We start from the raw sequence: 56,612 nt of genomic DNA on the forward strand, positions 1-56,612 counted from the left end.
GTGCCCATCGCGTTGCCGGTGCCGTCGTTGTCGGCGATCTGCTGGCTGCCCGAGCCGTCGACGCCGTGGGTGAATTTGACCTTCTGCCCGGCGACGAGTTGTACCGACACGTTGGCGGTGCCGCCGTGTTCGCCGTAACCGAGGTTGAGAGTGGTGGCCGGCGTCGCCAGCGGATCGATGTGGTCGAAGACGCCGACGAGTTGACCGTCGCGCTGTTCGAGGTAGACATCGAAGTCGTTCCGGGCGGCCAGTGCCTTGAGGTAGGACCAATCGGTCCCACGCTGGTGTGGCGTGAATCGGTCGGTGCCGTCGGGTGCGGGGGTGGTGCCGACCTGTGGGGTCGCGACGGGGCCGAGCAGGGTGCGGGCGATGTCGGCGTCACTGACTCCGCCCCAGTCGTGGTCGTGGTCTTCTCGGTCCAGGTCGGCACTGGAATCCAGGCCGGCGATGGTCAGGGTGGAGGAGCCGCCCGCGGAGAGGTTCCACGAGGCGGTGGTGGCACGGGCGGGCACGACCAGCGAGTCAGGGCCACGGCTCAGCGAAATCTGGAACGGGGCGAACGGTGCCACCAGGGAGTCGAGGGGGCTGGTCCAATGGCTGGTGCTGTCGGCCAGGGCACTGACCACGATGGTCACTTGGGTTTGGCTGCCGATGGCTTCGGACACGTCGACCGATAGCACCCGGGCCAGGTCGGCGTCGGGAATGGGCGCTCCGTTGACGGTGACGCTCACGCTGGTGTCAGCCATTGGGCATGCCGATCGACGTGCCGGGTTCGGTGTCGGTGAGCGCGTCCTGCCAGGGGTTGGTGTCGGCGATGCGCCACCAGCCGGTGCTGTCGCCCAGGACGGTTGCGGCCAGCAGGTCCAGCCGGTCGCCGGCGCGTGCGGTGTAGCGCAGGGCTTCGGGCAGGGCGGGCGCGATCCGCGGAACTCCGAGCGCACGGGTGCTGCCGTCGTCCTGGGGTGCGGAGATGGTCGCCTGGCCGGCGTAGCGCGAGGTGGTCACAGCATCAGCTCCACGCCTTGGGCAACGCCGGCGATGGCCAGGGCGCTGCGTGCGGCTTGATAGGCGTTGGCCAGGAAGTTGGCCATCTTGACGTCGCTCGGCAGATCGGCGGGGCGCAGCACGGTCAGACTGAGGTCCACGTTGGCCTGCACCGGCAACAGCAGTGAGTTGAAGCCCGTTTCGTGTGCGCTGAAGCTGTCGATGCGCACCGGCACGATGCGGGCCGGGCTCCAGGCGAGCACCACCAGCGGTAGCGACGGCGCCGGGATCGGTGCCGCGGACGCGCCTCCTCCGGTCAGCGAGCTCACCGCGCCGCTGACCGCGCCGACCAGCGCACCGAGGACGCCGGCGGCCCCGGCCGGCTCCATCATCGCTTCCAGCGTCGCCAGCAGGGGCTGTAGTCCCATCGCCCCTGTGATCGGCTTGTCCACCGCGTCGATACCGTCGAGTTCGATCTTCATGGTGTATTTCTCGACCGGCGCCTGGGCGACTCGCAGCGCCGGCCCGCCCTGAGCACCGCCACTTACGGTGAGCACGCGCGTCACCTCTGCCGGGTTGTATTGGAACGGCACGAAGGTGGGCACCAGCCCGATGTCAGGGTCGGAGAACGAGATGAGCATGCCCCGCATCACGGGCGGGACTCCGCTCTGGTCGCGGCGCGCACCGCGGCGGCGACGCTGGACGCGATGGTCGCCTCAGGACCGTGCGGCAGCGCGCGGCCGGACAGGGCGGCTTCCATCGTGGGCCGGAGCAACCCGGGATCGGGCGTGCTGTCCACGGAGACGTCGAGGCGGTCCAGATGGGTCATCGTTGCCTCCAGGTGCGGCCGTTCTTGGCCATCTCGTGTCGGATGGCGTGCAGGAGATGCGCATTGGTGACGGGCGTCGCGTCGTCGGCCGCGAAGACCAGGGCTGCGAGTGCGGCGGCGCGGATGCAGGCTCCGGACAGTTCGGCGTCGGCGACGGCGCTCAGGTCGACGTCGTCGGCACAGGTCGGCGCGGGCAACAACGTCTTCCAGATCTCCAGGCGGGCCTGGACGTCGGGTAGGTCGAAGCGCACGGAGACGCGGATACGGCGCTGAAATCCGTCGTCGAGCGCGGCGGGTCGGTTCGTCGCGAGCAGCACCAGGCCGTCGTGGAGTTCGACGCGCTGCAGGAGGTGATCGATTTCGAGGTTGGCGTAGCGGTCGCGGGCGTCGGTGATCTCACCGCGGCGGCCGAACACCCCTTCGGCTTCGTCGAACAGCAGGACGGCGCCACCGCGCGCCGATTCGGTGAGCAACCGGTCGATGTTGTGGGAGGTCTCGCCGAGCCATTTGCTGACCACGCGAGCCAGGTCGACGATCCACAGGTCGCGATCGAGTTCAGCGGCGAGGGCTTCGGCGGCGGCCGTCTTCCCGGTGCCGGACGGCCCGTGGAACAGGCCGATGACCGCGCGGCCGCGGACGGCTCCGCCGGGCCACGCGCTGGTGACGGCAGCGCTGTGCCGGGCGTGCGCCAGGATGTCGTGCAGGCCGGTCCGGGTCTCGTCGGTGAACACGAGATCGCGCAGCCGTACCGACGGCGGCAGGAGGCGTGCCAGCCCTTCGATGCGGTGTTGCGGGTGTGCCCGTACGGCGTTGTGCAGGTCGGCGATGGTGACGTGTCGCCCGGCCACCTCGGCCGCTGCGCGGGCGCTGTGGTGAAGGGAATCGATGGTGGCTTCGGGCAGGCGCATACGGGCCGCGAGTTCGCCGGCCGCCGACGTGTCCAGCCCGCAGTGCCCGAGTACGCGTCGCCACGCGCGGTGCACACCGTCGTTGTCGATGGGTGCTACGTCGACGGTCTGCCAGCCGGGGGAGACGGCGGCGCCCGCGTCCGCGAGCCGCAGCGCGGTCGCGGGGTGGCTGCCGGCGCCGACCGCCAGCACATGGCCGAGCCGCGCCAGGAGTTCGGTCTCGGCCACCGGCCGCTCCGCTGCCGGTGCGGTGTCGACGAACTCGACGTGCCGGCCGGTGGCGGCGGCCACAGCGGTGGCCACAACGGCGCCGTCTTCGCTGTCACCGCAGCGGACGCAGACCCGGTGTCCCGCTTGTAGCAGCGCGGCGGCGCGCGCGACGGGATTCCGAAGCCGGGGGGTCACCGGCTCGACAGGTTGGACGGCAGGCCGGTACCCGTCCAGGGCCAGCGCCGCCGTTGCGGTCAGCCTGATCGGTGATTCGGCGTCGGGTACCGGGCGCAGTACCCCGGCGGCCACGATGCCCGAATCGGTGGGCAGCGCGAGCGGGATCCGCAGGCCGTGATGCACCAGCAACAGCCGCAGGATCGCCAGGCTCGGGTAGCGTCGGCCGGCGTCGTCGTGCAGGTGTCCGAAGGCAGTGGCCAGACCGGGGTCGGCGACGGACCACCAGGCGGCGGCGACCAGCGCCTCTTCGATCGCCGAGGTGCACAGGGCGCCGAGGACATCGGATTCGTCCGCGACCCGCTCCGGCGCGGGGCACCACCCACGGCGGTCGCCCCGGTTCGCGTCTGCGGCGAGTCCGGTGAGGGCGTCCTGGAACAGTGCCCGGTAGTGCAACAGTGCCGTCGGGTACGCCTCCGGTGCGTCGGCGCCGTCCTGGGCCACGCGGGCCGTCGTCATGGCGCCACCGCCAAGTCGGTCGGGGGACCGGTCACGGTGCCGGAGGTGACGGACACGCCGATGCTCTGCCCGGCGTAGTCGCCGACACCGGCCGGCACGGTTGCAGTGACAGTGGCTGCGCCTGCGGGTGTGTACGGCACCGACATGCCGAGGAAGTTCACGGTTCCGGTCGGCAGCACGTGAGCCACCTGGAGGGTGGCGGGTTGGCCGGCGTGCAAGGGTGCGGCGGCACTGATCACGGCCGGTGCAACGGTCAATGCGGCGGCTGCGGTCCCCGCCGGCAGCCCCGACGCCAGGTTGGTGACGGTGAGGACGCGCATACCTGGGACGAGTTGGTTGTTGGGCAGGGTCACCGAGAGGCCGGCCGCCGATGGCACGGCGGTGAGCCGCCACGGTCCGGTGCTGTGCGTGGTCGCCGGGTTGGGGCGGCCGTCGGTCGGATCGTCGGGATCGCCGGCACTGCGCGACAGCTGTACCAGGACCTGATCGCCGAGACCGCGGACCACGATCAGCACCGGGTGCGTGTAGCCGGTGATCGGCGGCACGACGGCGCTGACGTGGGGACCCACGGAGGGGCTGACCGCGACGACGGGTTCGCGCACCGGTGGACCGGGGGTGAAAGGCACCGGCGACGGAACCAGCAGCAAGCTCACCTCGTAGGCCACCGACACCCGCAGCGATTTGAGACCACTGGCCCACAGTCCGGTGACGGTCTCCAACGGAACCGGGTCCAGCGTGATCCGCAGTGGTTCGATGAGGTTGCGCAGCGCAGCGGCGGTGTCGCCGACGGTGTGGTTCGGCGGGGTGGTGATCACGGTGTCCGGGCCCAGGATCGGGTTCTCGTGCAAAACCTGCATGACCGCGGTGAGCGCGTCGTGGACCGCTTCGATCTCATTGCCGGCCGGCCTCATCTCGCCGGGATCCGCGGACAGTAGATAGTGCAGCGTCAGGGCCAGCGGGGGACGTCCGCGCCGGGTGGTCCATCCGGTCTGGGGCGGCTCCATGTTGAGGTGCGACGCTGCTGGCGCGATGCGGTAGAGAAACCAGTTCAGCCGTGGTCCGCCAACGGGTCGGTCGAGGGGCCCAGCGGTGACCGCGACCGCGCTCGGAATGGCGTCCCGAGTGATGGCTTGTAGGACCAGGTCCACTCCGGAGAGCACTGCTCCGGGGGCCGGCAGTACGCTCATAGCGGCACCGCCCGTCGTGCAGTCAGGCCGTTGGCGTAGGGCTCCAGGAGAGTCATCGGGTCGGCTGCGGAATCGGACGGCGCGGTGACGTGAACGTGGATCTCGCCAATCGACACAGGCGGCGATACGTCCGGGGCGGTCGACGGCCCCGTGGTGGGGGCATCGGGTATGCGCTGCGGCTGTTCGGGCTGAGCGGCCGTGGACAGGGATGCTGCGTCGGTGGACGCGTGGGCGCGCGTGGCGGCGATCGGCTCAGGCGGGGCCTCGGGGGCGACGGGGCCGCGGATGCTGCGGCGGGTGAAGTGCGTAGCGGCAGGAATGTCGGTCGGCGCCGGTGGCGTGTCGGCGCGGATGGGCGGTGGTGCTGCGGCGGGCAGCGATGCCGGTCGATCCGAGGGCGTCGGCCTGTGGGGCGCGACGCGGGGTGGGGCATCGTGCGCGCGAATTACTCGAAGGGTGGTTGCCGCAGGCTGCGACGGCGGTGGTAGCAGCGGTGGCTGGGGTGGGCTGAGGGTCGGTGGTAGCGGGGATTGTCGCGCTGCGGGCGAAGACCGGTCGTGTCGACCGGCGTCGGCGGCCGGGGGCGGTGCCGCTGGTGGTGCCGTGGGCGGCTCGGTGGGGCGCGGTATGGCGGGCGGCCGCGGCGGCGGGACAGTGTGGTCGGCCGGCGAGTTGATGGCAGTCGGCGCGGTGACCTGCTCGGCGACGGGCGCGACCGGCGGCTGTTGGGCCGCCGCGTCGGATCCCGGGCGAACTGGTGGACGCTGTGCGCGGGCGATCAGCCCCCGCACGGCGGCACTTCGGGTTTCACCGGACGTGACGGTCATCGGCCCTCGCTGCGGGCCAGTGCTGCCAGCCGTCTGCGCCGTGCTTCGGGAAGTGCTTCGATGCTGGCCAAGTCCCAGCCGTACTGCGAAGCCAGCAGGTGCACCTCGACGTCGGCCTCGGCTGCCGCGGCTGCTACTGCGAAGGTCACCAGGCACTGCACATCGACGAATTCCGTTATCCGCGTGCCGCATTCGATACACGAGAACTCGACCGCGCCGCACAGTGATTGTTCAGCCCAATCGAGTGCCGCGCTGTCACGAGGCTCCTCGGCGGGACCCACCGCGCACCGCTCCACCAGGATCCGGCTGGCGGCGTCGGGGTCGGTCGGTAGGCCGACGAGGTCGGTTGCGGCGGGCTCCCGGACACCGGCGCCGGGGCCGCACCATCCCGATCTCGGTGCATAGTCGGGCACATCGGACGGCCCCAGTGGCAGCTCGTTGAGCACTCCGCAGTCCGCGCAGGAGACGACGAGTTCGAGATCGGTGCCGAGGACCGCACGGTGGGCCTGCAGTAGCAGTCGGTCGACGATGCCCAACGGGAGTGCCGGGGAATCGTCGACGCCGCAGGCACTGAGTATCGCCAGTGCCTGCACGAGTTCTCCGTCGGCAACATCCAAGTCTCGCAACAGTTTCAACCGCGATAGTGGGAAGCCGCCGTGGCCGGCCGGCAGCGTGATGTCTGCGGCCGGCGCGGTGTCTGTGTAACCGGCGCCGCTGCTCACGGGATCACACGCTCAGCTCTTTGGGCTCCGTTACCGACGTATCGCGCTCCCAGCCTTCGGTCTCGAGTTTGATCGATTGGATTGCGGTGGCGGCGGTAGCCGCATCCATCGCGGGCAGGGCGGTGTATTCGGACACCCAGCAGCGGAACAGGTGGTAGCTGATGACCTGTTGGCCCGCTTCGTTGAAGACGTCGACAGTGATGTCCTTGCGGAAGTCCGGCAAAGAGATGCCAGGTGCGGTGATGCTGCTCACCTTGTTGGCCCAGGCTTCGAATGCGGGGTCATGGGTCACGCCGCGTTCGAGGGTGACCGACGAGTACGTGGTCAGGCCAGGGCTGCGCCGGTCGTGCGAAGGGTCACCGCCGACCCGGTGGGAGACCGGTGCCGTCGCCCGCGTGAGTGCTGACATCTTGGACAGCCCGGCGACGTACACGCCGTCCCATTTCACCCGGAACATGTGCGTCTTGTAGGGGTCGTGTCGCTTCGGGTTGACAGTGAATTCGGCCATGTCAGTCTCCGGTGTTGATGATCTGGGTGATGGTGACGACGACGAACTCGGCGGGTTTCAGGGGGGCGAAACCGACGACGACATTCACGCGGCCGGCGTCGATCTCTGGCTGGGGGTTGACGGTGCCGTCGCACGTGACGAAGTAGCTGTCGGATTCGGCCTGGGACTCGGACTGTTGGAAGGCGCCCTGCCTGAACAGGCCACGCATGAACGCCCCGACAGCGAGCCGCAACTGGCCCCAGAGCACCGGGTCGTTGGGCTCGAATACCGCGAATTGGGTGCCGAGATAAAGGCTGGCTTCGATGTAATTCGTGAGGCGGCGGATCGGCACGTATTTGAATGGGTCACCGCGGAGGTCCGAGCCGGCGAGCGTTCGTGAGCCCCAGACGACCAGGCCGGCCCCGGGGAAACTTCGTAATACGTTGACGCCGAACGGGTTCAGATCACCAGAGGTCTTGTCGCTGGTTGGATGGGCGGTCGAGATCGCGCCCGCGACCCCGGCGGCCAGACCGGCAGGTGCTTTCCACACCCCGCGTTGGCTGTCGGTGCGCGCCATGATTCCGGCGAGTGCACCCGAGGGTGGCAGCCCCGCGGGCGTCGAGGCCGCGGTGATCAGCCGCGGCCAGTACAGTGCGCCGTACTGCCCTGCGGCGGCGAACAGTCCCGCAGTGCTCACCGCATTGGCCGCAGTGACGCTCGGGTCGGGGTCGACGAGCAGGAATGCGTACTGGGTCTGGCAGTAGGCCAGCGCGGTGCTGACGGCGTCGACGTTGACGGTCGTCACTCCGGGTAGGCACAGCAGGTTGAACCGTGGAAAGTTGAGGGTGTCGAGGGCCAGCATGCCCTCGCCTTCGGTGGCCGAGACGATGGAATTGGCGTCGACGTTGGAGCCGTCGCTGCCGTTGGCGAGCCCGGCGGCCGCGGCGACCGCGGGACGGTCGGCGGCACTGCCGGAGACTTCGGTCCCGCCGGCCGCGACGCCCATCGTCAGCCGGCTGCTGGCGTCCTGAGCGCCGCTCAGTCCGACGACCACGGCACTGTCCGCCCCGTTGGTGTTGCTGGTGAGCACGAGTTTTCCGCCGTCGTCGGACGCCGTCAGGGGCAGGCCTGCGGCGTTGATGAACCCGACGAGGTCGGTGGTGTTGTGGGAATCGGTCGCGGTGCCGGTCGGGAAGAGCACGAGATCCTGTGGCGCACCCTGGTTGATGGACACGCGGAGTGTTCGCTGGGCCAGGCCCACGACGCCTGCCGAGAGATCGTTCTTGCTCGTGGAATGTCCTGCGGACGCGGTGGTTTCGGCGCCAGAGACCTCCGCGGAGACAAGCGCGCTGCCGGCCAGGGCGGTGGTGACGAAGCGCGGATGGCTTGGCGACATCGACAGCTCGCTCCAGGTCTCGCGGGCGAGCAGCGAGGCGGCCCCGACGCCGGGCGCCCAATTACTGATCGTGAGGTTGAACCGGTCATTGGGGTTGACACTTGCGGCCGTGACTTGGACAAAGATGCCGGTCTGGGCGGCGCCCGAGCCGGTCCCGTTCGCCCATGCGCCCCGGCTCTTCGCGGTGAGGGTGACTTGGACCCCGTTGGCTGCGGCCAATGCGCGGGACGCAGGTAGCGCATCGGATGCGAGTGCGCGTACGACGACCGCCTGGCTGCCGCCATTGGCGAAGAACTGCGAAACCGCGTGCCCCATCGGATGGTCTGTGGCGTCGATGGAGTCGCCGAATGTTCGTACGAAGTCGGCGAAGCTGCCGATGGCGGTCGGGGTATCCGCCGGTCCCTTTCGGGCGGCCCCGACGAATGCGGTCACCGAGGTTGACACCCCCGAGATCACATGCGAGCTCGACATCTGTTCGACGATGTAGACCCCGGGATACGTAGTTTGGACGGGCATCTGCTGCCTCCATCGCGGAGTGATGACATGGACATTCGATCCATGGTGAATACCGATAATGGTAAAGACGTGATGGCGCGGTGAAAACCATTCTGATCGCAATTGATTGCGCATTTACGAAGAAACTATAGGACGGCTAGAAATAGAGTGCGACTTGCCCCGCTGCGGGTCGGAATTGATTCCCGCGGCGCTGGGTTCGGTATTTGATCTTGAAATCAAATTTGGGGCCTCTGATGAGGCGGCAATGGCGCGTCAAGACAGCCGGCAAATTGTAGCGGCAGCAGCGTCGTGGATCGACGTTATTGCAATGTTGGCGATGAGCCTTGACAACGACTAGTGCGGCGCGGTGACGGCCTCGACGGATGGGGGCGAAGGAGCGCTAGACCCGTTGGGGTGCTATGCAACCGCTACGGAAATGCCGAGGCCTCGCCACCGTGCTGGTGGCGAGGCCTCGACCTGATAGGAATACGTCGGGATTCGAACCCCGGGTCAAGAACAACTAGGAACCAGACCCCTGCGACCGTGCAGAATGACGCATCCTAGAACACTCTATCTTTGATGGGTTGGACGATTCAAGGGTCGGCGTGCCTTAGTCGTCACAAGTGTGTCGACGGTCCAATTGCCTCACGGTGGTCGCCGAGAATCGGCGTCGGATATAGGGCCATATTATCGGGTCTGTATAAATGATTGTGCGGAGCGGCTTTGGACGGCGAATTTCATAAATGGGATTTTTGCCAGATGCGCATTTTGGTGCACAAATTCCGGCGCTTATCTGTTGGTGAAACGGCATTCCGGCGGGGGGATTCTGGAATTTTTGCTGCTGGAATGCCGTTTCTGCGCGGAGGCGGCCGTTGAACGGGCACAATGCGCAGGTCCATAGGAGGGGTGATGAGCGACGGCGCAGATTCGCCCGCAATGCGGCAGCGCGTCGAAGACCGCTACCGGCAGCTGGCCGAGCTGCGTCAGCTGCGGCCCATTGTCGCCGTCGTGAACCGCTTCACCGAGATCGACGGCGGCACGCTGGGCACCGTGGTGTCGGTGCAGTTGTTCACCACGGTCATCCCGCTGGCGATCATCGGCTTCAGCTATCTCACCGGGTTCGCCGACAGCGCGAGCCCCGGCGTCGTGGTGAGTCGGCAGCTCGGTCTGGCGTCGCCGCTGACCGATCATGTCCGAGCCGCCTTCGGCCGCGCGTCGGGTCTGCGGTCCAACTGGACGTTCTTCGGCGTCGCGAGCTTCCTGGTGTGGGGCATCCCGATGTCGATGACCATTGCCGGCATCTTTGCCAAGGCCTGGCGCCGCGAACCGTTCGGCTGGGGCGGCAAGCTGTGGCGCGGCGTGACGTGGTTCGTCCTGTATCTGACGATGATCGGGGTCCGGGAACGGATCGCGTTCGGTGCCGAGCACCACGGGTGGAGTCAGATTCTGCTCTTCGCCGTGTCGCTGATCCCGGTCTGGATCTTCTGGACGATCACCCCGGCGCTCCTCGTGCGCGACGGCGGCCGCGCCTGGCGTGCGCTGCTGCTCGCGGGGTTGGCGGGCGTCGTCATCGAGGGCACCATCCTGCCGCTGGCCGCCCGGATGATCTTCCCGCCGCTGCTACGCGGGTGGGACGACTTCGGGCCGATCGGCGTGGCGATGGCGCTGCTCACGTGGTGCGGCATCAGTGGCGCCGGCTGGGTCGTCACGGCGTGCGTCGGGGCGGTGCTGTGGGAGCGGACGGCGCCGTCGCGCACGGTCATCGAGGCCGAGACGGGTGAGCGCCCCCGACAGGACTCGAACCTGCAACCTACGGAGTAGAAATCCGCTGCGCTATCCATTGCGCCACGGGGGCACGTAAACGATACGCAACCGCGCAGATGTGAAGGCAACGCACTCGCCGTAGCCCGATGACGCCTCTGCACAGTGGCCATGGCAACAGCCGTATTGCCCGCACCCTCCCCGGCGGCGGACTAGCGTTAGGGTCCAGCGCTGGGCAACGACGGAGGAGAGCGACAGCCATGAGCGACGTGCCGGACTTTGACACGGCCGGGTTGCCCGAAGAGTTGAGTGCGGTTGATCAGTTGATGCATCGCGGGGAGGCCAATCCGCGCACCCGGTCCGGCATCATGGGCGTCGAGCTGCTGGACGTCACCCCGGACTGGGAGCGGTACCGCGCGGGGTTCGAGCAGGCGTCCCGCAAGGCCATCCGCCTGCGGCAGAAGGTCGTGATGCCGAGCCTGCCGACGGCGGCGGCGCGCTGGGTCGTCGACCCCGACTTCAATCTGGATTTCCACGTGCGGCGCGTGCGTGCCCCCGGCGCGGGAACGCTGCGTGAGGTCTTCGACTTCGCCGAGCTGGCGCTGCAGTCGCCGCTCGACATCTCGCGTCCGCTGTGGACGGCCACGTTGGTCGAAGGGCTGGCCGGCGGTGGCGCCGCGAACATCGTGCACATGAGCCACGCCGTCACCGACGGTGTGGGCAGCATGGAGATGTTCGCGAACCTCTACGACCTCGAGCGCGATCCCGCGCCGCGGCCGTCGGCGCCGTTGCCGATCCCCGAAGACCTGTCGCCGAACGACCTTGCGCGCCAGGGTATCAACGCGTTACCGAAGGGCATCGCCAACAACGTGCTCGACGTGACGCGCGGCGCGGCCGGGCTGCTCGGGCGCATGATGCGCGACCCGGCCGACGCGGTCGGCGGGGTGGTCGACTACGTCCGGTCGAGCCGGCGGGTGATGACGCCCGCGGCGCCACCGTCGCCGGTGCTGCGCCGCCGCGGTCTGGCGTCGCGCAGCGAGGCGATCGACATCAAATTCAGTGATCTGCACAAGGCGTCCAAGGCCGCCGAGGGCTCCATCAACGACGCCTATCTCGCCGCGCTGTGCGGCGCGCTGCGCCGCTACCACGAGGCCAAGGGCATCCCGGTGGCGACGCTGCCGATGGCGGTGCCGGTGAACGTGCGCTCCGACTCGGACCCCGCGGGTGGCAACAGGTTTGCGGGGGTGAACATCGCCGCGCCCATCGGCGTCGTCGACCCGCGCAAGCGCATCCAGAAGGTGCGCGCCCAGATGACCCGCAAGCGCGAGGAGCGCGCCATCGAGGTGGTGGGTGTCGTCGCGCCGTTGCTGAACCTGGTGCCGGACCCGCTGCTGGAGTCCATGGCCGGCTCGGTGGTCAATTCCGATGTGCAGGCCAGCAACGTGCCCGGCCCGCCGATGGACACCTACATCGCCGGCGCAAAGGTGCTGCGGCACTACGGAATCGGGCCCCTGCCCGGTGTCGCGATGATGGCGGTGCTCATCTCGCGCAGCGGCTGGGTCACCATCAGCACCCGCTACGACCGGGCATCGATCAACGATCCCGAGCTGTGGGCCCGCTGCCTGCTCGACGGATTCAACGAGGTGCTGGCCCTCGGTGGGGACGGCCGGGCCGTTCCGGCGTCGTTCGCGCTGTCGGACGAACAGGCCGAGCCGGCAGTGAACGGGGGTGCCGCACAATGAGTTCGGACGACGACTACGCGGGCGAGTTCCGCAACGCCCGGCTGCCGGGCTCGGTGGCGGAGATTCTGGCCAGCCCCGAGGGGCCGGAGGTTGGCGCGTTCTTCGACATGGACGGCACCCTGGTCGCCGGGTTCACCGGCGTGATCATGACGCAGGACCGGTTGCGCCGCCGCCAGATGGGCGTCGGTGAGTTCATCGGCATGGTGCAGGCCGCGGTGAACCATCAACTGGGACGCGCCGAGTTCGAGGACCTGATCGGCCGCGGCGCGCGGATGCTGAACGGCAATTCGCTCAGTGACCTCGACGAGCTGGGCGAGCGGCTGTTCATCCAGCACATCAAGAAGCGGATCTATCCCGAGATGCGCGAGCTCGTCCGCGCGCACCAGGCGCGCGGGCACACCGTCGTGCTGAGCTCGTCGGCGCTGACGGTCCAGGTGGAACCGGTGGCGAACTTCCTGGGCATCAAGAACGTGCTGTGCAACAAGTTCGAGACGGACGAGAACGGACTCATCACCGGTGAGGTGGTCCGGCCGGTGCTGTGGGGGCCCGGAAAGGCCAACGCCGCACAGCATTTCGCGGCGAACAACGGTGTCGACCTGGCGAAGAGCTACTTCTATGCCGACGGCGACGAAGATGTCGCCCTGATGTACCTGGTCGGCAATCCGCGGCCCACCAATCCGGCGGCGAAACTGGAATCGGTTGCGGCCAAGCGTGGTTGGCCGGTGCTGAAGTTCTCCAGCCGCAGTGGCAGCAGCCCCATCGCGCAGCTGCGGACCTTCGCCGGTATCGCGTCGCTGGCGCCGGTCGCCGCCGGTGCGCTCGGGCTCGGGCTGTTGACCGGCAGTCGGCGCACGGGCGTCAACTTCTTCACGTCGGCATGGAGCAAGGCGTTGATGGCGACCCTGGGCATCGACCTGAACGTGCTCGGCGCGGAGAACCTGCGGGCGCAACGGCCCGCGGTGTTCATCTTCAACCACCGCAACCAGGCCGACCCGATGATCGCCGGCGCACTGGTGAGCGACAACTTCACCTCGGTGGGCAAGAAGGAGCTGGAGAGCAACCCGATCATGGGCACCATCGGCAAGGTGATGGACGCCGCGTTCATCGACCGCGATGATCCCGCCTCGGCCATCGAGAGCCTGCACAAGATGGAAGAGCTTGCCCGCAAGGGCCTGTCGATCCTGATCGCACCCGAGGGCACCCGCCTGGACACCACCGAGGTCGGCGAGTTCAAGAAGGGCCCGTTCCGGATGGCCATGGCCGCGGGTATCCCCGTCGTGCCGATCGTGATCCGCAACGCGGAGGTGATCGCCGCGCGCGATTCGTCGACCTTCCACGCGGGCAAGGTCGATGTCGTCGTGTACCCGCCGATCTCGGTCGAGGACTGGACCCTGGACGACCTGTCGGAGCGCATCGCGGAGGTGCGTCAGCTCTATCTCGACACCCTCCGAAAATGGCCGCACGACAAGGTGCCCGACGCCGCGCTGTACCACCGGACCGCGGCGCCGGTCGAACCTGATGAGTCGCCCGACGACAGCGGCGACGCGCCGCGCAGCGCCAAGGGCCGACGGTGAAGCACACCGCGGACGACCTCGCCAGCTTCGACCCGACGGACGACGCGCTGGTGCTGACCGCGGTCGGCTCGGCTGCCGAGTGGGACCTGCTCAACGACTGGCTGGCGCACCAACGTAAGCAGCACCCGGATACCCGCCTCGAGGTGCTCCGGTTGCCGACCGAGGGCGAGCCCTCGCCCGGCACGCTGGCCCGCCTGGTGGAACTGCTCGGCGCCGACGAAAGCCGGTCGGTGGTGCCCGTCCGGGTGTTCTGGGTGCCCGCCGGGCTGCCGACGCGCTCCAAGATCGTGGGGTTGATCTCCGGCCGCGACCGGTATCGGCCGCCGGAGCTGCTGCAGCGCCGCATCCTGCGCAAGGACCCGCTGCGGGCCCGGGTGGTGGCCGGTGAGCCCGCCACGGTGGGGCAGTTGCGGCAGCAGTGGAAAGACACCACGACCGCCGAAAACCCCAGGGAATTCGCCCGTTTCGTGCTGCGCCGGGCCCAGCTCGCCATCGAGCGGGTGGAGCTGCGGCTGCTGGGGCCCGAGTACAAGTCACCGCGGCTGGTCAAGCCCGAGGTGCTGGCGTCGGCGCGATTCCGGGAGGGCCTGGAGAAAATCCCCGGCGCGACGGTCGAGAAGGCCGGCGAGATGCTCGACGAGCTCTCGACGGGCTGGAGCCGGTTCTCCGTCGACTTCATCCCGAAGATCGGGCGCGCCATCTTCAGTCGCGGTTTCGACCCCAACGTGGACTACGACCGCGAGCAGGTCGAGGCCATGCGGCACGCGCTCGAGCTGCACCCCGCCGTCCTGCTCTTCTCGCACCGGTCCTACCTCGACGGCGTGATCGTGCCGGTGGCAATGCAGGAGAACCGCCTGCCACCGGTGCACACGTTCGCCGGCATCAACCTGGCCTTCGGCCTGATGGGGCCGATCTTCCGGCACTCCGGCGTCATCTTCATCCGGCGCAACATCGCCGGCGACCCGCTCTACAAGTACGTGCTCAAGGAGTACGTCGGGTACATCGTGGAGAAGCGCTTCAACCTCAACTGGTCCATCGAGGGCACCCGCTCCCGGACCGGAAAGATGTTGCCGCCCAAGCTCGGTCTGCTCGCCTACGTCGCCGACGCGTACTTCGACGGCCGCAGCGAGGACATCCTGCTGCAGCCCGTCTCCATCAGCTTCGACCAGCTGCACGAGACGGCCGAGTACGCCGCGTACGCCCGCGGCGGCGAGAAGACCCCCGAAGGCCTGAGCTGGCTCTACCACTACATCAAGGCACAGGGCGACCGGAACTTCGGCAAGATCTACGTGCGGTTCCCCAAAGCGGTGTCGATGCGCGAACAGCTGGGGCCACCGGACGGTGAGATCGCCAACGACCCGGCGGCCAAACGCCTTGCGCTGCAGAAGATGGCGTTCGAAGTGGCCTGGCGCATCCTGCGGGCGACCCCGATCAACGCCACGGCGCTCGTGTCGGCGCTGCTGCTGACCACCCGCGGCCTGGCACTGACGCTGGACCAGCTGCACCACACCCTGCAGGACGCGCTGGACTACCTTGAGCGCAAACAGATTCCGATGACCAACTCGGTCCTGCGGCTGCGTACCCCCGAGGGGGTCCGGGCCGCGCTCGACGCGATGTCCGGCGGGCATCCGGTGACGGCGGTCGACAGTGGCCGACAGCCGGTCTGGTACATCGCGCCGCAGGACGAGCACGAGGCCGCGTTCTACCGCAACACGACCATCGACGCGTTCTTGGAGACCGCCATCGTCGAGTTGGCCATGGCACATGCGGCCAAGGCGGAATCCGATCCGGTGGAGGCCTTCTGGTCGCAGGTGATGCGGTTGCGCGACCTGCTCAAGTTCGAGTTCTACTTCGCCGACTCGGCATCCTTCCGCGAGCACATCGTGGAGGAGATGTCGTGGCAGGCGAATTGCGAGCAGCAGCTGGCCGAGGGCGGCGAGGCCATCTACGCGATGCTGCGGGCCAAGCGCCCGATCATCGCCGGCGCGATGCTGCGGCCGTTCCTGGAGGCCTACGAACTGGTCGCCGACGTCTTGCGGGGTACGCCGCCCGACATCAGTGAGAAGGACCTGACGAAGCGGGCCCTCGGCGTCGGCCGGCAGTACGTCGCACAGGGCCGGATTCGCAGCAACGAGTCGGTGTCGGCGCTGCTGTTCACGACGGCACGGCAGGTGGTCGCCGACCAGAAGCTGCTCGAGGCGGCGCCTGATCTGGAAGAGCGGCGCACGGCGTTCCTCGCCGAACTGCGGGCGATCCTCGCGGACCTGGCTACCGTCGACTCGATCGGCTGGATCAAGTTCGACGTCCGGGAGCTGCAGCGGCGCAAGGCCAAGAAGGCCATCGACGTCATCGAGGCCGAGTAACCCCATCCCGGGTTATCCACAGTTCGCGATTCATCCACAACCGGCGCCGCTCTGGGAGCGGCGCCGGTTCTTTTGTCGGTGCCTGACGGGTCAATGGACGCACAGGCCGACGAGAACGCCGGCAACACCGAAATGGATGGAGAAGCACATGTTCGAGACACCGATCACCGTGGTCGGCAACGTCGTCACCGACGTGGTCGCGCGCCGGGCCGGGGAGAGCAACGTCGCCACGTTCCGGATGGCGAGCAATTCGCGGAAGAAGACCGAGGACGGCTGGGAGCCGGGCAACTCGCTGTACGTCACCGTCAACTGCTGGGGCCGGGTGGCCGACGGGGTGGCGGGCCGGCTGTTCAAGGGCGACCCGGTGGTGGTCGTCGGTCACATCTTCACCAACGAGTACCTGGACAAAGAGGGCAACCGGCGGTCGTCGATGGAGGTCAAGGCGACGTCTGTCGGTCCGGACATGGGCCGGTGCCAGGTCAAGATCGATCCCCGGCGGCCGAACCCGATCGAGCAGGAGCCATCGCAGGCGGAGCCCGAGGCCGGCCCCGAGTCGCCCGAACCCGAGAATTCCGGCGCGCTGGTGCTGTCGGCATAGGGGAAATGCCGGGGCGCCTCACGAGGCCCGTCGCGGGGCGCCCCGACCGCGCCATCGGGCGATTTGGCGGCTTGCCTAGGATGGTCAGCGAGTTTTCGCGGGGCCGCGCCACTTCCAGTGTGCAGGGGCTCGCGCTACGAGAACGCTTCGACGAACAGCCAACGAAAGGCATGACGACGGCATGGCCGAATTCATCTACACGATGCGCAAGGTCCGCAAGGCGCACGGCGACAAGGTCATCCTCGACGACGTCACCCTGAACTTCCTGCCCGGCGCGAAGATCGGTGTCGTCGGCCCCAACGGCGCCGGTAAGTCCAGCGTCCTGAAGATCATGGCCGGCATCGACAAGCCCAACAACGGCGACGCCTTCCTGGCACCGGGGGCCACCGTCGGCATCCTCATGCAGGAGCCCGAACTCGACGAGACCAAGACGGTGCGGGAGAACGTCGAGGCCGGTGTCGCGGTCAAGGCCAAGCTCAACCGGTACAACGAGGTCGCCGAGCTGATGGCCACCGACTACACCGACGAGCTCATGGAAGAGATGGGCAAGCTGCAGGAGGAGCTCGACGCCGCCGACGCGTGGGACATCGACTCGCAGCTGGAGCAGGCCATGGACGCGCTGCGCTGCCCGCCGCCGGACGAGCCCGTCACCCACCTGTCCGGTGGTGAGCGCCGCCGTGTCGCGCTGTGCAAGCTGCTGCTGAGCAAGCCCGACCTGCTGCTGCTCGACGAGCCCACCAACCACCTGGACGCCGAGAGCGTGCTGTGGCTGGAGCAGCACCTCGCCGACTACAAGGGCGCCATCCTCGCCGTCACCCACGACCGGTACTTCCTGGACAACGTCGCCGAGTGGATTCTCGAGCTCGACCGCGGCCGCGCCTACCCGTACGAGGGCAACTACTCGACGTACCTGGAGAAGAAGGCCGAGCGTCTCGAGGTTCAGGGCAAGAAGGACCAGAAGCTGCAGAAGCGCCTCAAGGACGAGCTGGCCTGGGTGCGTTCGGGCGCCAAGGCCCGGCAGGCCAAGAACAAGGCGCGCCTCGGACGCTACGAGGAGATGGTCGCCGAGGCCGAGAAGACGCGGAAGCTCGATTTCGAGGAAATCCAGATTCCGACGCCGCCGCGTCTGGGCAATGTCGTGGTGGAGGTCGACAACCTGAAGAAGGGTTTCGACGATCGCGTCCTGATCGAGAACCTGTCCTTCACCCTGCCGCGTAACGGCATCGTCGGCGTCATCGGCCCGAACGGTGTGGGTAAGTCGACGCTCTTCAAGACCATCGTCGGTCTGGAGCAGCCGGACGCCGGCACCGTGAAGGTCGGCGAGACGGTCAAGCTGTCGTACGTCGACCAGAGCCGCGCGGGCATCGACCCGAAGAAGACGGTCTGGGAGGTCGTCTCCGACAAGCTCGACTACATCGAGGTCGGCCAGAACGAGATTCCGTCGCGGGCCTACGTGTCGGCGTTCGGCTTCAAGGGACCCGATCAGCAGAAGCCGGCCGGTGTGCTCTCCGGTGGTGAGCGCAACCGCCTGAACCTGGCGCTGACCCTCAAAGAGGGCGGCAACCTGATCCTGCTCGACGAGCCGACCAACGACCTGGACGTGGAAACGCTGTCTTCGCTGGAGAACGCGCTCGAGCAGTTCCCCGGTTGCGCCGTGGTCATCAGCCACGACCGCTGGTTCCTCGACCGCACCTGCACCCACATCCTCGCGTGGGAAGGTGACGACGAGGACGAGGCCAAATGGTTCTGGTTCGAGGGCAACTTCGGTGCCTATGAAGAGAACAAAGTGGAACGACTTGGAATCGAAGCGGCGCGTCCGCACAGAGTGACCCACCGCAAGCTGACTCGCGACTAACGTCGCACGTACGTGCCGATTGGGGCACGACGGCGCGACGTCAGGAGCAAGTCGGATGACGGAAAATCGGGGCGGACTCAGCGGCACGACGCGGTCCGCCGGTGCGGACGGCAACGCTGGTCTCGCACGGGCATATCTGCTGACCTACCGCGGCCCCAGCGATGGTTCGCCGGCCGACGGTGGGGTCACCGCCCCGATCGACGTCGCGATGGCGACCCGCGTGTCCCCGGAGTTGCTGGCGGCGCACTATCGCCTCGGTCATCGCCGGTCGACGGGGGAGACGCTCGTCGCGATCTACTCCGCCGACGATTCCGGTCGCTTCGGCCCGGCGCTGCAGATCGTCACCGATCACAGCGCGCTGCTGATGGATTCGGTGATGGTGCTGCTGCATCGCATCGGTGTCGCCTACACCGCGATCATGAGTCCCGAGTTCCGGGTGCGGCGTGATGCGGCGGGCGAGGTCGTCGCGATGGGTCCGGCGGGTGACCCCAGCGCCCCGGCCGACGGCGTCGACGAGACCTGGATCCATGTGCAGCTGGCGACCATGGGTGACGGCAAGGCCGTCGCCGAGGCCGCGGCTGTGCTGCCGCACGCCCTGACCGACACGCGGGCGGTGGAACTCGATACGCCGGCGATGAACGCCGCGCTCGTGGGGTTGGCCAACGCGCTCGACGCCGACCACAACGGCCGGTTCCCCGGCTACGACCGGCGTGACGTGGCGGCCCTGCTGCGCTGGCTGGCCGACGGGCACTTCGTCCTGCTGGGCTACCAGCAGTGCACCGTGGAGGACGGGCAGGCGCAGGTGGACCCGGCGACCCGGCTCGGCGTGGCCAAGCTGCGCACCGACGTGCTGCCGCCGCTCGCGGGCGACGACGAACTGCTGGCGGTGGCCCAGGCCACCATGCCGAGTTACCTGCGCTACGGCGCCTACCCGTACATCGTGGTGGTCCGCGAGAGCGCGGGGCCGAACGGTCCGGCGCGTGAGCACCGCTTCATCGGTCAGTTCACCGTGACCGCGGGTAACGCCAATGTGCTTGAGATTCCCTTGATCTCACGTCGCGTCAACGAGGCATTGGCCTTGTCCCAGGGAGATCCGAGCCGGCCCGGGCAGCTGATGCTCGACATCATCCAGACCATTCCGCGCTCGGAGCTGTTCTCCCTGACCGCGCGCGACCTCGTCGCGATGGGCAAGTCCGTCATCGACCTGGGTTCGCGGCGGCGCGCGCTGCTGTTCCTGCGCGCCGACAAGCTGGCCCACTTCGTGTCGTGCCTGGTGTACCTGCCGCGCGACCGCTACACCACCGACGTCCGGCTGGCCATGCAGGACATCCTGGTGCGCGAACTCGGCGGCGAGAGCATCGAGTACACCGCCCGGGTCAGTGAATCGCCTTGGGCCGTCGTACATTTCACCGTCCGGCTGGGCGAGTCCGCGAGCCCCGCGACCATCGACACGTCGACCGCCAACGAAACCCGTATCCAGGGTCTGCTGACCGAGGCCGCCCGTACCTGGGGCGACCGCCTGATCGGGGCGGTCACGCCCGGCACCATCACCCGCGCCGAGGCCGAGCACTACGCGGTGGCGTTCCCCGAGGTCTACAAGCAGGCGTTCACGCCGGCCGGTGCCATCGAGGGCATCAGCATCATCGATCAGCTGCAGGACGACAGCGTCAAACTGGTGCTGGACTATCCCGAAGCCGGGCCCGACGACGACGGCACCGCCCAACTCACGTGGTATCTGGCCGGCCGGTCGGCCTCGCTGAGTGAGCTGCTGCCGATGCTGCAGTCGATGGGCGTGGTGGTGCTGGAGGAGCAGCCGTTCAACGTCGTGCGCGCCGACGGCATGCCGGTGTGGATCTACCAGTTCAAGATTTCCCGGCACCACTCCACCGTCGACGCCCCGGAAGCCGAGCGCGAAGTCATCGCCACCCGCTTCGCCGACGCGGTCACCGCCATCTGGCAGGGCAAGGTGGAGATCGACCGGTTCAACGAGCTGGTGCTGAGCGCGGGACTGACCTGGCAGCAGGTGACGATCCTGCGGGCCTACGCGAAATACCTGCGGCAGGCCGGTTTTCCGTACAGCCAGTCCCACATCGAGACGGTGTTGCGGGACAACCCGGCCACTGCGAAGTCGCTCGTCGAACTCTTCGAGGCGGTGTTCGACCCGACCGGGGCCGACGCCGCGGATCGCGCCCAAACGGCCGCGGCCGCCGTTGCCGCGGACATCGACGCCCTCGTGAGCCTCGACACCGACCGCGTGCTGCGGGCCTTCGCGGCGCTCGTGCAGGCCACCCTCCGCACCAACTACTACGTGACGGCGCCCGGCTCGGCGCGGCAGCGAAACGCGTTGTCGTTCAAGCTCAACCCGCAGCTCATCGACGAATTGCCGCTGCCCAGGCCCAAATACGAGATCTTCGTGTACTCGCCGCGGGTCGAAGGCGTGCACCTGCGGTTCGGCAACGTGGCGCGCGGCGGCCTGCGCTGGTCGGACCGGCGGGAGGACTTCCGCACCGAAATCCTGGGCCTGGTCAAGGCACAGGCGGTGAAGAACGCCGTCATCGTGCCCGTCGGTGCCAAGGGTGGCTTCGTGCTGAAGTCGCCGCCCGCCCCCACCGGTGACGCGGCTGCCGATCGCGATGCCCTGCGCAACGAAGGCGTCGCCTGCTACCGGCTGTTCATCGCCGGCCTGCTCGACGTCACCGACAACGTCGAGACGGCCACCGGCGCTGTCGTGCCGCCGCCGCAGGTGGTGCGCCGCGACGGCGACGACGCCTACCTGGTGGTCGCCGCCGACAAGGGCACCGCGACGTTCTCCGACATCGCCAACGATGTCGCCAAGTCATACGGCTTCTGGCTCGGCGACGCGTTCGCCTCCGGTGGTTCGGTGGGTTATGACCACAAGGCGATGGGCATCACCGCCAAGGGCGCGTGGGAGTCGGTCAAACGGCACTTCCGCGAGATCGGGCACGACACCCAGACGCAGGACTTCACCGTCGTCGGCGTCGGCGACATGAGCGGCGACGTGTTCGGCAACGGCATGTTGCTGTCCAAGCACATTCGCCTCGTGGCGGCCTTCGACCACCGGCACATCTTCCTGGACCCGAACCCCGATGCGGCCCGCTCGTGGATCGAACGCGACCGGATGTTCAAACTGCCCCGGTCGAGCTGGGACGACTACGACAAATCGCTCATCAGCGAGGGCGGTGGCGTCTACAGCCGCGACCAGAAGTCCATCACGATCAGCCCGCAGGTGCGCGCGGCGCTGGGTCTGGCCGCCGACGTCACCGAGCTGACCCCGCCGGCGCTGATGAAGTCGATCCTGCTGGCGCCGGTCGACCTGTTCTGGAACGGCGGTATCGGCACCTACATCAAGGCCGAGACCGAGTCGGACGCCGACGTCGGTGACCGCGCCAACGACGCCATCCGGGTCAACGGAAATCAGGTGCGTGCCAAGGTGGTCGGCGAGGGCGGCAACCTCGGTGTGACGCAGCGCGGCCGCATCGAGTTCGATCTGGCCGGCGGCCACATCAACACCGACGCCATGGACAACTCGGCGGGCGTGGACTGCTCCGACCACGAGGTCAACATCAAGATTCTGGTCGACGCACTGGTGACCTCGGGCAAGGTCGCGGCCGCCGAGCGCACCGACCTGCTGATGTCGATGACCGACGAGGTGGGCCGGCTTGTGCTGGCCGACAACATCTCTCAGAACGACCTGATGGGCACCAGCCGCGCCAACGCCGCCAGCCTGCTGCCGGTGCACGCCGCCCAGATTCGCAATCTGGCCGCCGAACGCGGCCTGAATCGCGAGCTGGAGGCGCTGCCGTCGGACAAGGAGATCCGCCGGCGGATGGAGACCGGGCTGGGGCTGACCTCGCCGGAGCTGGCCACCCTGATGGCGCACGTGAAGCTGGCGCTCAAAGAGGACGTGCTGAACAGTGATCTGCCCGACCAGGAAGTGTTCGCCGGACGACTGCCGGACTACTTCCCGGAGGAGCTGCGGGACCGGTTCGCCGCGGATATCCGGTCGCACCAGCTGCGCCGGGAGATCATCACCACGATGCTGTTGAACGACCTCGTCGACACCGCGGGCATCACCTACGCGTACCGCGTCGCCGAAGACGTCGGCGTGGGGCCGGTCGACGCGGTCCGCAGCTATGTCGCGGTGGACAAGATCTTCCGGGTCGGCGAGGTGTGGCGGAACATCCGGGCGGCCGGCCTGGCAGGTGTCCCGGTGGATGTCACCGACCGCATGACGCTGGACCTGCGTCGCCTCATCGACCGGGCCGGGCGCTGGCTGCTGAACTACCGGCCCCAGCCGCTGGCGGTGGGCGCCGAGGCCAACCGGTTCGCGGCGAAGGTGACCGAGCTCACCCCGCAGATGGCGCAGTGGCTGCGTGGCGACGACAAGGCCATCGCCGAGACCGATGCGGCGCAGTTCGTGGCCGCCGGTGTCTCGCCGGACCTGGCGTACATGGTGGCCACCGGTCTGTACCAGTACAGCCTGCTGGACGTCATCGACATCGCCGACATCGCCGAGCGTGAGCCCGCCGAGGTCGCGGACACGTACTTCGCGCTGACGGACAACCTGGGCATCGACAACCTGCTCACCGCGGTCTCCGAACTCAGTCGCAATGACCGCTGGCATTCGTTGGCGCGCTTGGCGATTCGGGACGACATCTACGGGTCCATCCGGTCGTTGTGCATCGACGTGATGGCGGTCGGCGAGGTCGACGAGACCGGCGAGCAGAAGATCCACGAGTGGGCGTCGACCAACAGTTCCCGGGTGATGCGGGCCCGGCGGACGCTGACCGAGATCCTGGGTGACGAGGTGCGTGACCTGGCGACCCTGTCGGTGGCCGCGCGGCAACTGCGGAGCATGACCACGAGAACGACGGGAACGGGCAATCAGGGATGATGGGCGGGTGACTGAACGCTTCACGACGCCGGTGCCGGTGCGCTGGTCGGACATCGACATGTATCAGCATGTCAACCACGCCACCATGGTGACCATCCTCGAGGAGGCGCGGGTGCCGTTCCTCACCGAGCCCTTCGCCGAGGACGTCGCCACCACCGGCCTGCTGATCGCCGAGGTCAACGTGAAGTACAAGGACCAACTGCGCCTTGTCGATTCACCACTGCAGGTGACCATCTGGACCAACCGGCTGCGTGCCTGCGACTTCACGCTGGGCTATGAGGTGCGGTCGGCGCAGGCCGATCCGGATTCCAAGCCGGCCGTGATCGGGGAGACCCAACTGGCCACCTTCAACATCGAGCGACAGATGCTGGTGCGCATCGCCCCGCATCAGCGGGAGTACCTGCAGCGTTTCGCGCGATGAGCAGGGTGCACCGATGAGCGAGCGGGGTATCTGGCTTGCCGACGCCGCCCAGGCGCAGAACCTGGCCACCTTCGTCGAGCGCGTGCTGCGTCTCGACGAGGCAGCCGTGGTGCGGTTGCGGGCGCGCGGCGAGGGCGTCGTCGTTGCCTGGGCGGCAACAGGTTTCGAGGTGCTGGCCGCGCGTGTGGTGAACGGGCGGGTGTCGCCGTCCGACCTCAGCGCCGGGGCCGACGCGTTGAGTCGCGAGCTGCCCGGCTCGGGCCGGATCGATCCGGGATTCGCGATGGACTCGGCGTGGCGTGGCGCGTTGCCGCCCGACGACGGCTTCAGCCACCTCGATGATGTGCCGGCGGCCGCGGTGCTCGAGCTGTTCCAGCGCGGCGTCGAATTGGCCAAGGAACACAGCGGGCCGCAAGGTCCGCCGCCGTCACTGCTGGACCAGGACGTCCTCACCGTCAGCGCCGGTGACACCGAGGTGGGCATCCCCATGCGGTGTGTATTCGCCTTGACCGCCATGGGTTTCGTACCCGATCCGCTGCCCGAGAACGAGGTGGTCCGGGTCCGGGTGCATCCGACGTGGCTGCGCATCGACGCGCGGTTCGGATCGGTGTACCGCCGCCGTGGTGGCCCGATCCTGCTGTCGCCCTAGGGCTGGGCTGGATCGGGCAAGCGCGAATCAGTGCTTGCGGACGACGTGCTCGGCTTTACCGGGCTTCCACACCGTGATGTCGAGGTGTCCGTCTGCCACTTCGACCGCGGACGCCCCGACCAGGTTGGCGCGATAGCAGTGCTCGAACTCCTGGCCGCGGATGTCGAAGCCGGTCTGTTCGTACAGTGCCTCGGCGAACCGCCGGTGCAGGGCCTTGTCCTGCACGTCCTCCACGACACCCCACAACTTCGCATCGCCATCACCGACGTGGGTGTCGACCGTCGCGGTGTGCAGGCAGAAGCGCGGATCACGGGCGAGGTCGTCGAACTTCGTGGTGTGCGGCATGCCCGAGATCCACAGTTCGTCTTCGAAGAACCGTGGCTCCATGGGGCTGATGCGCGGAAATCCGTCCGAGCGCAGCGTGCCCAGCATGCACAGGTTCCCGGTGGCGGTATGTCGGCGGACGAAGGTGGTTGCGATTCGCGGCGCGACGTCCGCGAACTCTTTCCAACTGGTCATGTTCGCGACGGTAGTCCGCGGCGCGCGGCCTGAAAACCCTCCAGAGGACTCAGTCCAGATCCGTCAGCTCGCAACGAGAGCGTCGTGCCAGCGTTGGGTATCGGTGATCTGGACCAGTCCGACGACCTTGCCGTCCCGGATGGTGATGTCGTGGACGAACGCCGCTGAATACTGCTTCCCGGTGGCGCGGCTGCTGCCTCGGTAATAACCGAACGCGATGATGCGTTCGTCGTCGATGACGACGAATTCGTCTGGCTGGGGCGTAATTTCGAAGTGGGTGGCCGCCTCGCCCCAGACCTTCGACAACATCGTCTCGGGGCTGTCGACGTCGCCGCCCAATCCGAACGGCATGCCCGCGCTGACCCGGCCGGTGAAGTCGGGGTGTAGCAACGCCGCGAGGCCGGCGGGGTCATGCGCGGCGAATGCCGCGTACAGGTTCGTCGCTATGTCGCTGGGTGTGCTCATGGTGATCTCCCTCGGGACGAAACCAGCGCGTCGGACTGGTTTTAGAGTGATTGCTCTAAAACCGTATTAGAGCATATCCTCTAATACATGGGAAGACCGCCGCGGCATTCTGCGGACGACTTCGTGGATGCCGCGATCCGGCTATTTGCCGAAGGCGGCGTGCGGGCGCTCACGATGAATGCGGTGGCCCGCGAAATCTCTGCCCCGAGTGGGTCGATCTACCACCGGTTTCCCGACCGGGCAGCACTGTTGGCTGCCGTCTGGTTTCGTACCACCGGCGACTTCCAGCGTGGCTATCTCGATGTCCTCGGGAATCCCGTCACGCCCGCCGGCGCCGTCGACGCCGCGGTCTGGATCGTCGACTGGTGTCGCACACACCTAGCGGAAGCTGTTGTGCTGCAGGCCGGGGTGCGTGCGTTCGATCCGGACGAGTGGGCGGAGGCAGCCCGAACGGATTTGGCGGTGCGGGACGAGAACAGCAAGCGCGACATCGACAAGGCAATTCGACTACTGGCCAAAACATCTGGCCGTCCTGTCGATCAGATCGCGTTCGCATTGCTCGATCTGCCGCTGGCCGCCGTCCGGCGCCATCTGCTCGCCGGCGAAGTACCGCCCAAGCGGACCGGCAAGCTGGTGCGGGACATGGTCGGGCTGCTGCTCGGCGTTGCCGGCGACTAGCCGGCCAGACTCGTCAGCGCAGTACCCGCGTACGGAGGAATTCGGAGAGCAGTGTGGCGAGGACCTCGGGTTGGTCCTCGGGTATCCAGCTGTATGAGTCGTCGACGTTGACCAGCCGTGCGTCGGGAATCATCTCGGCCAGTCGGCGGGCGCCCGAGGCGGGAAAGACGCGGTCTTCGGTCGGCCACACGATGAGGGTGGGCCCGCGGTATTCGGCCAATTTCGGTGCGCGGTCGGCGAGATGCGCGGGCGAGAGTCCGCGCAGGAATCGTGCGAAATCGTCCGCGACGGCGCGGTCCCGGAGCGGCGCGAGGTAGGCGTCCATGATGTGTTGGGGGATAGGCCGTTTGGTGGCCCAGCCGTAGGTGATCGGCAAGCGTTGCATCGTCCGGCTTCGCGTCAGCAGCGGCTGGACGAACCGGGAACCGGGCAGGGAGGTGAACACCCGCAGCGCCTTGGTCGGCCATGGATCCGAATCGAATGCGTTGGTGGCGATCAGCACGAGGGCTTTGACGCGCTCGGGGTGATCCGCTGCCACGGTTTGCGCGATGTCCCCGCCATAGCCATTGCCGATCAACACGACCTGCTCGAGTTCGAGGGCGTCGAGCAGATCGACGACCAGCCCGGCTTGGCCGGGCAGGCTCAGGTCGGCCTCGGGCAGTGCCGGGAAGTGGCTGCCGAGTGGCAAATCGGGAGCTATGCAACGAATTTCGCGTGCCAGCCGGCCCGCGATGTAGCGCCATTCCAGGCCGTTGGCGACCAACCCGTGGAGGCACAGCACTGGTTCGCCGGCACCGCTCTCGCGATAGCCGAGTGTGCCCGCGGGAACGCTGACGAGGCGGCGACGATCCAGTGCGCGGCCGGTTTCAGTGGCCATCGGACATCTCCAAGGTGTGGGGTGCAACCGAATTAATGAATACAGGTTGTATTGAATCATTCACCACAGGTGATCGCAATACAGACTGCTTGTTAAAATTTCGCCGTGGACACTGAACCGGACGGCCGGGTGGTCCGTAGCGAGAAGACGCGCTCCGCCCTGGTCGCCGCTGCGCGCGAGCTGTTCGTGCGCAACGGGTATGCCGCGGTGTCGACGACGGACATCGCGCGCGCGGCGCAAGTTACCCGCAACGCCCTCTACTACCACTTCACTTCCAAGGAGGCGGTGTTCCGGGCCGTTTACGAAGACGTCGAGGGCGAGTTGGCGCAGCGGGTGATCCCCGCGGCGCAAGCCGAGCCGAACCCGGGCAAGGCGCTCGAGATCGGCTGCGAGAAGTTCCTCGACGGCTGCCTGGAGCCCGCGGTCGCGCGCGTGAGCATCCTGGACGCCCCAGCAGCGCTCGGATTCGAGCAGATGCGGGAGATCGACAACCGGAACTATCTGCAAGCCCTGCGTGCCGTCATCAGCGCTGCGATCGCCGCGGGTGAGCTGGTCGCTCTGCCCGTCGACGTGCTGGCGTCGATGCTGGTGGGGGCCTTGGACGAAGCGGCGCTGCTGATCGCGTCGGCGGACGATCCCCGGGCGGTGCGGCGCGAGGCCGGGCAGGTGGCGCAGGCTCTGCTCCGCGGTCTCCGGCCGGCTCCCGGCGGAGGATCGCGGCGGGGCTGATCAGCTATGCCGGCCGGTCCGCCGTCAGTCGGGAACCGTCGCGAACGCCCGGACCGGGAAGGTGCCGAACCCTTCGATCCGCGGTGGGACGGCGGTGAAGCGGGCGCCGCGGGCCGGTACCGACGCCAGGTTGGTCAGGTGCTCGACGACGTGAATCCCGTTGCCCAGCAGTGCGGTATGGATGGGCCGTCGACCTTCGGCCCCCGGGCCGGCGTCGTCGATGTTGACGGAGTCGATACCGACGAGCGCGACCCCGCGGCTCACCAGGAGCTCGGTCGCGCCCTCGGAGAGATACGGCGCGTCGACGGCGTAGGCCGCGGTGCCGAAATGCCGATCCCACCCGGTGTCGATCAGCACCGCACAGCCGGCTTCGATGTCCTCGGGCAGCTCGGCGACGGCGACCGCGCGTGCCGTGACGTCCCGACGGTGCACGACGATCGTCGGCAGGTCCACCAAGGTGTTCAGGTCGAGGCCGGCCAGGTCGGCGCCGTTCTCGTAACGGTGAAACGGGGAGTCGAGGTAGGTGCCGGTGTTGCCGACCATCGTGATCGCGCCGATCGCGAATTCGGTGCCGGCGGCATAGACGTCGCGGGATGCCTCGCGGGTCAGGTGGTCGCTGATCGACGGTGCCGGCAGCCCCGGATAGGTCACCAGCCCCGCACGAATGGTGTGAGACAGATCGACGAGCATGGTGGGCCTTTCCCGCGCGGTTGACGACCAACCTTAGCGAGCCGGGACGGCCTCCTTCGCGGCGGTCGACGGCGTCACCCGGTCGAGCAACGGCCCGGCCAGCTTCCCGAGCAGATCGAACGAGAAGGGCTGTGTCATGCGGCGATTGACGCCCGGTGCGAGGCGGTGCATGACATACCCGAGCCAGGCCTCGGCCCGCACGGGCACCACCGCCAGGTCATAGCTGACGGCCCGCACCACGGCCCGCGCCACGAGGCCGGGGCTCATCGGTGAGAACGGCAGCTTTTCGGCGAACTCCTGCAGTTGCCTGGTGAGACGTTGGGCCTGTGCGACGAGCGCGGGGTCCACGCCGACGGTCACCGCGCGGTCGCCGATGTTCGTGTTGATGACGCCGGGGCAGATGGCGCTGATCCCGATGCCGTACGGCCTGAGCTCCAGGCGCAGGCACTCACTGAGCATCTTGACCCCCGCCTTGGACACCGAGTACGGCGCCATGACCGGTGTCGGCGTGAACGCCGCCGCCGATGCGATGTTGACGATGTGACCACCCCGGCCGCGCTCGGCCATCTGCGCACCGAACACCCGGCAGCCGTGCACCACGCCCATCAGGTTGACGCTGAGCTGCTTGTCCCAGTCCGCCGCGGACAGTTCGAGGAACGGCCCGCCGACGACGATCCCGGCGTTGTTGACGACGACGTCGGGCACCCCGTGCTCGGTGCGAACGTCAGATGCGAAGGCCTCCCAGTCCTCCGGATCGGTGACGTCCAGCCGGGCTGCCGACACGCGGCGGCCGGCGCCTTTGATCATGGCGGCGGTCGCTTGTGCCGAGTCGAGGTCGATGTCGGAGACGACCACGTGCGCACCGCCTTTGGCGAAGCGGATCGCGGTGGCGCGCCCGATGCCGCTGCCGGCACCGGTGACGACCACGAGCTGTGGGTCCAGGCTGTTGATCTTCATCCGGCGTCCTTCGCGGTGGCTGCTACTTGGTCGGCATCGGCGGTGCCGGTCCCGTACCGATACACGTCGAGGTCGTAATGGCGGTTCTGCCAGTACATCTCGCCGTGCGTCGTCGGCCGGAACGGGGAATCACCGTGATAGTCGATGTAATACGTGTTGGACCCTGCGCAGGTGGGCGTGAACAGGACATTGCGCGCCTGCCGGCGGAGGCAGTACCGGAAATAGGCGTCATGGACTTCGTGCCGGATCTCGACCTCCCGGGCGCCGCGACGCTTGGCTTCGGCGATCGCGCGACTCAGGTGTGCCGCGGTGGCCTCGATCATCCACAGGTACGACCCGAGCACGAAGCCGTAGGGCCCGGTGATCATGAACATGTTCGGGAAGCCGGGTACGGACACGCCCTGATAGGCCTGAAAACGATTGACCGCCCAGAACTCCGCGGCATCGAGCCCGTCGCGGCCGACGACGGGGAAGGGCGGCACCGAATCCCGTTCCCACAGTTTGAATCCGGTCGCGCAGATGAGGACGTCCACCTGGTGCTCGACACCGTCGGTGGTCACCACGCCGGTCTCGGTGATGCGCTCGATGGCGTCGGTCACCAGGCTGACGTCACTGCGATTGAACGTCTTGAGGTAGTCGTTGGACATCGACGGGCGCTTGCAGCCCAGGCCGTAGCGGGGGATCAGTTTCTCCCGGGTCGCCGGATCGCTGACCTGGCTGCGCATCCACGCCCGCACGGGTGCTTCGGCGAGCTTGCGCGTGGCCTCGACCAGCCAACCCGGCCCGGTGAGCATTCCGCCCATCCCGATCTCGGTCGCGACGGTACCGACGGCGCGCAGCCCGGACCGCACCTGGCCGATCTCCAGCACTGCGCGGGTGATGCCGTGAATTGTGCTGTCGGGCTTGGGAAACACCCAGATCGGCGTCCGCTGGAAGACCGTGAGGTGCGCCACCTCGTCCACGATCGCCGGCACCAGTTGCAGCGACGTCGCGCCGGTGCCGATGACCGCGACCCGCTTACCGGCCAACTCGACGTCGTGATCCCACAGCGCGGTGTGCATGAGCACCCCGCCGAAATCCTGCAGACCGGGAATGTCCGGCAGTTTGGGCCGCTCGAGCCCGCCGACCGCCATCACCACGTGGCGGCCCGTGATTTCTGCGCCGCCGTCGAACGTCAACCGCCACATGCTGTTCTGCTCGTCGAACGCCGCACCGGTCACGATCGTGTTCAGCCGCAGCTTGTCGCGCAGGCCGTACTTGTCCACCATGTCGTCGGCGTAGTCCCGCAGCTCGTTGCCGGGCGCGAAGACGCGTGACCAGCCGCCGCGCTGCTCATACGAGAAGCTGTAGATGACGGATGGGATGTCCACTGCCACACCCGGATAGGTGTTGGCGTGCCAGGTGCCGCCGACGTGATCCCACTTGTCGACGATGACGAAGTCGTGTATTCCCTTGCGCTGGAGCGCGATGCTGGCGCCGATGCCGCCGAACCCGGCCCCGACGATCACCACCTCATGATCGGGCTCGTGTCGCTCCGCCGTGGCCGACCGTGCGGCCTTCGTGCTGGTGGTCATGTCCGGCCCGGCTACCGAACGTAGCCGACGAGCTCGCCGTCGGCGCCGAACAAGTCGTGCTGCCACCGGGCGAGGAGCTCGTCGGTGGGCACGTCGTCGGGGTGGAAGCCGGGCCGCAGGTACTCGGCGATCTCGCCCAGGAAGCCGCGGAGCAGGGGTCCGCGGAAGACGCCGTAGGTCTGGCGCAGCACCGTGATCGGTCGCGGCCATGCCGTCGGGTCCAACAGGATCGACAACGCCACCGCGGCGGTGACCACGGGGATGGTCAGGAAGTACATGAACCACATGACCGCGATGCGCGTGCGCTCGGAACCGCCCACCGACCGGTAGACGTCGAAGGCGACGGACTTGTGCTCGAGCTCCTCCATGGCGTGCCAGTTCAACAGGCGCCAGACTTCGGGATCGCCTGGGATCGCCTGGATTTCGTCGTTCGACAGCACCCGCGCGCCCAGGACCGCGGTGTAGTGCTCGGCGGCGGCCGTCATCGCCAGATGCACCTTCGCCGGGATCAACTTCTCGATGCGCAGCACCACCTTCTGGCGCACGCTCGTCGGGGCGAACAGCAGGAACCGCACGAGGGGATAGCCCATGTCGGCGAGCTGGGTGTTCAACTTGCGGTGTTCCTGGCCGTGCACGGACTCCTGGCCGATGAACCCTGCGACGCGCTTCTTCAGTACCGGGTCGGTGATCTGGTCGGAGAAGCGGCGAACGGACCGGATGAATGACTCCTCGCCGGGCGGGAAGGAACCGGACAGCACCGCCACCAGGTGGCTGAACACGATGTCGCCCTCGACGAAATGCCGGTGCAGCGGTTCGGGTTCGCCGAACCGGAACCGCATCCGCCGCACCTTGGGAAAAGCGACCGCGTGCGCGGTGATCGGGTCAGCACTCATGATCGATTCCTTCCGTTGTGCCGGCTATCTGAGGTGGTCGACGAGGACGCCGTCGGTGCCGAAGAGGGTGTCGCGCCACTGCTGGGCCAGTTCGGTCGTGTCGACGTCGTCGGGGTGGAAGCCAGGGCGTAGGTAGACCGCGAGGTCGGGCAGCAGGCCCTTGAATATCGGGCCGGTGAACAGCTCGTACGTCTCGCGCACCAGGCGGTCGGGCCGGCGCCGCGCGACCGGGTCGGACCCGACCGAGACGGCAAGCGAAACGAGCGTCACCGGGAGCAGCAGTGCGCACGCCGCCACCATGACCGCGATGCGGGTGCGCTCGGTGCCACCGACGGCGCGGTACACGTCGAAGGCCACCGACTTGTGCTCGAGTTCTTCCAGCGCATGCCAATTCAGCAGATGCCACACTTCCGGATCGGCCGGGATCGATTGCAACTCGTCGCTCGACAACACCCGTTCGGCCAGCACCGCGGTGTAGTGCTCCGCGGCGGCCGTCAATGCCAGATGCACATGAGCGGGCAACCGGTCTTCGAGCCGAATCCGCCTGTCTTTGAAGGATTCTGAATCCCACCACGCGATGGGGTAGCCCATCGCGATGAGCTTCTCGTTGAGGTGCCGATGTTCCTGTCCATGCATCGACTCCTGGCCGATGAAGCCGGCGACCCGTTTCTTGAGCTCGGGATCGGTGATGCGGTCGGCGAATCGGCGGACCGATCGGATGAAGCCTTCCTCGCCGGGCGGAAATGCGCCCGAGAGACCGGCGACGAAATGGCTGAACACCATGTCGCCGGCGACGAAGTACTTGCGGCTCGCTTCCTCGTTGAAGCGGAAGCGGATTCGCCGGGTCCGGGGATACACCTCCCCGGCGTTCCGCGCTGACGTGGGTTGCGCACTGCGTACGGCCATGCCGCCCGCCTTTCCTCGAACATTCAGTAACTAGTACCGCGAGTTCTAGTAGTTCGAAGTTACGACGGCGTGCGCCATTGCGCAAGGGTTTTGGATAATGACGTTTTCTGAGCGGGCGCGGCGGCCCGGGTGGGCCGGGGACCGGTTCAGTCGGTGGTGCCGAACAACGCCATCTGTTCGTCGGGTGCGATGACGACGCCGCGGGCAGCGGCCGCCGCCGACACCGCACCCCAGATCACGGGCGTCAGTTGCGCGATGAGTTCGTCTTTACCGATCGTCGGCTCGTTGAGCCAGCGCAGCACGCCGAGTGCCACGGCTCCGAGAATCGCGTCGGCCGTGTATTCGAGGTGGTCGCCGTCGCCGCCATGGGCGCGCACCATCGCCGCGAGCACCTCGGTCATCGCGCTCGACAGATTGCGGCCGTTCTCGAGCAGCTTGGTCCGGGAATGGTCGTCGCTGAAATGGGAGCCGACGACGAAGCGAAAGAGGTTGGGCCGCTCGGCCACCAGGTCGACGTAGGCGGTCAGTGCGGAACTCACGAGCTCCAATGCCGTCGCGGTGACGTGGAAGCAGGGCATGACGCGCTGCACGATCAGTTCCTGCATGCGCTCGCCGACCGCGGCGAACAACGTCTCCTTGTCGGTGAAGAAGCGATACAACTTCGGCCGCGGGACGCCGGCGGTTTTCACCACGTCGTCGATCGACAGGTCGGGGCCGTACTCGTCGATGGCGCGCAAGGTGGCCTCGATCAGGTCGGCCTTCACCGTCGCGCGATGCGCCCGCCAGCGGTCGGCCCGTGCGTCACCCGTCGGTGCGGACATCCGCACCGCGACACGGGTGGCGTCCACGGGCATGGGCTAATCGTAAGTCAGCCAGAGGGCCGTGTCGGGTGGGATTCGCCCGTCGGGCAATGGTCCACTCGCGAGCACCACCCGGCCGCCGGGCGTGTCGACCGTTGTGCTGCCCGCGTTCAGCAGGCACACCAGGCCGTCCTCGCACTGGAATGCCAGCAGGTCGTCCGCGGTCGGCAGCCACCGCACCGACCGACCCAAAACTGTTCGGCCCCGGCGTAATTCGATTGCGCGCCGGAAGAGCGACAGTGTCGAATCCGGGTCCGCGGACTGCGCGGCGACCGTCAACGGCCCCCAGCCGTCGGGCATCGGGAGCCACGTCCGCGCGGTCGGCGAGAACCCGTACGGGGCGCTGTCGCCGGACCAGGGCAGCGGCACCCGGCAGCCGTCGCGGCCCCGCTCGGTGTGGCCGGAACGCTCCCACACGGGGTCCTGCAGGACGTCGTCGGGCAGCTCGACGTTGGGCAGCCCGAGTTCTTCGCCGTTGTAGACGAACACCGCGCCCGGCAGTGCCAGCATCACCAGCGCCATCGCCCGTGCTCGCGAAAGCCCCTGTGGGCCATCGCCGTAACGGGTCACCTCGCGTTCGACGTCGTGGTTGGACAGTGTCCACGTGGGCGGTGAGTCGGCCAGTTCGGCGGCGGCCAGCGAATTCTCGATCGCCTCGCGGACGGCCGCTGCGGTGAAATCGGCTCGTACCAAACGGAAATTGAAGCCCAGATGCAGTTCGTCGGGCCGGAGGTACTTGGCGAAATCCTCGTTGTCGAACACCCAGACCTCGCCGACGGTGGCGGCGTCGGGGTAGTCGTCGAGTACCGTCCGGATGCCGCGGTGAATGGCGTGCACGCCGTCGTTGTTGAACCGCGGATCGTCGACCCGGGTGGTGAGCATGACGCCTTCGGGATCGGCCATGTCCGGCAGGTCGGCCGGTTTCGCCATCCCGTGCGCCACGTCGATCCGGAATCCGGCGACGCCGCGGTCCAGCCAGAACCGCAGCGTCCGTTCCAGATCCGCAGGAACCTCCGGGTGGTCCCAGTTCAGGTCCGGCTGTGCGGCGTCGAACAGGTGCAGGTACCACTGGCCGGGGCTGCCGTCGGGTTCGGTGACCCGCGTCCAAGCGGGCCCGCCGAACACCGACCTCCAGTTGTTCGGTGGCAGAACGCCGTCCGGCCCGCGCCCATCGCGGAAGAGGTAGCGGTCGCGTTCGGGGCTGCCCGCGCCCGCGGCGAGCGCCGCCTGGAACCACGGGTGCGCCGAGCTGGTGTGGTTGGGGACCAGATCCATGGTGACCTTGATGCCCGCCGCACCGGCGGCGGCGAGCAGCCGGTCGAGCGCCGCCATTCCGCCGAACAGCGGGTCGACGTCACGCGGGTCGGCGACGTCATACCCGTGATCGACCATGGGGGAGACCATCACGGGGTTGAGCCACAGCGCGTCGACGCCGAGTGCGCGCAGATGGTCCAGGTGCGCGGTGACGCCGTCGAGATCGCCGACGCCGTCACCGTCGCTGTCGGCGAACGAGCGCGGGTAGAGCTGATAGAAGACCGCGCGGGACCACCACCGCGGATCCGTCATCAGAACGCCGAGTTGACCATGTGCTGGGCGGCCATGTCGAAATAGTCGAGCAGCGCCTGCCGGTGCGCGTCGTCGATGGTCTCCGGGCCGATCGAGGCGAGCGCGCTGTGCATGCACCGTAGCCAGGCGTCACGCTCGAGGAAGCCGATCCGGAACGGGGCGTGCCGCATCCGCAGCCGGGGGTGGCCGCGTTCCTGGCCGTAGGTGCGGGGACCGCCCCAGTACTGCTCGAGGAACATCCGCAGCCGGTGCTCGGCGCCGTCGAGGTCGTCCTCGGGATACAGCGGGCGCAGGATTTCGTCGTCGCGGACCAGTTGGTAGAACCGCGACACCAGGAGATGGAAGGTCTCCGCTCCACCGACTTCGTCGTAGAACGACCGCTGCGCCTCTGTCACGGTCGCCATTGTCCACGAGGACGTGATGACGCGTTCCATGCGGGACTCGTCACGCGAAGTTCATCGAATGGTCCAGCTAAGACGCCAGAATTCTCGTGCGTTGTCTGTCGATCCGTGGTGAACTGTCAGCACGGAGGACGTATGTCGCAACGGAGGAAGGTCCGCGGCCACAGACTTCACGGCGCCGCGGCGGGTTCGCCTGTGTCGAGCCCGGCACTGTCATCACCCCTGCACGCAGTCGAATCAAGTCCCACCGACGGCTCGCTCTGGGGCCGCCGCCGCGTCCTGCTGCTGAATTCGACCTACGAACCGCTGACCGCGCTGCCCATGCGGCGCGCCGTGATCATGGTGCTGTGCGGCAAAGCCGATGTGGTCCACGCCGATCCGTCCGGTCCCGTCATACACTCGGCGACCCGCGCGGTCGCCGTCCCGTCGGTCATCCGGCTGCGTAGCTATGTGCGGGTCCCATATCGGGCCCGCATTCCCATGACCCGGGCCGCTTTGATGCACCGGGACCGGTTCCGCTGCGCGTACTGCGGAGGCAAGGCCGACACCGTCGACCACGTCGTGCCGCGCAGCCGCGGTGGTGAGCACTCCTGGGAGAACTGCGTCGCGGCGTGTGGCCCGTGCAATCACCGCAAGGCCGACCGGCTACTGAGCGAACTCGGCTGGACCCTGCACGCGGTGCCGTTGCCGCCCAAAGGACAGCACTGGCGACTGCTCTCGGCGGTCAAGGAGCTCGATCCGGCCTGGGTGCGGTATCTCGGCGAAGGCGCCGCCTGACATCCGCGCGCGGATTGCCCCTGTCCTCAGCGTGAGCGGTGCGCGTACTGATACGGTTTGCGCGTGAGCATTGCACTTACTCATTCGCTGCTCGGTGGCGTGCCGCTGGCGCTGCTGCTGGTGCTTGGCGCGCTGTTCTTGCTGCGCAAGAGTCCGCATCCGGACACCTACAAGATGACCGACAAGTGGACCCACGCCCCGATCCTGTGGGCGGCCGAGGAACCGGCGGATCACGGCCACGGCGGCCATGACTCGCACCTGACTGTGGGAGGTGGCGCAAGTGGCAAGTGGTAGCCAGACCGAGGTCGCAAACATCGATCCGGCCAACCTGCCGTACGGCTACGCCGTCACGTACAGCGGCCGCATCTCCGGCGTCACCGAGCCCGGTGAACTGTCGGTGCACTACCCGTTCCCGGTCAAGGACCTGGTGTTCCTCGACGACGCCCTGAAGTACGGCTCGCGCGCCGCCGGCGCCCGCTTCGCCGTCTACATCGGCGACCTGGGTGCGGACACCGCCGCCACCGCGCGTGAGGTGCTGGCCACCGTGCCGACGCCGAACAACGCAGTGCTGCTGGCCGTCTCGCCGAACCAGAAGGCCATCGAGGTCGTCTACGGCGCCGAGGTCCGCGGTCGCGGTATCGAAGAGGCTGCCCCGCTGGGTGTGTCCGCGGCTGCGGCGTCGTTCAAGCAGGGCAACCTGATGGACGGCCTGATCAGCGCGGTCCGCGTGCTGAGCGCCGGCGTCTCGCCCGCCTGATTTCATTCACCCTGCCGGGTGCGGACCACTGGTTCGCACCCGGCAGAGTGCTATCCAGGGTCGGCCGACCTGGCGCTGAGAGGTCGTTCACTCACGCGAATGTGCCGCGTCGGCAGGGTTCAGTGCGCGGCAGGGTAGCGCTTGCGCAGGCGGGCCTCATAGCCCGGCTGCAACGCGGTGCGGCTGATGTCGCCGTCGTAGTGCGCCAGCACGCGGGGATCCATCACCCGGCGCCACAGCGGCGGGCAGATGGCCAGCAGCAGCATCGTTCCGTAACCGCCCGGCAGCTGCGGCGCCTCATCGGCATGGCACAGCGCCTGGTACCGACGCATGGGGTTGGCGTGGTGGTCGGAGTGCCGCTGCAGGTGGAACAGGAAGACGTTGGCGATCACGGTGTTGCTGTTCCAGCTGTGCCCGGCGCGCACCCGCTCGTACCGGCCATTGGGCAACTTCTGCCGCCGCAGGCCGTAGTGCTCCAGGTAGTTGACCGTCTCCAGCAGGAAGATGCCGATCACGGCCTGGCCGAAAAGCCACGGCAGCACAATGGGTCCGAACCACACCGCCAGGATGATGAACAGCACGACGCTCAGCAGCCAGGCGTTGAGGACCTCGTTGTGCAGCGACCACTTGGACTTGTGCACGCGGGCGAGTCGCTCGGATTCCAGCTTCCAGGCCGACCGCAGACTGCCGATGACCGAACGGCCGATGAAGGCATACAGGCTCTCGCCGAGGCGCGAGCTGGCCGGGTCCTCCGGCGTCGCCACCCGCACGTGGTGACCGCGGTTGTGCTCGACGAAGAAGTGGCCGTAGCAGGTCTGGGCCAGGGCGATCTTGGAGAGCCGGCGCTCGGACATGCCGCGCTTGTGGCCGAGCTCGTGGGCGGCGTTGATCGCGATACCGCCGACCGTCCCGACCGCGGCCATGAGGCCCAGCTTGTCGGCCAGCGACATGCTCACCCAGCCGCCGCCGGCCCACAGCCAGCACGCGAAGATCAGCGACAGATACTGCGCCGGCAGGAAGAGGTGCGTGGCGATCCGGTAGAACGGGTCGTCCTCCAGGCTGCGCAGGTCGCCGGGAGCCTTCTCGGCCTCGGGGCCGACGATGTGGTCGAGCAGCGGGACCAGCCCGAACGTCAGCACCGACCCCGTCCACCAGAACGCGTCCATGCCGGTGAGCCAGACCAGCAGCCACGACAGGCCGACCATTCCGGGGGTGATGGGACCCAGCAGCCACACGTAGCGCTTGCCGTCGCGCCATTTCGACTTGGCAGCGGGGGCGGGCTGGGCGGCGGGAGTGTCGGGCGCCTCGGGCGCGTGGGGTTGCGACGCCTCCTGGCTCGCGCGCAATGCCGACAACACCCCGTATTCGTACCCGTATTCGGCCGTTTGCGCAAATACAAGTCGGTTGCCAGAGCCACTTCCTGTCCGTTTTCTCATCGTTATCCAGCAAATTGTTTGAGCCGTCAGCGCGCGAGGGTATTCGGGATGGTCGCCCGGCCTCGGTCCCGGCGGTTGGGCAGCCGTGGTCCGGTCGCCGCCGTCGCCACCAAACTTGCAGGTAGAGTGCCATACACCGATATGGGTGACGTACGACATACCGGGCGTCGGGCGGGGCGGACGACGCGCTGGCGGCCGGATCCCGCACGGCGGCGGAAACTCCGCGCCATCGTGTAATTTTTGAGATGAATCCGTTATTCGGAGGCCGGCAGGCGACTGGCTTCGGGTTAGCTGGCGGTCAGGCGGAAGGACGATCTTGGCAGTGATGCACGGCCGGCATCGACACATCCGGTGCTGGGGCGCGGCCGCGGCAGGTCGCCGATGAGCCCCATCAGCCGGCGCCAGTTCCTCGGCGGTGCGGCGGTGGTGGGCGTCGCCGGGGCGGCGGGAATCGGGGCCCTCGTCGAACGATCACGCGACCGTACGGAGTCCCGCAAGCATTTTTCGGCCATCGTCATCGGCAGCGGCTACGGCGGGGGAGTCTCCGCGCTGCGCCTGGGACAGGCCGGTATCGAGACACTGGTCATCGAACAGGGCCGGCTCTGGGACAAGCCCGACGACGACGGCAAGCGCTTCTCCAAGATGCTGCCCGCCGACACCCGCGCCGGCTGGTTCACGAAGATTCCGCCGAGCCTGGTCACCTCCTTCGGTGGCTTCACCGTCGAGCAGGTGGCCGAGCACGCGCCGTCGCCCCAGCCGATCCAGGCCGGCATCTGTCAGAAGGTGACGCACGGTGCCCACGACGTCTTCCGGGGCCTGGCCGTCGGTGGTGGCTCGATGGTCAACGCGGGCATCGCCGCCATCCCGACGCCGCGCCAGATCGACAAGGCGTTCCCCGACATCGGCGCCGACGAGTTCCTGCGCACCTATGTCGAACGCGCCAAGACGTCGCTGAAGATCAGTTACCGCGACATGGCCTGGTTCGAGCAGACCCCGTGCTTCCAGTACGCCCGCGCGGGCCGCAAGTACGCGGCGGCGGCCGGCTACAAGGTCGACTACAACGGCAGCTCGTACTCGTTCGACTACCTGGTCAAAGAGGCGGCCGGCCAGGTGCCGCAATCGTCGCTGGCGTTCGAGCAGCAGTTCGGCAACAACTACGGCCGGTTCGGCAGCGTCGACCAGACCTACCTTGCCGACGCGCTCAAGACCGGCCACGTCACGCTGCGCCCGCTGACCGAGGTCATCTCGATCCGTCAGGAGCGTTCGGGTGAGTTCGTGGTGTCCACCCGCGAGATCGACCGCTGGGGCAAGGAGCTGTCGAAGGCCGAATTCGGTTGTGACCAGCTGTATCTGGCGGCCGGTGTGCTCGGCACCACCAAGCTGCTGCTGAAGGCGCGCGAGACCGGGGACCTGGCCCACCTCAATGATCAGATCGGTAAGGGCTACGGCAACAACGGTGACGTGATGGTCGGGCACAACCTGGCCAAGAGCGATCCGGCCGGCACCACCCAGTCCCTGATGGGCATGATCAACATCGACGGCCGCGACGACCCGGACAATCCGGTGTACGCCAGCATGTTCTCCATGCCGCTGCCGGTGGAGACCTACCTGCTCGGGTACTACGTCATGGTCGACACCGGGGACCGGGCCGACATCACCTACGACCGCCAGTCCGACACCGCGACGATCCAGTGGACCGATGCCTTCGCGGCGAACAACGAGGCCAGGGCGAAGCAGGTCTTCGACAAGATCCTGAAGGCCAACAAGGTCGACTACCGCAACGACCTGTTCAGCGGAAAAGTGTTTGCGCCCAACACCGTTCACCCACTGGGTGGATGCGTCCGGGGCAAGGCCACAGACGCGTTCGGGCGGGTGAACGGCCACCGCAACCTGTTCGTCAACGATGCGTCGCTGATGCCCGGGCACCTCGGCTGCAACCCGTACATGACCATCACCGCGCTCGCTGAGCGCAACATCGAGGGCATCCTGCAGGGCCGCACCTAGCCGGTGGCCAGGTGCGGCCCATGCAGTCGCGTCAGCTCACGTCGAAGGCACGGGCGCGCAGCGAACGCTCCACTCCCGCACGGCCTTCCAGCACCAGGCGGCGCAGGGCCGGCGGAATCTCCGGATCGGACAGGTACCGGTCGGCGGCGTCGAGGCCGGCCTGGCTGATGTCCCACGACGGGTACAGGCCGATGACCACGGTCTGGGCCACCTCACTCGAGCGCCGCTCCCACACCCCGGAGATCGCCGCGAAGTAGCGGTCCCGGAACGGGTCCAGCAGCTCGGTCTGGCCCGGCTGGACCAGACCGCCGACGATGGCGCGCGTGGTGATGTTCGCCAGGGTGTCGTCCTCGATGACCTGTTGCCACGCAGCCTCTTTCACCGCGGCCTGCGGGCGCGCGGCGGCGGCGGCAGCGGCACTGCGCCGGCCGGCGGCCGTCGGATCCTGCTCGGCCTCGGCGTCGATGAACGGCGTCTGCGTGCCGTCCGCGTCGATGACGCCGGCACGCGCGAGCGCCGTCACGATGCGCCAGCGCAGATCGGTGTCGATCACCAGCCCCGTCATGTTGACCGCGGCGGGCTCGTTGTCCAACAGCGTCGACAGCACCGCGATGTGGTTCGGCGCCAGCACCGACGTGCACAGCGCGTTGATGTACGCCAGCTGGTGGTCCGATCCCGGCGACGAATCCCGCGCCAGGTCCAGCAGGGCATCACCGAAAGCGGGCCAACCGATTTCGGCCGCCCACGCCGGATCGGCGTAGGAGGTCAGCGCCGTCTGCGCCTGCAGCACCAGCCGCTGAGCGACGCCCACCTCGGACTCGGCGTGCAGCCCGCTCATCACGAGGGCGACGAACTCGCGGGCCTTCATCTCGGCCTCGCGCGTCATCTCCCACGCCGCCGACCATGCCAGGGTCCGGGGGAGCGGGTCGTCGATGTCGGCGATCCGGCTCAGCACCGTCTGCAACGACGCGGGATCGAGCCGCATCGAGCAGTAGGTCAGGTCGTCGTCGTTGACCAGGACCAGCTTGCCGCGCGAAACCCCCACCAGGGCAGGAACATCCGTCACCGGGCCCTCGACGTCGAGCTCCTCGCGGTGCACCCGGACCAGCTTGCCGGAGCCGTCGTCGTCGTAGATGCCCACCGCGAGCCGGTGCACGCGCGTCTCGCCGGCACCGGGCGCCGCGCCGCTCTGGGTGATGGCGAACCGCGTGAACGCCCCGGCGCCGTCGACGTCGAAATCGGCCCGCAGCGTGTTCAGGCCCGTGGTCTTGAGCCACTGCTGGCCCCAGTCCGACAGGTCCCGGCCCGACGACTTCTCCAGCGCGCCGAGCAGATCGGCGAATGTGGCGTTGTCGTACGCGTGGTCGTGGAAGTAGTCGCGCAGGCCCGACAGGAACGGCTCCAGCCCGACATAGGCAACCAGCTGCTTGAGCACGCTGGCGCCCTTGGCGTAGGTGATGCCGTCGAAGTTCACCTCGACCGCGGCCAGGTCGGGGATGTCCGCGGCCACCGGGTGGGTCGACGGCAGTTGGTCCTGCCGGTAGGCCCAGGACTTCTCCACATTCGCGAAGGTGGTCCAGGCCTGCTTGTACTCGGTGGCCTCGGCCTGGCACAGCACCGAGGCGAAGGTGGCGAAGGACTCGTTGAGCCACAGGTCATCCCACCACCGCATGGTGACCAGGTCGCCGAACCACATGTGGGCCATCTCGTGCAGCACGGTCTCGGCACGCCGCTCGTACGAGTAGCGCGTGACCTTGGACCGGAAGACGTAGTCCTCGAGGAACGTCACGGCGCCGGCGTTCTCCATGGCGCCCGCGTTGAACTCCGGCACGAACAGCTGGTCGTACTTGCCGAACGCGTACGGCGTCCCGAAGTTGTTGTGGTAGAAGGAGAATCCCTGCTTGGTCTCGGTGAACAGCCGCTCGGCGTCCATGAACTCGGCGAGCGAGGCGCGGCAGAAGATGCCCAGCGGAATGTCCCCGTGTTCGTCGCTGTAGACGTCGTCCCACCGGGCGTACGGGCCGGCGATGAGGGCCGCCAGGTACGTGCTCATCTTCGGGGTGGTGGCGAATCGATGGACCGTCCCCGTATCTGATGTCGCCGCCGGGGCGGCTCCGGCCGACGTGCCGGCCCCGTTGGAGATCACCTGCCAGTGCGCCGGCGCGGTCACCGACACGTCGAAGGTGGCCTTGAGGTCCGGCTGGTCGAAGCAGGCGAACATCCGCTTGGCGTCAGCGGTTTCGAACTGCGAGTAGAGGTAGACCTCACCGTCGACCGGGTCGACGAAGCGGTGCAGTCCCTCACCGGTGTTGGAGTAACGGCAGTCCGCGTCGACCACGACGACGTTCTGCTCGGCGAGCCCGGCCAGCGGCACGCCCGTCGATTCGTCGTAGGCGGACACGTCGATGGGTTGCCCGTTGAGGGTCGCGCTGCGGATGGAGTCGGCCGCGATGTCGATGACGGTGTTGGCGCCGGGAAGGGCGCTGAACGTCACCGTGGTGACGGAGCGGAACGTGCGCTCGCTCGGTGCGCCGGCTCCGTCGGTGAGGTCGAGATCGATGCGGTAGTTGTCAACGGTCACCAGCGCGGCGCGCTCGGCGGCCTGGTCGCGGGTCAGGTTCGGAAGTGCCACGTCACCAACTTAGGGGACAACCGGTTGCCGTGACCGGGAACATAGGGACGCCGGGCATAGTTGTTGGCAACGAGATCTGTACCGACTCAGTAAGGACGAGCAATGGCCGACGCCACCGCCACGAAAGACCCAGCCGTCAAGAAAGATGTCGCGGGGTTCTGGTTCGACCCGCTGTGCCCGTGGGCCTGGATCACCTCCCGCTGGATTCTCGAGGTCCAAAAGGTCCGCGACATCGACATCGAGTTCCACGTCATGAGCCTGGCGGTGCTGAACGAGGGCCGCGACCTACCCGAGCAGTACCAGGAAATGATGAAGAAGGCCTGGGGCCCGGTCCGCGTCGCCATCGCGGCGGAGGAAGCCGTCGGCTCCGAGGTCCTGGCGCCCCTCTACACCGCGATGGGCACCCGGATTCACAACCAGGGCAACAAGGATTTCGACGTGGTCATCGCCGAGTCGCTCGAAGAACTCGGCCTGCCCGCCGAGCTCGCGGAGGCAGCCACCAGCGACAAGTACGACGAGGCGCTGCGCAAGAGCCACCACGCCGGCATGGATGCCGTCGGCCCCGATGTGGGCACCCCGACCATCCACGTCAACGGCGTCGCGTTCTTCGGTCCGGTGCTGTCGCGCATCCCGCGTGGCGAAGAGGCCGGCAAGCTGTGGGACGCGTCCGTGATTTTCGCCGCCTACCCGCACTTCTGGGAGCTCAAGCGCTCCCGCAACGAGGCGCCCGAATTCGACTGACCGCAATCACCCGCTAGTCACGCTCACCAGGGTCGGCCCGGGTAATCTCGTCGGCGTTCCGCAAGGAACGTCTGGCGCGGTTACCGTGGCCAGACACATCCGAAACATGAGCCACAACGATGCAACTGGTGGGGAGCGACGTGCCGACGGACAGTTTCGTCCTTCGACGTGCGGGTTTGAGTAGGATGCGCTGATGTCGCTGGAGACGGGCGCAACCTTCGCCGGGTACACCGTGCGCCGGTTGCTGGGCTCAGGGGGAATGGGCGATGTGTACCTCGTCCAGCACCCCCGGCTGCCCCGCCTCGACGCCATGAAGGTGCTCCGGGAAACCGCCTCCACCAACGACGAATTCCGCATCCGGTTCGAGCGCGAAGCGAACATCGCCGCGGGTCTGTGGCACCCGCACATCGTCGGCCTGCACGACCGCGGCGAGTTCGAGAGCCGGCTGTGGATCACCATGGACTACGTCGACGGCACCGACGCCGCCCAGCTGGTCAAGTACGAGTACCCGAACGGCCTGCCGCTGGAGCTCGTCGTCGACATCGTCAAGGCCATGAGCTCGGCCCTGGACTACGCGCACCAGCGCGGCCTGCTGCACCGCGACATCAAGCCGGCCAACATCCTGCTCAGCAACATCGACACCGACGAGCGGCGAATCCTGCTGAGCGACTTCGGCATCGCCCGCCAGATCGGTGAGGTGACGGGCCTGACGTCGGCCAACCTGGCGATCGGCACCGTCTCCTATTCGGCGCCCGAGCAGCTGATGGGCGGCGAGATCGACGGCCGCGCCGACCAGTACGCGCTGGCCGCGACGGCCTACCGGTTGCTCACCGGACAGACGCCGTACCAGGACACCAACCAGATCGCGGTCATCAGCCAGCACCTCAGCGCGCCACCGCCCAAGGCCAGTGACCTCAAGCCGTGGCTGGAGCCACTGAACGAGGTGCTGATCAAGGCCATGGGCAAGTCGCCCGAGGACCGCTTCGACTCCTGCACCAAGTTCGCCCGGGCCTTCGAGCGGCAGGCCGAACTGGTCACCGAGTCACCCACGCTGAACCTGCGCACCGCGGAACTGAAGCTGCCGACCGTCACTCCCGTGGTGACCCCGGAGCCGGCCGCCGAGCCGCCGTCCGCGCCGGAGGTGACGCCGCCGCCGGTCGCCCCGCCGCCGGTGCCGCCGGTGGTGTCGGCCGAACCCGCGCCCGAGCCGGAACCGGCGCCCGCCCCCGAGCCGGAACCCGAACCGGTCGCGCCAGAGCCCGTCGCGCCGCCGCCGGCTCCGGAACCGCCCGTGCCGCCCGTGCCGCCGGTGTCGCCACCGTCGGTCGACCCGGTCTCGGAGCCGACGCCGCCGCCGGTGCCGCAGCGCGGCCCTGTCGGTCCGCCGCCCGACCCGAAACCGTTTCGGCCGGAACCTGATTCGTCGCCGTCGGCCCCGCCGTACCGGCAGCCGGTGCCTGGGCCACCGCCCATACCGCCGCAGCGGCCCGTCCGGCCGACGCACGAGACGGTGTCGCCGACGGTGGTCCTGCCGGTCATCCCCGCAGACCCGGCGGCGCACGCCGCACCCGGAGTCGGCCGTCCCACCGCACCGCCCCCGCCGTCGTACTCGCAACTCGCGGCCGACATCGGCAAGACGCCACCGGGCCGTGGCCAGTCCTCGGGTGGCAAGACCAAGATCTGGGTGATCGGTGGCGCCATCGCCGCCGTGATCGTGGTGCTGATCGGTGTCGTCCTGCTGAATTCCGGTGACGATTCGAGTGGGCCCTCGGACGCCTCGGGAACCAGCACCCAGAGCTCCGGGGCGAACACGCCATCGTCGTCGCACAAGCCCGCACCGCCGGTGCTCGTGGGTACGCCCGGCAACTACCAGACGATCGCGACCTACCTGAAGAGCAACAACATTCAGGAATCACTGGTGCACCGCAACGAACCCGGCGCACCGGTGGTGACGATGCCCATGCCGCCGGGCTGGGCCGACGCCGGACCACAGACCCCGGCCTTCGCCTACCAGTCGATCGTCTACAACGGCCCGAGTGCCGGCACTTACCGGCCCAGCGCCACCGCGTTGATCTCGCGCCTCGGCCCGAACGCCGATGCGCAGAAGATCCTCGACTTCGCGCCGGGTGAACTGAACAACCTGCCGGGATTCACCCCGACCGACACCGGCACGCCCGGGACCGTCGACGGCCACAAGTCGTTCCAGATCGCCGGTTCCTGGAACTCCAACGGGGTGACCAAGCTCATCACCCAGAACACCGTCGTCATCCAGGACGGCACCGGGCTCTACGTCATGCAGATCAACATCGACGGCGTCGCCGATCAGGCCGAGATCATCAAGCAGATCACCGAGGCCATCGACCGCGACACCAAGATCGCCGCCGGCTGAGCCGGCGAGTGTGTGGGGCCGGCTGAGCCGGCGAGTGTGTGGGGCCGGCTGAGCCGGCGAGTGGGCCGGCCGAGCCACTGATTCTGTCCCGGGCCGCTGTTCTGCCAGAATGTGCGCCATGCGCGTATATCTCGGAGCCGACCACGCCGGATACGAACTCAAGCAGGCCCTGCTCGACCATCTGACCGCGGCCGGCCACCAGGCCGTCGACTGCGGTGCCTTCGCCTACGACGCGGAGGACGACTACCCGGCATTCTGCATCGACGCCGCCAAGCGCACCGTCGAGGACCCGGGCAGCCTGGGCATCGTCATCGGCGGCTCGGGTAACGGCGAGCAGATCGCGGCCAACAAGGTGCCGGGCGTGCGCTGTGCGCTGGCGTGGAGTGTCGAGACCGCGCAGCTGGCCCGCGAGCACAACAACGCGCAGGTGATGGGCATCGGTGGCCGCATGCACAGCACCGAAGAGGCCTTCGCCATCGTCGACGCCTTCCTGACCGCCGAATGGTCGCAGGCCGAGCGGCACCAGCGCCGCATCGACATCCTGGCCGAGTACGAGAAGACGCACGTGGCCCCCGAGGTTCCGGGCGCTCCCGCCTGATTCCCGAGGCCTGACTCGTGCCGGAGGGGCATACCCTCCACCGGCTGGCCCGCCTGCACCAGCAGCGTTTCGGGCGGGCGCCGGTGGTCGTCAGCAGTCCGCAGGGCCGGTTCGCCGATGCCGCGGCCGCCGTCAGCGGCCGGGTGCTGCGTAAGGCGGACGCCTGGGGCAAGCATCTGTTCCACCACTACGACGGTGGTGCGGTGGTGCACATTCACCTCGGGCTCTACGGCACGTTCACCGAGCAGCCACTGCCGATGACGGCGCCCGTCGGGCAGGTGCGCATGCGCATGGTCGGGGCCGAATTCGGGACCGACCTGCGCGGCCCGACGGTGTGTGAGCTGATCGACGAGGGCGGCGTCGACGATGTCGTGGCCCGGCTCGGTGCCGATCCGCTGCGCCGCGACGCCGATCCGGGATTGGCCTGGGCGCGAATCAGCAAGTCCCGCAGGTCAATCGGATCGATGCTGATGGACCAGACGGTGATCGCCGGTGTCGGCAACGTCTACCGCAGCGAGGTGCTGTACCGGCACCGGATCGACCCCCACCGTCCGGGCACGCAGTTGACCGAGGCCGAATTCGCCGAGCTGTGGACCGATCTGGTGGCTCTCATGAAGGTCGGGGTGCGGCGCGGCAAGATCGTCGTCGTGCGCCCGGAAGACGATCACGGCGCGCCGTCGTACGCCGCCGACCGGCCGCGCACGTACGTCTACCGACGGGCGGGGGAGGCGTGCCGCGTGTGCGGCGCCACCGTCTGCACCGAGGTCATGGAGGGGCGAAACCTGTTCTGGTGCCCCAACTGTCAGGTGTGACGGCTAGTCGCCGCCACCGCCGCAGCCGCCACCGCAACCACCGCCGCAGCTGCTGCCGCCACCACCGCAGCTGCTACCCGAGTCGCTGCTCCCGGAGTCCCAACTGCTGCTGCCGGCATCCCAGCCGCCGTTGTTGTCGTTCCAGCTGACGTCCTGGCCCTGGCCGGAGTCCGCGAACTGGCTCTGATCGAGGCCCTGCTGGTAGCCCTGGTCGAATCCCGAGCCGTATCCGGACTCGAAACCCGATGCGCCGTAACTGACTCCGTGCATGCCGTCGAACAGTGCGTCGAACAACAGCACCGAACCCACACCCCACGCCCCGGCGACCAGCGCCGGCTTCCACCACGGCTCGGAGTACCAGCCCTCGGGCACCGGGCGTCCGGCGACCCGGCCTCCGGGGTAGTAATTCGGTGTGGCGGCCGTCGGGCCCGGTGAGGCCTGAATCTGCCTGCCGTCGAACTGGATTCGGCGGTCCTCGGTGACCGAACCCGCGCCGCGCTGGCCGGCCAGCTCCTGCAGCGGGGGACCGGGGTCGATGCCCATGGCGGTCCGGGCGGCCCGCACGTAGTACAGCCCTTCCATCGCGCTCTGTTTCGCAAAGGCCGCCTGCTGGGCGGTGGTGGCCTGTTCGATCTGCGACGCGGCGGCGTTGTAGCGCTCGGACGCGTCGGCCAGGGCCTGGCGTGAGGCGTCATCGGTGCCGGTCAGGTTGAACACCTGGCCGCCGAGCATCTCGATGACGCGCCGGGCGTCGGCTTTCGCGTTGGCCAGCGCGGCAGCCTTGTTGGCCTTGTTCTGCCTGCTGAACAGGAAGAACCCAATGGCCGCGATGACGATCAGGATGAGCACGAACTCCATGGAGGCAGCTTACCGATGACCACCGTCACATAGATATGGACATTTATGTCCATATCTATTACGGTCGTCGTCATGAACCTGACATTCCACGTCTTCGACACCGAACGCGGTGTGCTGGCGACCGCACCCGGAATCGTCACCAGCTATCCCGGTGGCGACACCGCGGTCCGTGAACTGGAACCGCTCGGCCCGGGACTGCGCCCCGTCGTCTGGAACCATTGCGGTGCAATCGATTACGCAGCGGTCGGGCAGTGGGCGGCCTTCCACCGCAACCGGTCGGCCGATGCCCCCGTGCTGGTGGCGCCGTACCTGCCGTCGGCCCGCGGTGATCACGACCCGACCGACGACGCCCGCGTCGCCGCCCGGCTCACCGCCGCGGCAGGCGTCGCGCACATCGTGACGGTGGACCCGCACTCACCGGTCTGGGCCGACGAGGCCCGGCGCGGGGGAGCGGCCGTCACCGTCATCGAGGCCGTGGACCTGGTGGGCTGCGCCGCGCACCACCCGGGTTGGGCGGGCGTCGTCGCACCCGACAAGGGGGCCCGCGACCGCGCCGGCCGGGTGGCGTCCCGATTGGGTGTGCCGCTGTATGTCGCTGGGAAACAACGCAATCCGGCCAACGGCAAGTTGTCGGGGTTCGTCGCCCCCGAGGGTCTGCCGGACCGCGGCCGACTGCTGGTGATCGACGACATCTGCGACGGCGGCGGCACCTTCGCCGGGCTGGCCGATGCCATCCGGGCAAGCCGGCCCGAGCTGGCCCTGCATCTGTGGGTCAGTCACGGTTGCTTCACCGGCCGCTGGCGCGAGAACCTCGCCGGCTACGCATCCGTCACCAGCACCGACTCCCGCGCCACGCCCGACGGTGTGCACGTCCAGCCGCTGGAACCGTTCATCGTCCGCGCACTGACCACCTTGACCTGAGGACTTTCCCAATGACCATCGAAGCAACCACCACGTACCGGCCGGAAACCATTGCGGCCCTGGACGTCCTGATGGACACCGACGCCTACAAGCTGGACCACCGGCGCCAGTACCCGGCCGGCACCGAGTACGTCTACTCCAACCTGACGGCCCGCGGCAGCCGCATCCCCGGCGTGAGCTGGACGGCGTTCTTCGGCCTGCAGGCGTACCTGCGCGACCTGAATCAGCGGTGGAACGCATTCTTCGCCGCCGACATCGACGAGGTGTGCCGAGCCTACGTGGAGCGGGTCACCCAGGTGTTGGGGCCCAACGACGTTGGCGCCGAACACATCCGGCAGCTGCACGCGTACGGCAGACTGCCGCTGCGGGTGCGCGCGCTGCCGGAGGGCACCATCGTCCCGGTCGGCGTCCCGTACCTGACCGTCGAGAACACCGCGCCCGAATTCTTCTGGCTGACCAACTACATCGAGACCGAGATGTCGGCCGCGCTGTGGCAGCCCATCACGTCGGCGACCACCGCGTGGCGCAACCGGACGCTGCTGGACGCCCGCGCGCGCGACACCGGCGCCGACCCGGCCGCCGTCGACTGGCAGGGGCACGACTTCTCCTTCCGGGGCATGGCCGGCAGCGCGGCCGCCGCCGCCTCGGGTGCCGCGCACCTGTTGGCGTTCACCGGCACCGACTGCCTGCCCGCACTGGGCTGGATCGACCGGAACTACCCGGGCTCGCCCGAGGGCACCGTGATCGGCGGCAGCGTGCCGGCCACCGAGCACAGCGTCATGTGCGCGGGCACCCGGGACGACGAGGTCGCCACGTTCGCACGGCTGCTGGACCTGTACCCGACCGGCATCGTGTCCATCGTCAGCGACACCTGGGACCTGTGGCACGTCTGCACCGGAATCCTGCCCGCGCTGAAAGACACGATCATCGCGCGCGACGGCAAGGTGGTGATCCGCCCGGACAGCGGTGACCCCGAACGCATCCTGTGCGGCGACCCACAGGCCCCGGTCGGCAGCCCTGCCAACAAGGGCGTGGTGAACCTGCTGTGGGAGGTGTTCGGCGGCACCGTCAACACGGCCGGCTACCGGGAACTGGATCCGCACATCGGCGTCATCTACGGCGACTCGATCACCCACGACCGAGCCGATGCCATCACCGCCAACCTGGCGGCCCAGGGCTATGTGTCCACCACGCCGGTACTGGGATTCGGTTCGTACACATACCAATACGTCACGCGCGACACGTTCTCCATCGCGATGAAGGCCACCTGGGTGCAGATCGACGGTCGGGGCCGGGACATCGCCAAGGCGCCGGTCACCGACCCGGGCAAGCGCAGCGCACGGGGCCGGTTGGCGGTCATCCGCGACGAGCGGGGGCGCCTGACGTTGGTGCAGGGCGCGGCCGGTGTCGTCGAGACCACGGACGCCATGCGGACGGTGTTCGAGGACGGCGTCGTCGTCAACCCGGTGACCTTCGCGGAGGTGCGCGCTACCGTGCGACGTGAGTGGGCGGCATACGCCGCCGGCGAGGAGGACGCCCGTCATGGCTGAGTCGCCGGCCACCTGGCTGAGCGTCGACGTTTTCGCGGTGAGCCCCGGCGACGAGCCGGGGCTCATCCTCGCGCGTCGACAGCGTCAACCTCATCAGGGTGACTGGGCGCTACCCGGTGTGGTGCTCGATGCGGCCAACGGTGAGACGGTCGCGGCGGCGGCACACCGCGCGCTGCGGGACCGGGCCGGCGCCGAGCCGATCGAGGGTCCGCCGACGGTGGCCCTCGTCGTGTCCGACCCGCAGCGCGACGAGCGTGGCCACACCGTGTCACTGGTGAACGTGATGCGCGCACAACCCGGCGACGACGACGTTCTCGTGGTGCGCACCGGCGAACCCGTGCCGCCGCTGCCCTTCGGACACAACGCGATGATCAGGGACACCGCGGCGACGGTGTCGCAGCGACTGTTGTCGGACCCCGCGACCGTCGCGGCGATGTTCGGCGCCGGCTGCACGGCCGGTGAGGTCTGCGAGCTGACCGAGCTGCTGTTCCACCTGTCCGGCGGCACGGGAGCCGAGCCGATTCCGTTGGCGGCGATGCGGCGCCGGCTGGAACGGGCGCCGCTGTTCACACCGGACGGCAGCCGGCCCGCGCACACCCGGCCGGTGACGGTGTACCGGGTCGCCGGATAAACGTCTACTGCGTAAACGCTGGCAAATCGCTGGGGCATATGGGTGGGCGCGGTGCGAGGCGCGCACGTTACGTTCCTGTGAACACGCCACCGACCTGGGAAAATGGCTTCACTATGAGTCGCGACCTGCTGATTTACGGGATACGCTCCCGGCACCCTGCTGGGAGGAGATCGACTTATGGCAGACGCAGAGACCGAACCGGTGGCAAACGCTCACACCGCATCGGCACCGACGGGCTGGTTCACCACCGACACCGGCAAGGTGCTGATAATCGGGGGCGGTGCTGTCCTCATCTTGTTGATCCTGTTGGGGATCGGATCGCTCGCCGGATTCAAGATCCCGCCGCCCGCGCCTGAGCCCCCGGCCACCCCCACCAGCTCGACCACGTCGGCTCCCGCCGCCACATCGTCGGCCTCGACGACCACCACACCGGCTCCGGCACCTGCGCCTGCACCGGCCCCCACGCCGACGACGACCGCGCCCCCGAGCCCCGCGCCCGCGCCCGCGCCACCGACCCGTCCCTCGACGGCGACGACCCAGGCTCCGACGACCTACACGCCGCCCGCCCGGCAGTACACGCCGCCGGCCAGCGCACCGGCCCCGGCGCCTCCGCCCGCCGCGTCACCGTCGGCCACCGCGACCGCGACGGCGAGCTCGGAAGCCCCCGCCCCGGCCAATCCGCCGCAGTTCAACGTCATTCGCACGACCAACGGCGTGGCGCGGCCGATTCCGGGTAGCAGCTAGGCGCGCGGGGAGACCCGAGCGCACAAACAAAACTGCACGGCCGTTAATGTTGGTGAAGTGTCACAGCAACTTCCCAGCAGCACGGTGTCCCCGTCGTGGCAGAAGCGGTTCGACTTCTTCAACGCCTACGGTCTGCCGAACTCGACGCCGGAGTCCAAGGCCGCCTACAAGGCCCTGACGTTCCTGGAGCGGGTGAAGCTCACCTCGAACATCCTGGCTTTCCTGTTCGGCCCCATCTACTTCTTCGTCAAGGGCATGTGGCGCAAGGGGCTGACGCTGCTCGGGATCTTCGTCGCGGTGGAGGTGGTGCTCGTCGTCCTCAACGTGTCGGATTCCCTCGCCCGTGCCATCGGATTCGGTCTTGCCGCCATCGGTATGTCGACCGCGAACTACGCGTACTACCTGCACGTGGTGCGGGGGAGCCAGTCCTGGAACCTGTTCGAGGGGCACGGCCGGCAGCGCTAGCTGCCGTCGGGCGCCAACCGCTGCAGCTGCCGCGGGCTCAGCGCGGTGCGCCGGACATCGCCGTCGTAGAGGGCAAGGACGCGCGGATCCATCACGCGGCGCCACAACGCCGGAACGAGGCTGAGGACCAGCATCGCGGTGTAGTTGCTCGGCAGCTGCGGCGCATCCTCGGCGTGCCGGATCACCTGGTAGCGATGTGACGGGTCGATGTGGTGGTCGGAGTGCCGCTGCAGATGCAGCAGGAACACGTTCATGATCACGGTGTTGCTGTTCCAGCTGTGCGACGGGCGCAGTCGCTCGTAGCGGCCCGACGGCAATTTTTGCCGGCGGAGCCCGTAGTGGGACAGGTAGTTCATGGCCTCCAGCAGGAAGATGCCGATGAGCGCCTGGCCGAACAGCCACGGCAGCACCACGGGCCGGAACCACAGTGCCAGCCCGGCGAACAGGATGACGCTCAACAACCATGCGTTGAGCACGTCGTTGTGCACGCTCCAACGTGAACGGCCTTGGCGGTCAAGGCGTTTCGTCTCGATTTGCCAGGCCGATCGGGTGCTGCCGACGGCCGACCGCACGACGAAGAAGTACACGTTCTCGCCGAAGCGGGCACTGGCCGGGTCCTCCGGCGTCGCGACGCGGACGTGGTGTCCGCGGTTGTGTTCGACGTAGAACTGGCCGTACCAACTCTGGGCGAGCGCCAGCTTGCTCAGCCACCGTTCGGCGCGGTCGCGCCGGTGGCCCAACTCGTGGGCCGCGTTGTTGGCGATACCGCCGGACAGGCCGACCGCCATCATCAGCCCCAGCTTGTCGCTGAACGTCAACGTGACCCACCCGCCGCCGGCCCATACCCAGCAGCCGAAAGCCAGGGCGAGGTACTGCGTGGGCAGGAACATGTGGGTGGCGAACCGGTAGAACTTGTCCTGCTGCAGCTCGGCCAGGATGCGGTCGGGCGCGCGATCGCCCTTCTCCCGCCCCAGCAGATGATCGGCGGTGGGCCCCGCCACCAGGATCACGAAGAGCGCGGTCCACCAGAAGAAGTGCAGCCGCGTGGTCCACACCAGGAGCCAGGACAGCGTCACCGCGCCGGGGGCGGACGGAACCAGTAGCCACAGGTATCTCTTCGGGTCCCGCCACGTGCTTCCAGCAACCTCTGAACCCACGTCGACGGGCCGCCGGTTCCGGCGGTACGAAGAGATGATCGACGCGGTCATCGGGCATTTATACCGCCGCCGCTGTCGAGTCTCGACTCGGATGGCAAAACTATTTGCCAGTGTGTCCTGAATTTCTCCATAAAAAGTCTGTGAACTGCAGCTTTTAGAGGAAAATCGGGTGCCGATCGATATTGCGGCAATTTGCATCGAATTGGCAGGAAACTCCCAGAATTCGGCGGAATCGCCGCGCGTATGGAAGCGATATATTGGTTGCTCGGTCAATAAATATCGGACGCTACCGGGCAAAGTCATTTTTCGGCGGGCGCACCGCTGTCGCGCCGTCGTCGGGCAGCGCGGTCCGCGCGCGGGGCGCGGCGTCAGAAAACGGGCCCCAAAACAAAAGGACCGGCCTGGTCAGGCCGGTCCTCTGGAGCGGGCGACGGGAATCGAACCCGCGTAGCTAGTTTGGAAGACTAGGGCTCTACCATTGAGCTACGCCCGCGTGCACTGCTGCGATCACAGTACCGGCAGACAGTACCGGGACAGCGGCCGCCAATCCAATTGATGGTGTCGCGTGTCTAGGACGTAGTATCTCGACCGCGGTAATGCGACCGCGACGAGGCACGGGGTGTAGCGCAGCTTGGTAGCGCATCCGCTTTGGGAGCGGAAGGCCGCAGGTTCAAATCCTGTCACCCCGACCACCGACTGATGGCAAGTATCAAAAAACAAGGAGTAACGCTGTGAAGAGCACCGTGGAGCAGTTGAGCCCCACCCGGGTTCGCATCAACGTGGAGGTGCCCTTCACCGAGCTTCAACCCGAGTTCGACCAGGCCTACAAGGAGCTGGCCAAGCAGGTCCGCCTGCCCGGCTTCCGTCCCGGCAAGGCCCCGGCCAAGCTGCTCGAGGCCCGCATCGGCCGCGGCGCGGTGCTGGAGCAGGTCGTTAACAGCGCCATCCCGGCCCGCTACGGCGAGGCCGTCACCGCCCAGGACGTCAAGCCGCTGGGCCAGCCCGAGATCGACATCACCAAGCTCGAGGACAACGACGAGCTCGTCTTCACCGCCGAGGTCGACGTCCGCCCGGAGATCACCCTCCCGGACCTGAAGGCCCTCACGATCACCGTCGACCCGATCGTCATCAACGACGACGAGGTCGACGCCGAACTGCAGAACCTGCGCGCCCGCTTCGGCACCCTGACCGGGGTCGACCGCGCGGCCGCCGACGGCGACTTCGTCTCGCTCGACCTGTCGGCCACCGTCGACGGTGAGGACGTGCCGGAGGCCAAGACCGAGGGCCTGTCGCACCAGATCGGCTCCGGTCAGCTGATCGAGGGTCTCGACGAGGCCATCATCGGCCTGAAGGCCGGCGAGTCCAAGGAATTCCCGACCACGCTGGCCGCCGGCGAGCACGCCGGTAAGGAAGCCCAGGTCACCGTTACCGTCAAGTCGGTCAAGGAGCGCGAGCTGCCGGAGCCCGACGACGACTTCGCGCAGCTGGCCAGCGAGTTCGACACCATCGAAGAGCTCAAGGAGAGCCTGGTCGCCCAGGTGCGCCGGGTGAAGCAGATCGGCCAGGCCGAGCAGATCCGCGACAAGGCCGTCGAGACCCTGTTGGAGCGGATCGAGGTGCCGCTGCCCGAGGCCATCGTCCAGGCGACCGTCGACGAGACCGTCCACAACGCGATCCACGGACTCGACCACGACGAGGCCAAGTTCGAGGAGCAGCTCAAGGAGCAGGGCAGCAGCCGCGAAGAGTTCGACGCGGACACCCGCGCCAACGCCGAGAAGGCCGTCAAGACCCAGCTGCTGATGGACGCCATCGCCGACGAGCTGGACGTCAAGGTCGGCCAGGGTGACCTGATGGAGCGCATCGCCCTGATGGCCCGCCAGTACGGCATCGAGCCGCAGCAGCTGATCCAGATCCTGCAGCAGAACAACCAGCTGCCGTCCATGTTCGCCGACATCCGTCGCGGCATGACGATCGCCGCTGTGGTCTCCGGTGCGACCGTCACCGACACCGACGGCAACACCGTCGACACCGCGGAGTTCTTCGGCCCGGCCGGCGACGCCGCCGAGGCCGAGGTCGCCGAGGCTGCCGACGAGGCCGACGCTCCCGCCGCCGACGAGCCCGAGGCCGTCGAGGACGAGAAGCCCGCCAAGGCCAAGAAGGCGAAGGCCGAGGCCAAGGACGAGAAGCCGGCCAAAGAGAAGAAGGCCAAGAAGGCGAAGGACGAGGACTGAGTCCTCGAACTCTGATCGTGGTACAGGTGCCGCAGGTGTCTTCACTGATGCCTGCGGCACCGTCCGCTCTCCGGCGACTGTGACGCTGTGAGCGAACTAGACCGCGTCGGGGACTCGCGGCCGTCGGCCGTTGGTTAATGTCGTGTGGACGAACTCGAGAAAGCAGGTATCCAGTCGT

At 67.9% G+C, this 56,612-nt stretch carries 51 protein-coding genes and 3 tRNA genes (1 of these 54 only partly in view); 25 read left to right on the forward strand and 29 right to left on the reverse strand.

Annotated features, from left to right (window positions below):
• From VXD91_RS00225 to VXD91_RS00285, 13 genes are all read right to left on the reverse strand, one after another.
• On the reverse strand, positions 1-746 hold the 5' portion of the coding sequence (locus tag VXD91_RS00225) for a hypothetical protein (RefSeq protein ID WP_346414322.1). 352 nt of this gene lie to the left of the window's left edge; the window shows 746 of its 1,098 coding nt (coding positions 1-746); it begins with the start codon at positions 744-746; its stop codon lies off the left edge, out of view.
• Positions 739-1,005 carry a hypothetical protein gene (locus tag VXD91_RS00230; RefSeq protein WP_346414323.1) on the reverse strand — a complete coding sequence of 89 codons (267 nt, stop codon included), beginning with the start codon at positions 1,003-1,005 and terminating at the stop codon, positions 739-741. Before VXD91_RS00230 ends, VXD91_RS00225 begins: the two co-directional genes overlap by 8 nt.
• Positions 1,002-1,637 carry a hypothetical protein gene (locus tag VXD91_RS00235; RefSeq protein WP_346414324.1) on the reverse strand — a complete coding sequence of 212 codons (636 nt, stop codon included), beginning with the start codon at positions 1,635-1,637 and terminating at the stop codon, positions 1,002-1,004. The genes VXD91_RS00230 and VXD91_RS00235 overlap by 4 nt, the downstream gene beginning before the upstream one ends.
• Positions 1,634-1,813 carry a hypothetical protein gene (locus VXD91_RS00240; RefSeq protein ID WP_346414325.1) on the reverse strand — a complete coding sequence of 60 codons (180 nt, stop codon included), beginning with the start codon at positions 1,811-1,813 and terminating at the stop codon, positions 1,634-1,636. The genes VXD91_RS00235 and VXD91_RS00240 overlap by 4 nt, the downstream gene beginning before the upstream one ends.
• Positions 1,810-3,624 carry an ATP-binding protein gene (locus tag VXD91_RS00245; RefSeq protein ID WP_346414326.1) on the reverse strand — a complete coding sequence of 605 codons (1,815 nt, stop codon included), beginning with the start codon at positions 3,622-3,624 and terminating at the stop codon, positions 1,810-1,812. Before VXD91_RS00245 ends, VXD91_RS00240 begins: the two co-directional genes overlap by 4 nt.
• A complete protein-coding gene (locus VXD91_RS00250; protein WP_346414327.1) occupies positions 3,621-4,811 on the reverse strand; it encodes a DUF4255 domain-containing protein in 1,191 nt (396 codons plus the stop codon). The genes VXD91_RS00245 and VXD91_RS00250 overlap by 4 nt, the downstream gene beginning before the upstream one ends.
• A complete protein-coding gene (locus VXD91_RS00255) occupies positions 4,808-5,638 on the reverse strand; it encodes a hypothetical protein (RefSeq protein ID WP_346414328.1) in 831 nt (276 codons plus the stop codon). The genes VXD91_RS00250 and VXD91_RS00255 overlap by 4 nt, the downstream gene beginning before the upstream one ends.
• Positions 5,635-6,360 carry a hypothetical protein gene (locus tag VXD91_RS00260; RefSeq protein ID WP_346414329.1) on the reverse strand — a complete coding sequence of 242 codons (726 nt, stop codon included), beginning with the start codon at positions 6,358-6,360 and terminating at the stop codon, positions 5,635-5,637. Before VXD91_RS00260 ends, VXD91_RS00255 begins: the two co-directional genes overlap by 4 nt.
• Before the next feature lie 4 nt (positions 6,361-6,364).
• On the reverse strand, positions 6,365-6,868 hold the full coding sequence (locus VXD91_RS00265) for a phage tail protein (protein ID WP_346414330.1): 504 nt from the start codon (positions 6,866-6,868) through the stop codon (positions 6,365-6,367).
• Between the two features lies 1 nt (position 6,869).
• The gene (locus VXD91_RS00270) at positions 6,870-8,759 is read right to left on the reverse strand and encodes a phage tail sheath subtilisin-like domain-containing protein (protein ID WP_346414331.1); all 1,890 of its coding nucleotides are present in this window, start codon (positions 8,757-8,759) and stop codon (positions 6,870-6,872) included.
• A 768-nt stretch (positions 8,760-9,527) separates the two neighbouring features.
• Positions 9,528-10,169, reverse strand: coding sequence for a hypothetical protein (locus tag VXD91_RS00275; RefSeq protein ID WP_346414332.1), 642 nt, complete (start codon positions 10,167-10,169; stop codon positions 9,528-9,530).
• Between the two features lie 8 nt (positions 10,170-10,177).
• Positions 10,178-10,501: a hypothetical protein gene (locus VXD91_RS00280; protein WP_346414333.1), complete on the reverse strand. Its 324-nt coding sequence runs from the start codon at positions 10,499-10,501 to the stop codon at positions 10,178-10,180.
• A 19-nt stretch (positions 10,502-10,520) separates the two neighbouring features.
• Positions 10,521-10,593: transfer RNA gene (locus VXD91_RS00285), tRNA-Arg, on the reverse strand.
• A gap of 166 nt (positions 10,594-10,759) precedes the next feature.
• On the opposite strand from VXD91_RS00285, the gene VXD91_RS00290 reads away from it, so the two are divergent.
• The 8 genes from VXD91_RS00290 (at position 10,760) to VXD91_RS00325 (ending at position 24,616) form a co-directional block, all read left to right on the forward strand.
• A complete protein-coding gene (locus VXD91_RS00290; RefSeq protein WP_346414334.1) occupies positions 10,760-12,241 on the forward strand; it encodes a wax ester/triacylglycerol synthase family O-acyltransferase in 1,482 nt (493 codons plus the stop codon).
• Positions 12,238-13,815, forward strand: a complete 1,578-nt coding sequence (locus tag VXD91_RS00295) for an HAD-IB family hydrolase/lysophospholipid acyltransferase family protein (protein WP_346414335.1) — start codon at positions 12,238-12,240, stop codon at positions 13,813-13,815. The genes VXD91_RS00290 and VXD91_RS00295 overlap by 4 nt, the downstream gene beginning before the upstream one ends.
• Positions 13,812-16,178, forward strand: a complete 2,367-nt coding sequence (locus tag VXD91_RS00300; RefSeq protein WP_346414336.1) for a glycerol-3-phosphate 1-O-acyltransferase — start codon at positions 13,812-13,814, stop codon at positions 16,176-16,178. Before VXD91_RS00295 ends, VXD91_RS00300 begins: the two co-directional genes overlap by 4 nt.
• Positions 16,179-16,326: 148 nt before the next feature.
• Positions 16,327-16,776, forward strand: a complete 450-nt coding sequence (gene ssb / locus VXD91_RS00305; protein WP_346414337.1) for a single-stranded DNA-binding protein — start codon at positions 16,327-16,329, stop codon at positions 16,774-16,776.
• Between the two features lie 181 nt (positions 16,777-16,957).
• A complete protein-coding gene (gene ettA / locus VXD91_RS00310; protein WP_212812356.1) occupies positions 16,958-18,631 on the forward strand; it encodes an energy-dependent translational throttle protein EttA in 1,674 nt (557 codons plus the stop codon).
• A 55-nt stretch (positions 18,632-18,686) separates the two neighbouring features.
• The gene (locus VXD91_RS00315) at positions 18,687-23,546 is read left to right on the forward strand and encodes an NAD-glutamate dehydrogenase (protein ID WP_346414338.1); all 4,860 of its coding nucleotides are present in this window, start codon (positions 18,687-18,689) and stop codon (positions 23,544-23,546) included.
• A gap of 7 nt (positions 23,547-23,553) precedes the next feature.
• Positions 23,554-23,967 carry a thioesterase family protein gene (locus VXD91_RS00320; protein ID WP_020102240.1) on the forward strand — a complete coding sequence of 138 codons (414 nt, stop codon included), beginning with the start codon at positions 23,554-23,556 and terminating at the stop codon, positions 23,965-23,967.
• 13 nt (positions 23,968-23,980) lie between these two features.
• Positions 23,981-24,616 carry a hypothetical protein gene (locus tag VXD91_RS00325; RefSeq protein WP_346414339.1) on the forward strand — a complete coding sequence of 212 codons (636 nt, stop codon included), beginning with the start codon at positions 23,981-23,983 and terminating at the stop codon, positions 24,614-24,616.
• A gap of 27 nt (positions 24,617-24,643) precedes the next feature.
• On the opposite strand, the gene VXD91_RS00330 is transcribed toward VXD91_RS00325, so the two are convergent.
• Together VXD91_RS00330 and VXD91_RS00335 are read right to left on the reverse strand one after the other, a co-directional pair.
• Positions 24,644-25,135: a pyridoxamine 5'-phosphate oxidase family protein gene (locus VXD91_RS00330; RefSeq protein WP_346414340.1), complete on the reverse strand. Its 492-nt coding sequence runs from the start codon at positions 25,133-25,135 to the stop codon at positions 24,644-24,646.
• A gap of 63 nt (positions 25,136-25,198) precedes the next feature.
• Complete coding sequence (locus VXD91_RS00335) at positions 25,199-25,600, reverse strand: nuclear transport factor 2 family protein (protein ID WP_346414341.1); 402 nt, start codon at positions 25,598-25,600, stop codon at positions 25,199-25,201.
• Between the two features lie 87 nt (positions 25,601-25,687).
• Between VXD91_RS00335 and VXD91_RS00340 the strand changes: the two genes are divergently transcribed.
• Positions 25,688-26,278, forward strand: a complete 591-nt coding sequence (locus tag VXD91_RS00340) for a helix-turn-helix domain-containing protein (protein WP_346414342.1) — start codon at positions 25,688-25,690, stop codon at positions 26,276-26,278.
• 13 nt (positions 26,279-26,291) lie between these two features.
• Here VXD91_RS00340 and VXD91_RS00345 read toward each other — a convergent pair whose 3' ends face one another.
• Positions 26,292-27,155, reverse strand: a complete 864-nt coding sequence (locus VXD91_RS00345) for an alpha/beta hydrolase (RefSeq protein ID WP_346414343.1) — start codon at positions 27,153-27,155, stop codon at positions 26,292-26,294.
• A 105-nt stretch (positions 27,156-27,260) separates the two neighbouring features.
• On the opposite strand from VXD91_RS00345, the gene VXD91_RS00350 reads away from it, so the two are divergent.
• Entirely contained in the window at positions 27,261-27,884 is a 624-nt protein-coding gene (locus VXD91_RS00350; protein WP_346414344.1) for a TetR/AcrR family transcriptional regulator, read from the forward strand.
• A 24-nt stretch (positions 27,885-27,908) separates the two neighbouring features.
• Here VXD91_RS00350 and VXD91_RS00355 read toward each other — a convergent pair whose 3' ends face one another.
• The 8 genes from VXD91_RS00355 to VXD91_RS00390 all read right to left on the reverse strand — a co-directional run bounded on the left by VXD91_RS00355 (position 27,909) and on the right by VXD91_RS00390 (position 35,734).
• The gene (locus VXD91_RS00355; protein WP_346414345.1) at positions 27,909-28,574 is read right to left on the reverse strand and encodes a cyclase family protein; all 666 of its coding nucleotides are present in this window, start codon (positions 28,572-28,574) and stop codon (positions 27,909-27,911) included.
• A 33-nt stretch (positions 28,575-28,607) separates the two neighbouring features.
• Positions 28,608-29,531, reverse strand: coding sequence for an SDR family NAD(P)-dependent oxidoreductase (locus tag VXD91_RS00360; protein WP_346414346.1), 924 nt, complete (start codon positions 29,529-29,531; stop codon positions 28,608-28,610).
• Entirely contained in the window at positions 29,528-31,105 is a 1,578-nt protein-coding gene (locus tag VXD91_RS00365) for an NAD(P)/FAD-dependent oxidoreductase (protein WP_346414347.1), read from the reverse strand. Before VXD91_RS00365 ends, VXD91_RS00360 begins: the two co-directional genes overlap by 4 nt.
• A gap of 11 nt (positions 31,106-31,116) precedes the next feature.
• Positions 31,117-31,998, reverse strand: coding sequence for a metal-dependent hydrolase (locus tag VXD91_RS00370; RefSeq protein ID WP_346414348.1), 882 nt, complete (start codon positions 31,996-31,998; stop codon positions 31,117-31,119).
• A gap of 24 nt (positions 31,999-32,022) precedes the next feature.
• Positions 32,023-32,904 carry a metal-dependent hydrolase gene (locus VXD91_RS00375; protein ID WP_346414349.1) on the reverse strand — a complete coding sequence of 294 codons (882 nt, stop codon included), beginning with the start codon at positions 32,902-32,904 and terminating at the stop codon, positions 32,023-32,025.
• Positions 32,905-33,050: 146 nt separating this feature from the next.
• Positions 33,051-33,758 (reverse strand): TetR/AcrR family transcriptional regulator, encoded by a 708-nt coding sequence (locus VXD91_RS00380; RefSeq protein ID WP_346414350.1) that lies wholly within the window; start codon positions 33,756-33,758, stop codon positions 33,051-33,053.
• A 3-nt stretch (positions 33,759-33,761) separates the two neighbouring features.
• On the reverse strand, positions 33,762-35,330 hold the full coding sequence (locus VXD91_RS00385; protein WP_346414351.1) for an alpha-amylase family glycosyl hydrolase: 1,569 nt from the start codon (positions 35,328-35,330) through the stop codon (positions 33,762-33,764).
• Positions 35,330-35,734, reverse strand: coding sequence for a globin (locus VXD91_RS00390; RefSeq protein WP_212814902.1), 405 nt, complete (start codon positions 35,732-35,734; stop codon positions 35,330-35,332). The genes VXD91_RS00385 and VXD91_RS00390 overlap by 1 nt, the downstream gene beginning before the upstream one ends.
• A gap of 132 nt (positions 35,735-35,866) precedes the next feature.
• On the opposite strand from VXD91_RS00390, the gene VXD91_RS00395 reads away from it, so the two are divergent.
• The 3 genes from VXD91_RS00395 to VXD91_RS00405 all read left to right on the forward strand — a co-directional run bounded on the left by VXD91_RS00395 (position 35,867) and on the right by VXD91_RS00405 (position 37,265).
• On the forward strand, positions 35,867-36,508 hold the full coding sequence (locus VXD91_RS00395; RefSeq protein WP_212812343.1) for an HNH endonuclease: 642 nt from the start codon (positions 35,867-35,869) through the stop codon (positions 36,506-36,508).
• 63 nt (positions 36,509-36,571) lie between these two features.
• On the forward strand, positions 36,572-36,802 hold the full coding sequence (locus tag VXD91_RS00400; protein ID WP_029105398.1) for a hypothetical protein: 231 nt from the start codon (positions 36,572-36,574) through the stop codon (positions 36,800-36,802).
• The gene (locus VXD91_RS00405; RefSeq protein ID WP_020102225.1) at positions 36,789-37,265 is read left to right on the forward strand and encodes a DUF5130 domain-containing protein; all 477 of its coding nucleotides are present in this window, start codon (positions 36,789-36,791) and stop codon (positions 37,263-37,265) included. Before VXD91_RS00400 ends, VXD91_RS00405 begins: the two co-directional genes overlap by 14 nt.
• A 119-nt stretch (positions 37,266-37,384) precedes the next feature.
• Here VXD91_RS00405 and VXD91_RS00410 read toward each other — a convergent pair whose 3' ends face one another.
• Complete coding sequence (locus VXD91_RS00410) at positions 37,385-38,623, reverse strand: alkane 1-monooxygenase (RefSeq protein WP_346414352.1); 1,239 nt, start codon at positions 38,621-38,623, stop codon at positions 37,385-37,387.
• 459 nt (positions 38,624-39,082) lie between these two features.
• Here VXD91_RS00410 and VXD91_RS00415 point away from each other — a divergent pair, with 459 nt between their 5' ends.
• Positions 39,083-40,705 carry a GMC oxidoreductase gene (locus VXD91_RS00415; protein ID WP_346414353.1) on the forward strand — a complete coding sequence of 541 codons (1,623 nt, stop codon included), beginning with the start codon at positions 39,083-39,085 and terminating at the stop codon, positions 40,703-40,705.
• A 31-nt stretch (positions 40,706-40,736) separates the two neighbouring features.
• Here VXD91_RS00415 and pepN read toward each other — a convergent pair whose 3' ends face one another.
• On the reverse strand, positions 40,737-43,337 hold the full coding sequence (gene pepN / locus VXD91_RS00420) for an aminopeptidase N (protein ID WP_346414354.1): 2,601 nt from the start codon (positions 43,335-43,337) through the stop codon (positions 40,737-40,739).
• A 102-nt stretch (positions 43,338-43,439) separates the two neighbouring features.
• Between pepN and VXD91_RS00425 the strand changes: the two genes are divergently transcribed.
• The 4 genes from VXD91_RS00425 (at position 43,440) to VXD91_RS00440 (ending at position 47,877) form a co-directional block, all read left to right on the forward strand.
• A complete protein-coding gene (locus VXD91_RS00425) occupies positions 43,440-44,078 on the forward strand; it encodes a DsbA family protein (RefSeq protein WP_212812339.1) in 639 nt (212 codons plus the stop codon).
• Positions 44,079-44,271: 193 nt separating this feature from the next.
• Positions 44,272-46,467: an LpqN/LpqT family lipoprotein gene (locus VXD91_RS00430; RefSeq protein WP_346414355.1), complete on the forward strand. Its 2,196-nt coding sequence runs from the start codon at positions 44,272-44,274 to the stop codon at positions 46,465-46,467.
• Positions 46,468-46,585: 118 nt separating this feature from the next.
• Positions 46,586-47,065: a ribose-5-phosphate isomerase gene (locus VXD91_RS00435; RefSeq protein ID WP_346414356.1), complete on the forward strand. Its 480-nt coding sequence runs from the start codon at positions 46,586-46,588 to the stop codon at positions 47,063-47,065.
• Between the two features lie 17 nt (positions 47,066-47,082).
• Positions 47,083-47,877, forward strand: coding sequence for a DNA-formamidopyrimidine glycosylase family protein (locus tag VXD91_RS00440; protein WP_346414357.1), 795 nt, complete (start codon positions 47,083-47,085; stop codon positions 47,875-47,877).
• A gap of 3 nt (positions 47,878-47,880) precedes the next feature.
• Here VXD91_RS00440 and VXD91_RS00445 read toward each other — a convergent pair whose 3' ends face one another.
• Positions 47,881-48,735, reverse strand: a complete 855-nt coding sequence (locus VXD91_RS00445) for a DUF1542 domain-containing protein (protein WP_346414358.1) — start codon at positions 48,733-48,735, stop codon at positions 47,881-47,883.
• A gap of 72 nt (positions 48,736-48,807) precedes the next feature.
• Between VXD91_RS00445 and VXD91_RS00450 the strand changes: the two genes are divergently transcribed.
• The 5 genes from VXD91_RS00450 (at position 48,808) to VXD91_RS00470 (ending at position 53,046) form a co-directional block, all read left to right on the forward strand.
• The gene (locus VXD91_RS00450; RefSeq protein WP_346414359.1) at positions 48,808-49,656 is read left to right on the forward strand and encodes a phosphoribosyltransferase family protein; all 849 of its coding nucleotides are present in this window, start codon (positions 48,808-48,810) and stop codon (positions 49,654-49,656) included.
• An 11-nt stretch (positions 49,657-49,667) separates the two neighbouring features.
• On the forward strand, positions 49,668-51,206 hold the full coding sequence (locus tag VXD91_RS00455) for a nicotinate phosphoribosyltransferase (protein WP_346414360.1): 1,539 nt from the start codon (positions 49,668-49,670) through the stop codon (positions 51,204-51,206).
• Positions 51,199-51,837, forward strand: coding sequence for an NUDIX domain-containing protein (locus VXD91_RS00460; RefSeq protein ID WP_346414361.1), 639 nt, complete (start codon positions 51,199-51,201; stop codon positions 51,835-51,837). Before VXD91_RS00455 ends, VXD91_RS00460 begins: the two co-directional genes overlap by 8 nt.
• 177 nt (positions 51,838-52,014) lie before the next feature.
• Entirely contained in the window at positions 52,015-52,581 is a 567-nt protein-coding gene (locus VXD91_RS00465) for a hypothetical protein (RefSeq protein ID WP_346414362.1), read from the forward strand.
• Positions 52,582-52,638: 57 nt separating this feature from the next.
• Positions 52,639-53,046 (forward strand): DUF2628 domain-containing protein, encoded by a 408-nt coding sequence (locus VXD91_RS00470; RefSeq protein ID WP_346414363.1) that lies wholly within the window; start codon positions 52,639-52,641, stop codon positions 53,044-53,046.
• Here VXD91_RS00470 and VXD91_RS00475 read toward each other — a convergent pair.
• Entirely contained in the window at positions 53,043-54,254 is a 1,212-nt protein-coding gene (locus VXD91_RS00475) for an alkane 1-monooxygenase (RefSeq protein ID WP_346414364.1), read from the reverse strand. The two genes, VXD91_RS00470 and VXD91_RS00475, sit on opposite strands and share 4 nt — an antisense overlap.
• Positions 54,255-54,622: 368 nt before the next feature.
• Positions 54,623-54,696, reverse strand: a tRNA-Gly gene (locus VXD91_RS00480).
• Positions 54,697-54,818: 122 nt separating this feature from the next.
• On the opposite strand from VXD91_RS00480, the gene VXD91_RS00485 reads away from it, so the two are divergent.
• Positions 54,819-54,895: transfer RNA gene (locus VXD91_RS00485), tRNA-Pro, on the forward strand.
• Positions 54,896-54,934: 39 nt separating this feature from the next.
• Positions 54,935-56,434, forward strand: a complete 1,500-nt coding sequence (gene tig / locus VXD91_RS00490; protein WP_346414365.1) for a trigger factor — start codon at positions 54,935-54,937, stop codon at positions 56,432-56,434.
• Positions 56,435-56,612: the final 178 nt, after the last annotated feature.

The sequence above is a fragment of the Mycobacterium sp. SM3041 genome (assembly GCF_039668335.1).
Lineage (GTDB): Bacteria > Actinomycetota > Actinomycetes > Mycobacteriales > Mycobacteriaceae > Mycobacterium.

What these genes read in the sequence shown, in the direction of transcription:
- VXD91_RS00240 (WP_346414325.1), bottom strand. Translation starts at nt 1,813, where the DNA reads ATGACCCATCTGGACCGCCTCGACGTCTCCGTGGACAGCACGCCCGAT.
- VXD91_RS00245 (WP_346414326.1), bottom strand. Translation starts at nt 3,624, where the DNA reads ATGACGACGGCCCGCGTGGCCCAGGACGGCGCCGACGCACCGGAGGCG.
- VXD91_RS00250 (WP_346414327.1), bottom strand. Translation starts at nt 4,811, where the DNA reads ATGAGCGTACTGCCGGCCCCCGGAGCAGTGCTCTCCGGAGTGGACCTG.
- VXD91_RS00255 (WP_346414328.1), bottom strand. Translation starts at nt 5,638, where the DNA reads ATGACCGTCACGTCCGGTGAAACCCGAAGTGCCGCCGTGCGGGGGCTG.
- VXD91_RS00265 (WP_346414330.1), bottom strand. Translation starts at nt 6,868, where the DNA reads ATGGCCGAATTCACTGTCAACCCGAAGCGACACGACCCCTACAAGACG.
- VXD91_RS00270 (WP_346414331.1), bottom strand. Translation starts at nt 8,759, where the DNA reads ATGCCCGTCCAAACTACGTATCCCGGGGTCTACATCGTCGAACAGATG.
- VXD91_RS00280 (WP_346414333.1), bottom strand. Translation starts at nt 10,501, where the DNA reads ATGACCGTGCGCGACGGCGCCGTCCGCTCCCACAGCACCGCCCCGACG.
- VXD91_RS00290 (WP_346414334.1), top strand. Translation starts at nt 10,760, where the DNA reads ATGAGCGACGTGCCGGACTTTGACACGGCCGGGTTGCCCGAAGAGTTG.
- VXD91_RS00295 (WP_346414335.1), top strand. Translation starts at nt 12,238, where the DNA reads ATGAGTTCGGACGACGACTACGCGGGCGAGTTCCGCAACGCCCGGCTG.
- ssb (WP_346414337.1), top strand. Translation starts at nt 16,327, where the DNA reads ATGTTCGAGACACCGATCACCGTGGTCGGCAACGTCGTCACCGACGTG.
- ettA (WP_212812356.1), top strand. Translation starts at nt 16,958, where the DNA reads ATGGCCGAATTCATCTACACGATGCGCAAGGTCCGCAAGGCGCACGGC.
- VXD91_RS00315 (WP_346414338.1), top strand. Translation starts at nt 18,687, where the DNA reads ATGACGGAAAATCGGGGCGGACTCAGCGGCACGACGCGGTCCGCCGGT.
- VXD91_RS00325 (WP_346414339.1), top strand. Translation starts at nt 23,981, where the DNA reads ATGAGCGAGCGGGGTATCTGGCTTGCCGACGCCGCCCAGGCGCAGAAC.
- VXD91_RS00330 (WP_346414340.1), bottom strand. Translation starts at nt 25,135, where the DNA reads ATGACCAGTTGGAAAGAGTTCGCGGACGTCGCGCCGCGAATCGCAACC.
- VXD91_RS00335 (WP_346414341.1), bottom strand. Translation starts at nt 25,600, where the DNA reads ATGAGCACACCCAGCGACATAGCGACGAACCTGTACGCGGCATTCGCC.
- VXD91_RS00340 (WP_346414342.1), top strand. Translation starts at nt 25,688, where the DNA reads ATGGGAAGACCGCCGCGGCATTCTGCGGACGACTTCGTGGATGCCGCG.
- VXD91_RS00345 (WP_346414343.1), bottom strand. Translation starts at nt 27,155, where the DNA reads ATGGCCACTGAAACCGGCCGCGCACTGGATCGTCGCCGCCTCGTCAGC.
- VXD91_RS00355 (WP_346414345.1), bottom strand. Translation starts at nt 28,574, where the DNA reads ATGCTCGTCGATCTGTCTCACACCATTCGTGCGGGGCTGGTGACCTAT.
- VXD91_RS00360 (WP_346414346.1), bottom strand. Translation starts at nt 29,531, where the DNA reads ATGAAGATCAACAGCCTGGACCCACAGCTCGTGGTCGTCACCGGTGCC.
- VXD91_RS00365 (WP_346414347.1), bottom strand. Translation starts at nt 31,105, where the DNA reads ATGACCACCAGCACGAAGGCCGCACGGTCGGCCACGGCGGAGCGACAC.
- VXD91_RS00370 (WP_346414348.1), bottom strand. Translation starts at nt 31,998, where the DNA reads ATGAGTGCTGACCCGATCACCGCGCACGCGGTCGCTTTTCCCAAGGTG.
- VXD91_RS00375 (WP_346414349.1), bottom strand. Translation starts at nt 32,904, where the DNA reads ATGGCCGTACGCAGTGCGCAACCCACGTCAGCGCGGAACGCCGGGGAG.
- VXD91_RS00380 (WP_346414350.1), bottom strand. Translation starts at nt 33,758, where the DNA reads ATGCCCGTGGACGCCACCCGTGTCGCGGTGCGGATGTCCGCACCGACG.
- VXD91_RS00385 (WP_346414351.1), bottom strand. Translation starts at nt 35,330, where the DNA reads ATGACGGATCCGCGGTGGTGGTCCCGCGCGGTCTTCTATCAGCTCTAC.
- VXD91_RS00390 (WP_212814902.1), bottom strand. Translation starts at nt 35,734, where the DNA reads ATGGCGACCGTGACAGAGGCGCAGCGGTCGTTCTACGACGAAGTCGGT.
- VXD91_RS00395 (WP_212812343.1), top strand. Translation starts at nt 35,867, where the DNA reads ATGTCGCAACGGAGGAAGGTCCGCGGCCACAGACTTCACGGCGCCGCG.
- VXD91_RS00415 (WP_346414353.1), top strand. Translation starts at nt 39,083, where the DNA reads ATGAGCCCCATCAGCCGGCGCCAGTTCCTCGGCGGTGCGGCGGTGGTG.
- VXD91_RS00425 (WP_212812339.1), top strand. Translation starts at nt 43,440, where the DNA reads ATGGCCGACGCCACCGCCACGAAAGACCCAGCCGTCAAGAAAGATGTC.
- VXD91_RS00430 (WP_346414355.1), top strand. Translation starts at nt 44,272, where the DNA reads ATGTCGCTGGAGACGGGCGCAACCTTCGCCGGGTACACCGTGCGCCGG.
- VXD91_RS00435 (WP_346414356.1), top strand. Translation starts at nt 46,586, where the DNA reads ATGCGCGTATATCTCGGAGCCGACCACGCCGGATACGAACTCAAGCAG.
- VXD91_RS00445 (WP_346414358.1), bottom strand. Translation starts at nt 48,735, where the DNA reads ATGGAGTTCGTGCTCATCCTGATCGTCATCGCGGCCATTGGGTTCTTC.
- VXD91_RS00450 (WP_346414359.1), top strand. Translation starts at nt 48,808, where the DNA reads ATGAACCTGACATTCCACGTCTTCGACACCGAACGCGGTGTGCTGGCG.
- VXD91_RS00455 (WP_346414360.1), top strand. Translation starts at nt 49,668, where the DNA reads ATGACCATCGAAGCAACCACCACGTACCGGCCGGAAACCATTGCGGCC.
- VXD91_RS00460 (WP_346414361.1), top strand. Translation starts at nt 51,199, where the DNA reads ATGGCTGAGTCGCCGGCCACCTGGCTGAGCGTCGACGTTTTCGCGGTG.
- VXD91_RS00465 (WP_346414362.1), top strand. Translation starts at nt 52,015, where the DNA reads ATGGCAGACGCAGAGACCGAACCGGTGGCAAACGCTCACACCGCATCG.
- VXD91_RS00475 (WP_346414364.1), bottom strand. Translation starts at nt 54,254, where the DNA reads ATGACCGCGTCGATCATCTCTTCGTACCGCCGGAACCGGCGGCCCGTC.